The 57671-nt window shown below is 40.8% G+C and carries 60 protein-coding genes (1 of these 60 running past the window's edge); 40 read left to right on the forward strand and 20 right to left on the reverse strand.

Features of this window, described 5'->3' with window-relative positions; genetic code table 11:
• Positions 1-240: 240 nt before the first annotated feature.
• On the reverse strand, positions 241-405 hold the full coding sequence (locus AAFM34_RS05175; RefSeq protein WP_172971822.1) for a hypothetical protein: 165 nt from the start codon (positions 403-405) through the stop codon (positions 241-243).
• Between the two features lie 741 nt (positions 406-1146).
• On the opposite strand from AAFM34_RS05175, the gene AAFM34_RS05180 reads away from it, so the two are divergent.
• Both AAFM34_RS05180 and AAFM34_RS05185 read left to right on the forward strand, forming a co-directional pair.
• Positions 1147-1917 (forward strand): class II aldolase/adducin family protein, encoded by a 771-nt coding sequence (locus AAFM34_RS05180; protein ID WP_341660683.1) that lies wholly within the window; start codon positions 1147-1149, stop codon positions 1915-1917.
• A 32-nt stretch (positions 1918-1949) separates the two neighbouring features.
• Positions 1950-3125 carry a mandelate racemase/muconate lactonizing enzyme family protein gene (locus tag AAFM34_RS05185; protein ID WP_341660685.1) on the forward strand — a complete coding sequence of 392 codons (1176 nt, stop codon included), beginning with the start codon at positions 1950-1952 and terminating at the stop codon, positions 3123-3125.
• A 4-nt stretch (positions 3126-3129) separates the two neighbouring features.
• Here the strand turns inward: AAFM34_RS05185 and AAFM34_RS05190 are convergent, their stop codons facing one another.
• Positions 3130-3981 (reverse strand): amidohydrolase family protein, encoded by an 852-nt coding sequence (locus AAFM34_RS05190; protein ID WP_341660687.1) that lies wholly within the window; start codon positions 3979-3981, stop codon positions 3130-3132.
• A gap of 8 nt (positions 3982-3989) precedes the next feature.
• The gene (locus AAFM34_RS05195) at positions 3990-4715 is read right to left on the reverse strand and encodes an SDR family oxidoreductase (RefSeq protein WP_341660689.1); all 726 of its coding nucleotides are present in this window, start codon (positions 4713-4715) and stop codon (positions 3990-3992) included.
• Between the two features lie 647 nt (positions 4716-5362).
• Between AAFM34_RS05195 and AAFM34_RS05200 the strand changes: the two genes are divergently transcribed.
• From AAFM34_RS05200 to AAFM34_RS05215, 4 genes are all read left to right on the forward strand, one after another.
• Positions 5363-6844, forward strand: coding sequence for an FMN-binding glutamate synthase family protein (locus AAFM34_RS05200; RefSeq protein ID WP_341660690.1), 1482 nt, complete (start codon positions 5363-5365; stop codon positions 6842-6844).
• A gap of 228 nt (positions 6845-7072) precedes the next feature.
• Positions 7073-7816: an FAD-dependent oxidoreductase gene (locus AAFM34_RS05205; protein WP_341660692.1), complete on the forward strand. Its 744-nt coding sequence runs from the start codon at positions 7073-7075 to the stop codon at positions 7814-7816.
• A 3-nt stretch (positions 7817-7819) separates the two neighbouring features.
• Positions 7820-8632, forward strand: coding sequence for a hypothetical protein (locus AAFM34_RS05210; protein WP_341660695.1), 813 nt, complete (start codon positions 7820-7822; stop codon positions 8630-8632).
• Between the two features lies 1 nt (position 8633).
• On the forward strand, positions 8634-9227 hold the full coding sequence (locus AAFM34_RS05215; RefSeq protein ID WP_341660697.1) for a hypothetical protein: 594 nt from the start codon (positions 8634-8636) through the stop codon (positions 9225-9227).
• A 56-nt stretch (positions 9228-9283) separates the two neighbouring features.
• On the opposite strand, the gene AAFM34_RS05220 is transcribed toward AAFM34_RS05215, so the two are convergent.
• Both AAFM34_RS05220 and AAFM34_RS05225 read right to left on the reverse strand, forming a co-directional pair.
• Positions 9284-10360 carry a M23 family metallopeptidase gene (locus AAFM34_RS05220; RefSeq protein WP_341660699.1) on the reverse strand — a complete coding sequence of 359 codons (1077 nt, stop codon included), beginning with the start codon at positions 10358-10360 and terminating at the stop codon, positions 9284-9286.
• A 181-nt stretch (positions 10361-10541) separates the two neighbouring features.
• Positions 10542-12434: a methyl-accepting chemotaxis protein gene (locus AAFM34_RS05225; protein WP_341660701.1), complete on the reverse strand. Its 1893-nt coding sequence runs from the start codon at positions 12432-12434 to the stop codon at positions 10542-10544.
• 289 nt (positions 12435-12723) lie between these two features.
• On the opposite strand from AAFM34_RS05225, the gene cobB reads away from it, so the two are divergent.
• On the forward strand, positions 12724-13446 hold the full coding sequence (cobB, locus tag AAFM34_RS05230) for a Sir2 family NAD+-dependent deacetylase (protein WP_239173053.1): 723 nt from the start codon (positions 12724-12726) through the stop codon (positions 13444-13446).
• A 67-nt stretch (positions 13447-13513) separates the two neighbouring features.
• Here cobB and AAFM34_RS05235 read toward each other — a convergent pair whose 3' ends face one another.
• The 4 genes from AAFM34_RS05235 to potA all read right to left on the reverse strand — a co-directional run bounded on the left by AAFM34_RS05235 (position 13514) and on the right by potA (position 17583).
• Positions 13514-14551, reverse strand: coding sequence for an extracellular solute-binding protein (locus AAFM34_RS05235; protein ID WP_114785663.1), 1038 nt, complete (start codon positions 14549-14551; stop codon positions 13514-13516).
• A 290-nt stretch (positions 14552-14841) separates the two neighbouring features.
• The gene (potC, locus tag AAFM34_RS05240) at positions 14842-15606 is read right to left on the reverse strand and encodes a spermidine/putrescine ABC transporter permease PotC (RefSeq protein ID WP_341660705.1); all 765 of its coding nucleotides are present in this window, start codon (positions 15604-15606) and stop codon (positions 14842-14844) included.
• On the reverse strand, positions 15606-16466 hold the full coding sequence (gene potB, locus AAFM34_RS05245; protein ID WP_341660707.1) for a spermidine/putrescine ABC transporter permease PotB: 861 nt from the start codon (positions 16464-16466) through the stop codon (positions 15606-15608). The genes potC and potB overlap by 1 nt, the downstream gene beginning before the upstream one ends.
• The gene (gene potA, locus AAFM34_RS05250) at positions 16447-17583 is read right to left on the reverse strand and encodes a spermidine/putrescine ABC transporter ATP-binding protein PotA (RefSeq protein ID WP_341660799.1); all 1137 of its coding nucleotides are present in this window, start codon (positions 17581-17583) and stop codon (positions 16447-16449) included. The genes potB and potA overlap by 20 nt, the downstream gene beginning before the upstream one ends.
• Positions 17584-17944: 361 nt before the next feature.
• Between potA and AAFM34_RS05255 the strand changes: the two genes are divergently transcribed.
• The 4 genes from AAFM34_RS05255 to ttcA all read left to right on the forward strand — a co-directional run bounded on the left by AAFM34_RS05255 (position 17945) and on the right by ttcA (position 21294).
• Positions 17945-18748, forward strand: a complete 804-nt coding sequence (locus AAFM34_RS05255) for a hypothetical protein (RefSeq protein ID WP_341660709.1) — start codon at positions 17945-17947, stop codon at positions 18746-18748.
• A complete protein-coding gene (locus AAFM34_RS05260; protein ID WP_341660801.1) occupies positions 18741-19574 on the forward strand; it encodes a glucosaminidase domain-containing protein in 834 nt (277 codons plus the stop codon). Before AAFM34_RS05255 ends, AAFM34_RS05260 begins: the two co-directional genes overlap by 8 nt.
• A 16-nt stretch (positions 19575-19590) precedes the next feature.
• On the forward strand, positions 19591-20250 hold the full coding sequence (locus AAFM34_RS05265; protein WP_341660711.1) for a DUF2987 domain-containing protein: 660 nt from the start codon (positions 19591-19593) through the stop codon (positions 20248-20250).
• A 150-nt stretch (positions 20251-20400) separates the two neighbouring features.
• Entirely contained in the window at positions 20401-21294 is an 894-nt protein-coding gene (gene ttcA, locus AAFM34_RS05270; protein ID WP_341660713.1) for a tRNA 2-thiocytidine(32) synthetase TtcA, read from the forward strand.
• Positions 21295-21331: 37 nt separating this feature from the next.
• Here the strand turns inward: ttcA and uspE are convergent, their stop codons facing one another.
• From uspE to ccoN, 10 genes are all read right to left on the reverse strand, one after another.
• Positions 21332-22285, reverse strand: a complete 954-nt coding sequence (gene uspE / locus AAFM34_RS05275; protein WP_341660715.1) for a universal stress protein UspE — start codon at positions 22283-22285, stop codon at positions 21332-21334.
• Positions 22286-22415: 130 nt separating this feature from the next.
• On the reverse strand, positions 22416-23165 hold the full coding sequence (locus AAFM34_RS05280) for an FNR family transcription factor (protein WP_341660717.1): 750 nt from the start codon (positions 23163-23165) through the stop codon (positions 22416-22418).
• Between the two features lie 90 nt (positions 23166-23255).
• Positions 23256-23927, reverse strand: coding sequence for a sulfite exporter TauE/SafE family protein (locus AAFM34_RS05285; RefSeq protein ID WP_341660719.1), 672 nt, complete (start codon positions 23925-23927; stop codon positions 23256-23258).
• Positions 23924-24088, reverse strand: coding sequence for a cbb3-type cytochrome oxidase assembly protein CcoS (ccoS, locus tag AAFM34_RS05290; RefSeq protein ID WP_341660721.1), 165 nt, complete (start codon positions 24086-24088; stop codon positions 23924-23926). Before ccoS ends, AAFM34_RS05285 begins: the two co-directional genes overlap by 4 nt.
• Positions 24089-24093: 5 nt before the next feature.
• Positions 24094-26490, reverse strand: coding sequence for a heavy metal translocating P-type ATPase (locus tag AAFM34_RS05295; protein WP_341660723.1), 2397 nt, complete (start codon positions 26488-26490; stop codon positions 24094-24096).
• Entirely contained in the window at positions 26474-26953 is a 480-nt protein-coding gene (locus tag AAFM34_RS05300) for a FixH family protein (protein WP_341660725.1), read from the reverse strand. Before AAFM34_RS05300 ends, AAFM34_RS05295 begins: the two co-directional genes overlap by 17 nt.
• A gap of 78 nt (positions 26954-27031) precedes the next feature.
• Complete coding sequence (gene ccoP / locus AAFM34_RS05305; protein WP_341660727.1) at positions 27032-28018, reverse strand: cytochrome-c oxidase, cbb3-type subunit III; 987 nt, start codon at positions 28016-28018, stop codon at positions 27032-27034.
• Positions 28015-28191: a cbb3-type cytochrome oxidase subunit 3 gene (locus AAFM34_RS05310; RefSeq protein WP_160927535.1), complete on the reverse strand. Its 177-nt coding sequence runs from the start codon at positions 28189-28191 to the stop codon at positions 28015-28017. Before AAFM34_RS05310 ends, ccoP begins: the two co-directional genes overlap by 4 nt.
• A gap of 15 nt (positions 28192-28206) precedes the next feature.
• A complete protein-coding gene (gene ccoO / locus AAFM34_RS05315) occupies positions 28207-28827 on the reverse strand; it encodes a cytochrome-c oxidase, cbb3-type subunit II (protein WP_341660731.1) in 621 nt (206 codons plus the stop codon).
• A gap of 13 nt (positions 28828-28840) precedes the next feature.
• Positions 28841-30268, reverse strand: coding sequence for a cytochrome-c oxidase, cbb3-type subunit I (gene ccoN, locus AAFM34_RS05320; protein WP_341660733.1), 1428 nt, complete (start codon positions 30266-30268; stop codon positions 28841-28843).
• A 257-nt stretch (positions 30269-30525) separates the two neighbouring features.
• Here ccoN and AAFM34_RS05325 point away from each other — a divergent pair, with 257 nt between their 5' ends.
• The 6 genes from AAFM34_RS05325 (at position 30526) to AAFM34_RS05350 (ending at position 34703) form a co-directional block, all read left to right on the forward strand.
• Positions 30526-30894, forward strand: coding sequence for a hypothetical protein (locus AAFM34_RS05325; protein WP_341660735.1), 369 nt, complete (start codon positions 30526-30528; stop codon positions 30892-30894).
• A gap of 129 nt (positions 30895-31023) precedes the next feature.
• Complete coding sequence (sctR, locus tag AAFM34_RS05330) at positions 31024-31674, forward strand: type III secretion system export apparatus subunit SctR (RefSeq protein ID WP_341660737.1); 651 nt, start codon at positions 31024-31026, stop codon at positions 31672-31674.
• The gene (locus tag AAFM34_RS05335; RefSeq protein WP_341660739.1) at positions 31671-31940 is read left to right on the forward strand and encodes an EscS/YscS/HrcS family type III secretion system export apparatus protein; all 270 of its coding nucleotides are present in this window, start codon (positions 31671-31673) and stop codon (positions 31938-31940) included. The genes sctR and AAFM34_RS05335 overlap by 4 nt, the downstream gene beginning before the upstream one ends.
• On the forward strand, positions 31941-32723 hold the full coding sequence (gene sctT / locus AAFM34_RS05340; RefSeq protein ID WP_341660741.1) for a type III secretion system export apparatus subunit SctT: 783 nt from the start codon (positions 31941-31943) through the stop codon (positions 32721-32723).
• A gap of 2 nt (positions 32724-32725) precedes the next feature.
• Entirely contained in the window at positions 32726-33778 is a 1053-nt protein-coding gene (locus AAFM34_RS05345) for an EscU/YscU/HrcU family type III secretion system export apparatus switch protein (protein WP_341660743.1), read from the forward strand.
• Positions 33779-34052: 274 nt separating this feature from the next.
• Complete coding sequence (locus tag AAFM34_RS05350) at positions 34053-34703, forward strand: two component system response regulator (protein WP_341660745.1); 651 nt, start codon at positions 34053-34055, stop codon at positions 34701-34703.
• Positions 34704-34871: 168 nt separating this feature from the next.
• On the opposite strand, the gene AAFM34_RS05355 is transcribed toward AAFM34_RS05350, so the two are convergent.
• Positions 34872-37658, reverse strand: coding sequence for a two component system sensor kinase (locus AAFM34_RS05355; RefSeq protein ID WP_341660747.1), 2787 nt, complete (start codon positions 37656-37658; stop codon positions 34872-34874).
• Between the two features lie 190 nt (positions 37659-37848).
• Between AAFM34_RS05355 and AAFM34_RS05360 the strand changes: the two genes are divergently transcribed.
• From AAFM34_RS05360 to AAFM34_RS05470, 23 genes are all read left to right on the forward strand, one after another.
• On the forward strand, positions 37849-38238 hold the full coding sequence (locus AAFM34_RS05360) for a hypothetical protein (protein WP_341660749.1): 390 nt from the start codon (positions 37849-37851) through the stop codon (positions 38236-38238).
• Positions 38235-39686 (forward strand): EscC/YscC/HrcC family type III secretion system outer membrane ring protein, encoded by a 1452-nt coding sequence (locus AAFM34_RS05365; protein WP_341660751.1) that lies wholly within the window; start codon positions 38235-38237, stop codon positions 39684-39686. Before AAFM34_RS05360 ends, AAFM34_RS05365 begins: the two co-directional genes overlap by 4 nt.
• A 12-nt stretch (positions 39687-39698) precedes the next feature.
• On the forward strand, positions 39699-40904 hold the full coding sequence (sctD, locus tag AAFM34_RS05370) for a type III secretion system inner membrane ring subunit SctD (RefSeq protein WP_341660753.1): 1206 nt from the start codon (positions 39699-39701) through the stop codon (positions 40902-40904).
• 12 nt (positions 40905-40916) lie between these two features.
• Positions 40917-41105 (forward strand): hypothetical protein, encoded by a 189-nt coding sequence (locus AAFM34_RS05375; protein WP_341660755.1) that lies wholly within the window; start codon positions 40917-40919, stop codon positions 41103-41105.
• A 34-nt stretch (positions 41106-41139) separates the two neighbouring features.
• A complete protein-coding gene (locus AAFM34_RS05380; protein ID WP_341660757.1) occupies positions 41140-41484 on the forward strand; it encodes a hypothetical protein in 345 nt (114 codons plus the stop codon).
• A gap of 247 nt (positions 41485-41731) precedes the next feature.
• Positions 41732-42307: a secretion protein EspA gene (locus tag AAFM34_RS05385; protein ID WP_152430417.1), complete on the forward strand. Its 576-nt coding sequence runs from the start codon at positions 41732-41734 to the stop codon at positions 42305-42307.
• Positions 42308-42347: 40 nt separating this feature from the next.
• Positions 42348-43139 carry a secretion protein EspA gene (locus AAFM34_RS05390; protein WP_341660761.1) on the forward strand — a complete coding sequence of 264 codons (792 nt, stop codon included), beginning with the start codon at positions 42348-42350 and terminating at the stop codon, positions 43137-43139.
• An 8-nt stretch (positions 43140-43147) separates the two neighbouring features.
• Positions 43148-43621, forward strand: coding sequence for a SycD/LcrH family type III secretion system chaperone (locus tag AAFM34_RS05395; protein ID WP_341660763.1), 474 nt, complete (start codon positions 43148-43150; stop codon positions 43619-43621).
• On the forward strand, positions 43614-45059 hold the full coding sequence (locus tag AAFM34_RS05400) for a type III secretion system translocon protein (protein WP_341660765.1): 1446 nt from the start codon (positions 43614-43616) through the stop codon (positions 45057-45059). The genes AAFM34_RS05395 and AAFM34_RS05400 overlap by 8 nt, the downstream gene beginning before the upstream one ends.
• A 13-nt stretch (positions 45060-45072) precedes the next feature.
• Positions 45073-45672, forward strand: coding sequence for a pathogenicity island effector protein (locus AAFM34_RS05405; RefSeq protein ID WP_341660767.1), 600 nt, complete (start codon positions 45073-45075; stop codon positions 45670-45672).
• A gap of 61 nt (positions 45673-45733) precedes the next feature.
• A complete protein-coding gene (locus AAFM34_RS05410) occupies positions 45734-46201 on the forward strand; it encodes a tetratricopeptide repeat protein (protein WP_341660769.1) in 468 nt (155 codons plus the stop codon).
• Positions 46202-46233: 32 nt separating this feature from the next.
• Positions 46234-48201, forward strand: a complete 1968-nt coding sequence (locus AAFM34_RS05415) for a lipopolysaccharide kinase InaA family protein (protein ID WP_341660770.1) — start codon at positions 46234-46236, stop codon at positions 48199-48201.
• 232 nt (positions 48202-48433) lie between these two features.
• Positions 48434-49135, forward strand: coding sequence for an AraC family transcriptional regulator (locus AAFM34_RS05420; protein WP_341660772.1), 702 nt, complete (start codon positions 48434-48436; stop codon positions 49133-49135).
• 9 nt (positions 49136-49144) lie between these two features.
• Positions 49145-49360, forward strand: a complete 216-nt coding sequence (gene sctF / locus AAFM34_RS05425) for a type III secretion system needle filament subunit SctF (RefSeq protein WP_114785701.1) — start codon at positions 49145-49147, stop codon at positions 49358-49360.
• Positions 49357-49662 carry a DUF1039 domain-containing protein gene (locus AAFM34_RS05430; protein WP_341660774.1) on the forward strand — a complete coding sequence of 102 codons (306 nt, stop codon included), beginning with the start codon at positions 49357-49359 and terminating at the stop codon, positions 49660-49662. Before sctF ends, AAFM34_RS05430 begins: the two co-directional genes overlap by 4 nt.
• Positions 49649-49957 (forward strand): type III secretion system inner rod subunit SctI, encoded by a 309-nt coding sequence (sctI, locus tag AAFM34_RS05435; protein ID WP_341660776.1) that lies wholly within the window; start codon positions 49649-49651, stop codon positions 49955-49957. The genes AAFM34_RS05430 and sctI overlap by 14 nt, the downstream gene beginning before the upstream one ends.
• A complete protein-coding gene (gene sctJ, locus AAFM34_RS05440) occupies positions 49954-50688 on the forward strand; it encodes a type III secretion system inner membrane ring lipoprotein SctJ (RefSeq protein WP_341660778.1) in 735 nt (244 codons plus the stop codon). The genes sctI and sctJ overlap by 4 nt, the downstream gene beginning before the upstream one ends.
• A gap of 2 nt (positions 50689-50690) precedes the next feature.
• Positions 50691-51269: a type III secretion system domain-containing protein gene (locus AAFM34_RS05445; RefSeq protein ID WP_341660781.1), complete on the forward strand. Its 579-nt coding sequence runs from the start codon at positions 50691-50693 to the stop codon at positions 51267-51269.
• Positions 51266-51928 carry a type III secretion protein gene (locus AAFM34_RS05450; protein WP_341660783.1) on the forward strand — a complete coding sequence of 221 codons (663 nt, stop codon included), beginning with the start codon at positions 51266-51268 and terminating at the stop codon, positions 51926-51928. The genes AAFM34_RS05445 and AAFM34_RS05450 overlap by 4 nt, the downstream gene beginning before the upstream one ends.
• Before the next feature lie 2 nt (positions 51929-51930).
• A complete protein-coding gene (locus AAFM34_RS05455) occupies positions 51931-52944 on the forward strand; it encodes an HrpJ domain-containing protein (RefSeq protein ID WP_341660785.1) in 1014 nt (337 codons plus the stop codon).
• 24 nt (positions 52945-52968) lie between these two features.
• On the forward strand, positions 52969-55806 hold the full coding sequence (locus AAFM34_RS05460; protein ID WP_341660787.1) for a hypothetical protein: 2838 nt from the start codon (positions 52969-52971) through the stop codon (positions 55804-55806).
• A 104-nt stretch (positions 55807-55910) separates the two neighbouring features.
• Positions 55911-56273, forward strand: a complete 363-nt coding sequence (locus AAFM34_RS05465; protein ID WP_341660789.1) for a hypothetical protein — start codon at positions 55911-55913, stop codon at positions 56271-56273.
• Positions 56270-57671, forward strand: partial view of an EscV/YscV/HrcV family type III secretion system export apparatus protein gene (locus AAFM34_RS05470; RefSeq protein ID WP_341660791.1) — the 5' portion only. It continues 644 nt past the right edge of the window; only the first 1402 of its 2046 coding nucleotides appear in the window; it begins with the start codon at positions 56270-56272; its stop codon lies beyond the right edge, outside the window. Before AAFM34_RS05465 ends, AAFM34_RS05470 begins: the two co-directional genes overlap by 4 nt.

A 57671-nucleotide genomic window follows, 5' to 3' on the forward strand; every position in this document is an offset into this window, starting at 1 on the left:
CGGTTCACTCTTATCGCGGTGAACAGCGCTTCATGCGACTTCACGTCGCACAGACTTAATATGGTTAGAATGTATTTCATTCAAATGGTTAGATAAAAGCTATGAGGAGGAAGGTGGATTTTTCACACCACATTCAGCTAAATTAGTACATTAGATATAGTGTATCTCAGATGATTTATAATTGCCTAATGCTACTTGTGACTCATACTTTATAGAGTCACAAGTGCTATTGGAAAAAGGCTAGGCGGCGACCTTATCGGCGATAAGCTCTGCAGTTTGGGCTAACACCCTGCAGCACTGTGCAAGCGCTTGTTTCTCATTGGTTGTAAGCTGCTCACCGTTCGATGGCACAGCTGATCTTTGCACGATTTCTACCCAGCGTTTTAGTTCATTTAAGTCGTTCATTGTAAACTCCCTTAAGGTGAAAGTTGTAGGATATTTCAGCAATGTAAACTAATCTGTTTATGGTGAAATTAATTTCGTATTTTTGTTTTTCTACTTTTCACGGCTAAATGAAAACTAGCTACATCAATAATCCTACCTGACGTTTTTGTAAATAATTTTAATTTTTGTTTTGCTTAACCAACGGGTGAATACTTTGACAAATTGGAAGCATTTTTAAAATAGAAAAATTTACAAAATAACTTCATGTCTAATAAATGCGACAACGTATAGCGTATCAATAGTTGTTGGTATAATTGAATGTGCGTAGAAAGCCTTTTTCCTTATTGTTTTCCATATAAAACATTGCTTTATAGGCTTTCTGTGTTTTATTTTACAGTATGAGCAACTAGAAATGGCAGTCTATCTATCAATGTGTTGTTTAATCGGTTTACACTAAACTTGATGTTTAAATTATTAATAATTTCCTTGAACTATAAATGTTCCAATTTATCTTATAGCGGTATGATAAACGGGTTTATTCTTGTACACGAGTAGTTTGGGTGTTTGCTTTTTAAGCTATAACTATGCAACTTCATATTCTGACATTATGGTATTTTAAGTACTTAGTCAGTCTACTCGTCGCCAATGTAATGAGAACAATAAAACATCTCATTTAGACATCCAACTTTGACTCTATTGTTGGTACCATGGCTCATTATATAGTTTACTATGTCATAAGTTTGTATAAGTTGGAGTATGAGTATGTACGACATACCTATTTTGAGTATTAAGGATAAGGTGTCTGAGGTTGAATGGCAGACAAGAGTTGAACTAGCAGCAGCGTATCGCCTTTTCGTTATACATGGGTGGGATGACCTCATTCATACACATATATCGGCTCGTATACCCGGAACAGAAGATTTACTGATTAATGCATTCGGTCTTTCGTTTGATGAGATCACCGCATCAAACTTAGTCAAAATTGATATTGAGGGCAAAATTGTAGATCTGCATACGCCTTTTAACATTAATCCAGCCGGCTTTACTATTCATAGCGCAGTCCATGAAGCGAGGCCTGACGACCAATGTGCTCTTCATGTCCATACAGACGCGACGGTTGCGATTGCCAGTTTAAAAGAAGGACTCCTTCCATTAAGCCAATACTCAATGTTCGCATTGGCTTCCATGAGTTATCATGATTACGAAGGACTAGCGGTCAACCATGAAGAAAAGCTGCGTTTACAGGATGATCTTGGAGATGCCAATTTTATGCTATTGCGCAATCATGGTGCGCTGACTATGGGTAAGACCATTGGCGATGCATTTATGCATATGTACGATCTGACAAGAGCCTGTCAAATCCAGTTGCAGATTCAAGCAACAGGCCAGAAGTATCACCTTGTCGATCAATCTATTGTTGATGGAATTAAGGCCCAAGCCAACGTAGTGCATTCTGGTTTAACTGGCGGTCAAAAGGCATGGCCTGCGATGATGAGAAGAGTAAAACAGCGTTACCCTGATTTTGATATTTAGTTGTTTAATTATTTATAGTTGAGTTTGTTTCAATGAAAATCACCGAAATAGAAATTTTTGATATTCACTGCCCTAAAAGACCACCTTGGAATCCTGTATTTGTTCGTATTCATACTGATGAAGGGATTTCAGGTGTAGGTGAAGCTGGCCTCGCTTATGATTGGGGCCACAGTGCTGCTGCTGCAATGATCAAAGAAATCGCAGAAGCCGTGTTGATTGGCTTTGACCCTTTTAATACAGAGAAACTGTGGTCAAGGATGCTTAGAGAGAGCTTCTGGGGTTTAGGCGGTGGGCCTGTTTTGTATGCGGCTATGAGCGCGATTGACACGGCATTGTGGGACATCAAAGGCAAGGCACTTGGTTTACCTGTATATCAGCTTCTCGGCGGCAAAACTAATGACAAGCTACGCACTTATGCAAGCCAATTACAATTTGATTGGGATAAAGAATGCAAAAAGCTCATTCAACCTGCAGAGTACGCTGAAGCGGCGCTTAAAGCCGTAGCGGAAGGCTACGACGCGGTTAAAGTTGATCCTATTGTTTACGATCAAAATGGCGAATCATCTTTTGACCGGACTAAACTATTCACTCAGCCACAAATGCGCCTATTTGGTGACCGTTTGAGAGCGATAAGAGATGCAGTAGGCCCAGACGTCGACATCATTTTTGAATCTCATTCGTTGATGGGCGCGGCATCTGCAATTCAAATGGGAGAGGTTGTCGAAGAAGTCGGCTGTATGATGTACGAAGAGCCGGTCAATTACCTAAACTCTGCCATTCATAAGAAAGTATCTGAAAGAGTTAATGTTCCAATCGCTGGGGGAGAGCGCTTGTATCATCGTTGGGATGTGAGGCCATACTTTGAAGATCAAAGTATCGATGTATTGCAGCCTGATGTGGGTCTATGTGGTGGCTTTACTGAAGCTAAGAAAGTTTGCGATTATGCGGATGTCTATGACATTAGAATACAAGCTCATGTCTGTGGTGGCCCAGTTGCAACAGCGGCGTCACTTCATTTGGAAACAGCAATCCCTAACTTTTTAATACATGAGCATCATACTTACGCGATTAAGGATTGGAATAGAGAGCTTTGCATTCAAGATCCTCAGCCTAAAGATGGCTTTTTCCAAGCTCCAGACACACCTGGAATTGGTATTGAACTAAATGATGAGGTAATCAAACGATCACCTCATGTTTCGGTAAAGTAATGAACTAGAATTTGTACCATTGGCAGGCATTATCATAAAGTAATGCCTGCGTATTTTCCTCGGATATATCTAAGACACTTTTCCAATAAGAATCATAACTTTTTGAAAATAGGCACAAAGGAAAATTGCTTGCCAACAATACTCTGTCATGGCCAAACGCTTCTAAGCACTCCGCAATAACTTGAGCGACCCAGTCCATGCTGTAGTCTCTGCTTTTCATTTCCCAGCCTGAGCATTTCACCGCTACATTTGGATACTTCGCGACAGACTTAATGTTGTTCTGCCAGACTTTCCAGCTTGGTTCATGAGGTAATGGTGGAAAACCAGCATGGTTGATGATGATATTAAGGTGAGGCAAAGAGCTCATATGAGTTAACAAAGCATCGACAGATTCTGCATCACAGAATGGCATTTGCAAATCAAAGGATAAATCGCGCTGTGCTAATTGCTCAAGATTTTTGATGACGGCGGGGTTATTGAGCAAGTTAAGCGCTTCTTCATCAAAGATATGTCTTACACCAACAACTGAAGAGTACTGTTTTAGCTTGTTAATATCTTCTGTAAATAGCTCGGGTGAGCGAGTCAGATCAGCTGAAGCAACGGTTCTAAAAGGCAAGCTCTTATTTGATTCTAACCATTCAACTTCTCGCCAAAAATGTTGGTTATCATACCCAGCTTCAATATGTACGTAACCACTGAGCTCAAGCTCTTGGTTAACTTGTAGATCCTCTTGATTAAAGTTTTTAGCGATAAGATGTTTATCAGACCAAAATGGCGGATTTGTCGGCTTGAGCCAGTGATAATCGCCTTTAGTCAGATCAAAAAAGTGTAGGTGAGGGTCGATTAGTTTAAACATTGCTGAGTTTATCCTGTTGTGTAACCGCCATCGATTACTGGAGTAGTACCCGTGATAAATGATGCATTATCGTTTGCAAGAAAAAGTGCATAGTGTGCAACCTCTTCAGGTTGCCCTAAGCGTCCTAATGGTTGAAGCATTGCCTCACTCTTGTGGACTTCGTCTATGTCACAACCAGAAGCCTCGCAGTAATGCTCGATTGCTTTGTGGTATAAAGGTGTTTCAATGGTTCCGGGGCATAAAGCGTTTGCTCGGATATTGTATTTGGCGTAATCCAAAGCGGTGGTTTTGGCGAGGGAAGCCAGTGCAGCCTTACTCATGTTGTAAGCAAAAGAATTGGGTTTAGCCACAAGTGCTTGCTCTGATGCGATGATAATAATAGATCCGGACTGCTGCTGTTTCATAGTCGGCAAAACAGCTTGTATAGCGGAGTATGCTCCCTTAACGTTAATATCAAATACTCGTTGAAGGTCCTGCTCTGATGTGTTTTCTATATTAGCGGAAAAGTGCACGCCAGCACTTGTTATCAAAACATCAATCGAGCCACTTTGAGCAATGTCTTTGATGTGCTTCTGTACGGCGTCATGATTGGTGATATCGCAAGGGAGGTGAATGCCTGCATCACTATGGTTGATATCTAAATTATAAACTTTGTACCCGTTATCAACGAAAAGTGTTGCGATAGCTCGGCCAATTCCTGAACTACCACCTGTGATCACACACGTTCTTTTCATCTGCATTTCTCCGTTTGAAAACCACGACTTGAGTGAGTGGTTTTTAATTGTAATTTGTCAATATTGGTGAGTATGGGCCGATACAGGCACAGGACGACAACGGAAATAGCGTTGTTAGATAATCCATCTCTATTGACAATTCTATCATATCCATTTGATAGTCCAATGATTAGCTGAGTTAAAAACAGGTGTTCTTAAACTTGTTGAATCAGAGTTTATCGATTACACAAAAGTCTTATTTAACCTCTATGATTAAATGCTTATGTCAACGAGTAAAGTATCCTAAATTCAATAAATTGCAGTCAATTCTCAGTTAAGTTTATTAAATCTTTGTGAATCTTAGAAGTAATTAACAAATGATTTACATTATTTATAGTGTATGTCTCAGTATAAAATTACTCTGGCTGACAAATTGAAAGTTATGAAAGTCATTCGAATCCCTGAGGCTAGGATAAATAATGGACTATCATTTTTGCGTTTTAGTCCCAAGACGTGTCCGATGGCAAAGTGCTCTCTAGCTTGTGAAGATAGCTAGATAAAGTATGGCTATCATTACAACTTTCACGATGTGAGTTTAGTTATAGATAGTTGGCTATAGTGTTCAAGAGACTACGAAAATAAGTGTTTTACCAAACTGGAGTGGTGTAATGGGTGAGTTATTTATTATAGGTATTGATCTGTTTTCAGGACTGTTCACTCTCGTCATTGGTGTCGGGGTGATTGCTATTATCTACATGTATATTGTAGATAAGCGTCAACATACTCATGCGATAAGACATAACTACCCAGTTATTGGCCGATTTAGGTATTTGTTTGAGAAACAGGGGGAGTTTTTTCGCCAATACTTCTTTGCGATGGATAGGGAAGAAATGCCGTTTAACCGAGCAGAGCGAAGCTGGGTTTATAAAGCCGCTAAAAATGTTGATCGAACGATAGCTTTTGGCTCGACTCGTAATTTGGATGCGACAGGCACGATTATGTTCATGAACTGTGCTTTTCCTACTCTTGAAGAGGATGCGGTATCACCAGCTCCCATAACGATTGGTCCTAATTGTCGAAGCCCTTATGTCACGTCTTCAATTTTTAATATTTCAGCGATGAGTTTCGGGGCACTATCAAAACCTGCCGTTAGGGCTTTGTCAAAAGGAGCTCATATAGCTGGATGTTGGCTGAACACAGGTGAAGGTGGTTTAAGTTCTTACCATTTGGAAGGGGGGTGCGACCTAGTATTCCAAATAGGAACCGCGAAATACGGTGTTCGTGACGGCTTGGGAAATCTATCCGATGAAAAGCTAATTGAAATAGCGTCACATGACAGCGTTAAAATGTTTGAGATTAAGATGAGTCAAGGAGCAAAACCAGGTAAGGGAGGGATTTTACCTGGTCGAAAAGTGACGGCTGAAATTGCAAAAATCAGAGGGATACCTGAGGGGCAAGATTCAATAAGCCCAAATGGCCACCCTGATGTTCGAAGTGTTAGTGATTTGCTCGATATGATCAGTCGGGTTCGAAATGTGACGGGAAAGCCAGTTGGTTTTAAATCTGTATTGGGTTCACAAGCATGGATTTATGATTTGTTCAATGAGATCGATAAACGAGGTCATGATAGTGCCCCTGATTTTATCACCATCGATAGTGCTGATGGCGGTACAGGTGCTGCCCCACAACCTCTTATGGACTATGTTGGGTTACCTCTTAAAGAGAGTCTGCCGATCGTAGTAAGTCTTCTTCATGAATATGGACTTAGTTCTCGAATAAAAGTGATCGCATCTGGCAAGCTTATCACACCCTCTAAGGTCGCTTGGGCTCTGGCATTGGGTGCTGATTTTGTTGTGTCAGCACGAGGGCATATGCTTGCGCTTGGTTGCATCCAAGCTTTGCAATGTAACAAAGATACTTGTCCAACAGGCATTACTACACATGATAAACGTCTTCAGCAAGGGCTTAATGTTGAGGATAAAATGACTCGCGTTGCAAACTATAACAAATATGTTCATTACGGGATTGGATTAATAGCTCACTCGTGTGGATTAACTAATGCAAGAGGCTTGAAGCGTGAACATATAAGGATCGTAAAAGAAGATGGGCTATCCATCGCGCTAGACGAACTCTACCGACATCATAAATAAAATTTATTCTACCTTCACACAATTACTTTATTTCGAGGTTTAAAAATAACCATATTAATAGCGCGCTAAATACATAAGCTTTATTTTGCTGAATATGTTCAGGTTTTAAATATGTGCATTGTTTGTTATTGGCTTTGTGACATAATCCAATCCCAATTCTATTCTGCGTTACAAATTGCACAGTTTTAGGATGAATCAACGGTATTCAAACAAATAAAGGAGTATGTTTTGTTTTGTGTTGAAGAGAAGGATTTCTGTGCACGAAATATTGAAGTCCATAGTGGCCTTGGTAAGCATTCACGCATGATTTATGATGTGTTCAAGCCTGAAAACGACCTACAACTTAAACAGTTTATCAAGCAAGCATTTATTAATAAACAACCATTTTATCCCATAAGTAAAGGAAATAATTGGGGATATGGTTACAACGTACCGGCGCAAGATGGGTGTGTTTTACTCGATCTTAGTAGGATGAATCGTATCTTAAGTTTTGACGATGATCTCGGGGTTGTAGAAATTGAACCAGGAGTCACACAGGGTCAATTATCTGAGTACCTTAAACATACCAATTGGGTTTTAGACTGTACAGGTGCAGGACCTGATACCAGTATTGTTGGTAATGTATTAGAGCGAGGTTTTGGTCATGGACCTGTCGGTAATCGCAGCCGACATTTTACTATCAGCGAGCTTATCTTACCGAATGGTGAGGTCTTAGAACTCAGCCGTAGTGTACGTTACAACGGTAGAGCTGGTCTAGCAGCTAACTTACATGAGCTTTTTACGCAAAACAATCTAGCTGTAGTCAGTAAGATGAAGTTTGAATTAATGCTAAAACCTGAAGCAAGCTTACGCTGCTTAGTTCGTCTGACGTCTTCGAAAGACTTACCTAAATACATCGAGATAATGCGTCAGCTTAAAGCGGAAGGGAGTATAGATGGCTTACCTCATTTAGGGAATCATTATCGCATGTAGACAATGATGGAGCGTTTCAATTTTGATAAATGGAATCCATCTAGAGGCATTAGTGAAGACGACATTGTTCCTCTCTGTAAAAAGCATGGTATCACCCCTTGGTCCGGAGCCTTTCTCATTGCGGGCACCAAAAGTGTCGCGAAGGAAAAAGCCAAACGAGTAAAAAAATTATTAAAACCTATTGCACGGGTCAACATTATTAGTTTCGATACACTTCGACAAGTTAATTCTTTAGCGAATATAACGGGTAGACTATTGGGGAATATTTCTTTCTACCAACGTTTATCAAATAGCCTTAATGACTTTACACAAATGATGGATATGTTTGAGGGAAACCCTAAAGATCTTGCCCTGAAAGGTTGTTATTGGCGATATACCGGAAAGGTTCCAAAATCGATGGATCCAGTCCGTGATGGCGCTGGTTTTTTCTGGATTGCACCATCTATCCCTATGGTTGGCGAAGAAGTTGAAAAATGTATGCGCCTGTCAAAGCAAGCCTTTGATAAAGCAGGTTTTGAATTTGGTGTCACCATCACTGCTGTAAGCGCTCATATGTGCCAGGCAATAATCAGCATTTATTACGACGCGACTAATTCAAACGAAATAGAAAAGGCGACTGAGCTAAGACAAAAACTGAACGGTCTCTATCGACGTTATCAATGGCCTTGTTACCGTCGAGCGGTCGATGAGATGCCTTTTACTAGTGATCAGGAGCTGGAACTTGATGCTTTAATTCTTCGCAATAAAATTAAAGTCGCTCTAGACCCTAATAATATTGTTGCACCAGGACGTTACCAAATGGGCGAGGCCATATAAGATGAATAAAAAACTCAAATCCATTAAAACGGATTCAGAATATGGCGAGTTTGCACTGAACTACAAAGCAATATCTGGAAATACAATCACTATTGAAGAGCTTCGTCGGCGAACATATGTTGAGGCGCTTTATGACCAAGATGGTAAGATGTGGGCCGGATATACTGTCAATTGTGAACACCCATTAGTCTATATTTCAGACCTTCCGCAAGAAATGGAGCAACATACTCTGTGTCATTCTGCCAATGAAGTGGTGGAAGGAGGAAGTATCTGGGTGAAAAATGAGTTATCTGATTTTGATCGAGGTTACGTATTTCTAATTGCTAGCTGGAAAGCATTCACAACCAGAAAGCGTTACTACATGGCCGGAGCTCGAAACTCGAAGGTAGCCAAACGCCAGAAGTTTATTTTTCCTAACGTATTGTTTGAAGGAAAGACAGATAAATTTGACTATTTGTGCGTTCTGTATTGTAGAAGAGAATATATATTTGTTCAGATAGCCCTAATTTTGTTGAGGTACTGGGTAATTCAACCAATAAAGCGACGACTAAATGGGGTTAAGGATCTCGCTATGAGCCTCGCCTCTAAGTTTTAGTGTCATAAGCAGTATCAGAATCTCCCAATACTGATTGGGAGATTCTGCACATATACTTATAGAGGGTTATCAATTCGCGACCAGAAACAACGTTTATTATTACTTCGTTTATCAGTCATCCATGTATAACGACAATTGTTGTCATAGCTATATCTTCCTACGTCAACCTGGTAAGGTCCAAGAGATAGATTTTGTAGTGACTGAAAGCGGCCATTGAATAGGACCGAGAAATGCAGGTGTGGCCCTGTCGATGAGCCCCCCTGACAAAGGGCAATATTCTTTTGGCTTGCGTATGTACCTATTCTGTCATTCTTGCTAACCCAAGCTCCGTGTTGGATATCGATCCCATCCATATGATAGTAATTGGTCGCCCATCCATCAGGGTGTGTGACTCTTAGTTGGCACCGTGAGAATACTGACACATACCCTTCGTGTGCAGCTGTGACACTGTAAGTCTGTCCTCCCCAACGTGGCCAATCATAAGAAACATCAATAGATGACAGTGGAAACCCTGAACCTGTATGTGAATGAGGTCCGTTAGGGACCCAATTATAACCTGCTCTCCATGGCCATTGCATTTCAGGTTGAGCTGACTTTGTCCTACTCTGGTCAGAGCTAGGCTCACCAAACCATTCTTTATAAAAACTGACCCATTGTGGCCATAAAGCGCTAGATTTGAGCGAAGATGAAAGCGCAAAGCTTATTGCTTGATCATTAGATAAACTTTGATTGATGGACTGATAAAAAACCTGCGAAAGGTAATTTGTTATCTGTTTAATATCAAGCTTATATCGTGATAACTCAGGATCACTTGGATTAGACTTGGGGTTCCAACCTGAAGTCATTGCTAGGGTGGTTAAGACAACTCTTGGGTCTATACCCATAGCACCGCTCCAATGCAGCAGATCTTCCTCAAGAAGGTGCCACTCATTGTATTCTGAAAAGTACATTTGCATATTGAAAGGGTGTTCAATCGGTCTAAAAACGAAGTTATTTTCAGAGATAAAGGTTTGGTTATTGAGTGACTCTACCTTTGCTTTATCAATGTTTCCTATATCAATAGGGGGCATAAGCGAATGCGCAACGCTATTTACACTCCAAAATAGGGCGAGTGTGAGTAGTATCGTTTTCATTGTTCTCTCCAGTCAACTGTATTGGGCAAGTCCTTACGACCACCTTCCTATGCTGACAGCAGATTTACACCACAGAACCGCTTCTACTGTTGTCTACTTTGTCCGTATGACCTGCAACTGTACCGCAATAGGTGCGGCGCCTAATTATCTAATGAAAGTAATATATCTTTATCGATTAGCGCTAGTATTTAAACTGTGCAACAATCTTTTCGAGTTTATGGCTAACACTAGACACTTGTTCACTACAGTGTACTGACCCCGACACAATATGGTGGGTATCACTGGCAAGATGCGCTATCTCGGTAATATTGCGGTCAATTTCAGCTGATACCATAGATTGTTGTTCTGAAGCTGTCGCAATTTGGGTGTTCATATCTGACATAGTATTGATACGAATAACCATGTCTTCTATGGCCTTAACAACACTACTAGCCGTTTCTCTTGTATGGCATGCTAAATCTATACTTGATGACATTTTTGTCGCTGTATCTTGTATACCTGACGCTAATTCTTGGATGGTTGATTCTATTTGATGAGTTGAATTGTTTGTCATTAGAGAAAGCTGCCTAACCTCATCGGCCACCACAGAAAACCCTCGACCATATTCGCCTGCGCGCGCGGCCTCTATTGCCGCATTTAGTGCAAGAAGATTTGTTTGTTCGGCAATGTTTTGAATGGCGGTAATGACTTGATTAATTTCTTTACTTTGCTCTGCTAGGTTTACTATTAAAGCCTGCGATTCTGAAATACTTGACGATAATGATTGCATACTTTTGCTGGTAGCAAGCGTAATTTCTAATGCTCCTTGTGCATCTTGCTTGATAGTTTCTGCGCTATTTGCGGCACACTCTATGTTGGCAGTGATTTCATTGCTTGTCATGACTAATTCATTAACGGCAGTAGCAACAGACTCAGATTGAATTTTTTGTTGTTCAGCGTTGTTCATGCTCTTAACAGCGTTCGTTTTTGAATTCTCAGAACTTTCTCCCAAGATGCTCATAACTTTAGCCACATCTTGAATATTTCCGTGCAACTTAGAAATAAATATATCAAAAGAATTAGCCAATTGAGCGAGTTCATCATTCCCTTTGGCATTCATCCGTACGGTGAGATCGCCATTTCCACTGGCGATTTCTTTCATTAAGATATTAATGGCATTAATGCGACTGAGAATGCTACGCCCGATAAAAAAAAGTAGTATAGATAGTATCGCTACTATAGCGCTGCCAAACATTAAAAGCTGAGTCCGTATTTGCTCAGATTTTAATTTAATTGCGTGACTTATTTCAGTTTGAAGTGACTTAATACCATTTTCAGCATTATGTACATTTTTTCGCAGTTGTGCTTTCAAACCTTCATCTGCGGAGTGACCTAGTTCTGTAGAGGCTGAGACTAATGCCTCTACATCTTGTTTATATTGATCGAACTCTGGTTTCAATGACGATGGAACATGTTCGCTCATGGCAAATTTAGATACTGCTTTCAGCAGGTTATTACTACTCTCTGCAGTAGAGTCAGCGAGGTATCGATAATCTTTCTCTATCAGCTCCAGAAGCTCAACTTCTAAATAAAAGCTGTCATAACTAGATGCCGCACTTTTTAATTTTTTCCTCGAATTTTCTAAGCGAGACCTATGGTTGTCCGAAGTTTCTATACCCTCAATACTGTTCACTTTATCTACGAGTAAGTGAAACTGTTGTTGATACCTATCTAAGGTTTCAATGATATTTGTGGTTTGCTTCTCTAGATGAAGGTTATGTAATTTCAATAAGCTATTTAGGTCAACTAGCCTTTGGGAGAGTGTATTAAATACGTCATCGAATCGTTTAGGGTACTTGTTCTCTTTTCTCGCTAGGAAGTCTTTTTCATGACGTCGCAACGTTAACAAATCTACAGAAGCTTGTAAGTTTTCTGTTGCTGCATGTTCTAGAGATTCAAAGCTTGAAAAACTCGCGTGTTCATAAAATGCATATAAGCCAACACAGGTTAACAAGGTGAGATTAATTAGAAGTAACTTGCCGCGAATTGATATTGCAAAAGAAAATGGCTTCTTATTCGACCTAGACTTTTCCATTCGAGCTCTCCGTAGCCTCTGACATTTAATTTTATGCAACTACTTTTATATTTAGTGTGAACAATAAAGGAATAGCATCAAATGAGAAACATTGCAAGTTATGCTCGAAAGACGATTCGAGTTAAGTAAACGTGAATTGAGAACTGCATAAATGGCACCAGTCTCTTGGCGTAGGTTCACAGAAATGCAACCTAAATAAGGGATTTAGACTATGGTCTAAGTCCTTTGTATTATGAAGTGAAAGCTCAAGTGATAAGCTAAAGAATAGTTAAACACAGAGGATCTCCGGATGAATTTTCCCTATACAAATATCGTGATACTAACCGGGGCTGGAATCTCAGCAGAATCTGGGATTCAAACTTTCAGAGCTCAGGATGGCTTGTGGGAAGATCATCGAATTGAGGATGTTGCAACGCCTGAAGGGTTTGACCGTGATCCAGAATTGGTGCAGAAGTTTTATAACCAAAGGCGTGCAAAGCTACAAGAAGATTGGGTTAAACCTAACCCCGCCCATCTGGCTCTTGGGCGTTTAGAAAAAGAGTTAAAGGGCAGAGTAACAATCATCACGCAAAATATTGATAATCTTCACGAAAGAGCAGGAAATAAAAACATCATCCATATGCATGGTGAACTCTTAAAAGCAAGATGCAGTGGGTCGAATCAGACAGTTGAGGAAAAAGGGGACATTCATACTGGTGATTTATGTCATTGTTGTCAGTTTCCAGTTCAGCTCCGCCCACATATCGTTTGGTTTGGAGAAATGCCATTGAGAATGGCCGAGATATATGAGTCTCTAGAAAATGCAGATTTATTTATATCAATAGGTACTTCAGGGGTGGTTTATCCTGCGGCTGGTTTTGTTCATGAAGCAAGGGCAAACGGTGCCTATACGATGGAATTAAATCTAGAGCCAAGCGCTGTTGAAAGTGAGTTTGAAGAAAAACGTTATGGTAAGGCGAGTATAGAGGTGCCAAAGTTGGTTGATGAATTACTGAAAGCTGATGAGCTATAGATATAGTAACACTGAGTAAAAAAAGCGGCAGTAGCCGCTTTTTTAATTGAGTAATCAAACCGGACTACTAGTTGCTTACTTTTAGTTTTTGGAAGTACTCGTCATAAATTACACTTGCTTCGCCGACATCATCTGTCCAAGTACCACTTTCCATAGCGGCTTTTGGTGGATAAATATTCGGATCATTAGCAAATTTCTTCGGCAATAATTTATTCGCAGCAGCCACTGGTGTTGGGTAACCAATCTCTAGCGCAATTTTTGCTGCATTTTCTGGGCGAATAAGGAAGTTTATCATCTTATGCGCAGCTTCAATATTTTTAGCGCCTGATGGGATAGATAGGCTATCCATCCATAAAACAGGCCCATTTTCTGGCCAAATAATATCAATAGGTGCGCCTTCTTGGCGTGCCATATATGCAGAACCATTCCAAAGCATACCGAGAGACACTTCTCCTGCTAGGTATGGGTTTGCAGGAAAGTCAGAGTTAAACACCAGTACGTTTGGCATAAGCTTTTTCAACTCCTGATAAGCTGCTTTAATTTCATCAGGGTTGGTTGAGTTTGGTGAGTAGCCTAGTTTAGCTAATGCCATATGGAATACTTCTCTAGAGTCATCCATGAGCATCAGTTGGCCTTCCCATTTGCTGTCCCACAAATCATCCCATTTCGTAATAGAAGATTTGTCGAGCATGTCTGAATTGATAGCAATACCTGTCGCGCCCCAAATATAAGGGATAGAGTAACTGTTGTCTGGGTCGAAAGGTTTATTTAAAAAGTTGCTATCAAGACCAACATAGTTGGAAAGCTTCTTATGATCGATTTTCTGCAACATGCCTTCTTTACGCATTTTGGAAACAAAATAGGTAGAAGGAACGACTAGATCATAGCCAGAGCCTTGGGTCTTAAGTTTGGCATACATGCTTTCATTTGACTCATAAGTTGAGTAGATGACTTTGATGCCTGTTTCTTTGGTAAAGTCCGTTAATACTTCGCTAGGAATGTACTCAGACCAATTGTAAAAGTAGAGCTCTTGATCCGCAGCCATTGCTGGAGATGCGATTAAAGACGCGGCGCATAAAGCGCTAGAGAAAAATTTATTTTTCATTGTTATAAGTTTTGCCTTTGAGTAATTTGCCAATGAGGCGTTTATAAAAATTAAGCCTAATTATGAGTTGATTGTACAATCATCTCGACCAAGGATTATATCAATCAAATCACTGAATAGGCATAAAATGAATCTAAATTATGAGAAATGACAGTGATTTTTTATGCATCAGTATAAATATGAAAGTTTGCGTTTAGTTTTTATCCATATAATACAATCTATGCTATTTATTGGATTTGATTTATGTGTTCATATAACCACCAAGTAGCTATAACTACTTGGTGGTTTGACTATTTTTGTCTTGCCAAGCATTGAGAAATAGCAACTAAGGTTAGAGATATTATCAACATGATTGTTGCTAAAGCATTGACTTCTGGCGAGATTCCGACTTTTACCATGGAGTATATCTTCAATGGTAAAATCTCGTATGTTGGACCTGTTACGAATGAGCTAACGATAACGTCGTCTAACGAAAGGGTGAAACTGAGTAGCCATCCCCCAGCGACAGCTGGTTTGGCGAGGGGCAACAAGATTTGCTTGAGAATAATCCATTCATTTGCCCCGAGGTCTTTTGCAGCCTCGAGCATTTTAACGTCAAACCCATTTAATCGACTGTAAACAGTGATCACGACAAAGGGTAAACAGAACGTGATATGTGAAACTAATAAGGTTAGGAAGCCTAATTGAGCGCCTAAAAGTAAAAATAGCGCTAATAAAGATATCGCCATCACAATGTCGGGTGACATCATAACCACGAATAGCAATCCATTAACCAAAGGTTTTCCTTTGAACGAATAACGAAATAGTGCCACTGCAGTAAGGCTACCAATAATGGTGGCTGCGGTTGCAGAAAAAACCGCAATATTAAGTGAATGCCAAGCGGCTTGTACTAGGCTGTCGTTGTTTATCAGTGCATGATACCACTTGGTTGTAAAGCCTCCCCATTTGATACCGAATTTACTTGCATTAAATGAGTTGATTATCAACACAATAATCGGTAGATAGAGAAAGGCGTAGACTAGACTGAGGAAGCCAAATTTAATACTTTTCTCCATTAGTCTAACTCCACTCTTTTATTCAATAGTTTACCGGCCCGATAGTAGGCATAAAGCATTATCGCCATCACTAAAGTAAGTGAAATACTTGTTGCAGCACCAAACGGCCAGTCTCTTGCGTTGAGCACTTGGCTTTTGATGACATTACCTATTAAGAGGTTTTTAGCGCCTCCGAGTAAGTCAGAAATATAAAACATTCCTAATGCTGGAAGAAGAACTAGTAGACATCCACCAATAATACCCGGCATGGTAAGCGGTAGAATGACTTTGGTAAAAGTATGAAATTTATTGGCACCAAGATCTCTGGCTGCTTCTATGAATGTCCTGTCTAACTTTTCAATGGTGGAATAGAGAGGCAGAATCATAAAGGGAAGCAGGATATAGATAAGTCCAATCATGACGGCTGCTTCCGTATACATAATACGAAGCGGTTTATCGATAATGTCGAGAGCCAGTAAAGACTTGTTCACAATTCCTTGTGTACCAATGACGATCTTCAACCCATAAGTACGAATTAAGGAATTGGTCCAAAAAGGAACAATGACTAAGAATACCATTATGGGACGTATTTTGACTGGCATTGATGCCATTATGTACGCAAATGGATAGCCAATAACTAGACATAATAAGGTCGCAATAGACGCCATATAAAATGAATGCCAGATTACTTTGGCGTAAAGAGGGTCGAGTAGGCGCGTGTAGTTGCTGAATGTTATCGTCAGATCAATGAGATTTGATTCATCGCGAGTGAGGAAACTTGTGCCTATGATCATGATGTTGGGGACCATTACAAACAGCGTAAGCCATCCAACCACAAGAAAGATAATTGCACTTTGTAAGTTAAGTTTCTTGCTTATCATCTAGGACGACCTCCCAACTCTCAACCCATGTAACCGACACTTTTTGCCCGATAGAATGATCGACATCTGGATCGTCCTCATTGAAGAACTCACTGACCATTACACGCATCCCAGATGTTAGCTGAACGATTGAGTCTAAAGTCATACCTTTATAAGTGCGTTCCAAAATATGGCCGACAATACCTTTTTGTTCTGATTCACTTATTTCTTCAAGACGAAGATCTTCGGGACGTAAAAGAACCTTGAGCGCATCTCCCTTATGAGCGCTATCTTTATCGTAATAAACAATCGACTCGACACCTTCTATTGTGGTGAGTACACGTCTTTCGTCTAATCGCTCGATCATGGTTGCTTCGAAAACATTTATTTCACCAATAAACCGAGCGACGAAGAGATTTTTTGGTTCTTCATAAATCTCTTTTGGTGAACCGTCTTGCTCGATGACACCATCACGTAGCACTATGATGCGATCTGACATCGACAATGCTTCTTCTTGATCATGAGTGACAAAAATAAATGTGATACCTAGCTGGCGTTGAAGTTGCTTTAATTCCACCTGCATTTGCTTACGCAGTTTGTAATCTAGAGCAGATAATGATTCATCTAGGAGCAGAACTTTAGGCTTATTAACTACTGCGCGGGCGATTGCGATACGCTGCTGTTGCCCTCCCGAGAGTTGATGGGGTTTGCGTTGTGCAAGGTTATCCAAACGTACCATTTTTAACGCTTCTATCACTCTAGAGTGTATGTCCGAGCTAGGCACTTTTTGCATCTTTAGCCCAAATGCTACATTTTCGTATACCGTCATGTGAGGAAATAGGGCATAACTTTGGAAAACAGTATTGACGTGTCTTTTCTCGGCAGGAATTTGAGTGACATCTTGCTGGTCGATGATAACCTTTCCCTCATCTGCATCTTCAAAGCCTGCAATCATTCTGAGGACGGTTGTTTTCCCGCAGCCCGACGGCCCTAATATAGTAAGAAATTCACCATGGTTTACATCAAGGTCAAGGTTTTTGATAATTTGTTTACCATCGAAACTTTTATTGACCCCGCATAATTGGATAACGGGCTTTGTCTCAAGTTGTTTATTGTTCAACGTCTGTTTTTCTCCCAGTGGTCAACAGAAATTAGCCAGTAGTTACAAAAGTTAGAGGGGCGCATAATAATAAGCCAGAGTATGAAATCAAAGTATTTTCTCATATTTAACCCCTAAAATTATGTAGGTGTAACTAGGGCAAGTAAGCCATACTTTGGTAATGAAGATCTGCTGCTTCGTTGATGGTACATGTTTAAGGCATTGTTGGCAGTTATCATTTTTGGCTAATTATCAATCATTTGGTCTTTAAATCAAGCAGATAAAGAAAATTAGGCTGTGGATAAAGTGAGGTTTCGGTATAATGCTATAAACTTTTAATCCAACTGCACTTGTCAGTAAACTTACATCAGCAGGCGTGGACTCGGCACTGGAAACGTTAATGAACAATGGTATAGAAAAAGATTTTAACTTGGGTGGAAGTGTTGAAAGAGCACTTTCAGGAAAGTATGAGCTTAAAGCAGGTGCTGTTCTCAAAGAAGCATGGGAACATACAATAAAAAACTTTCTTTCATTTTCACCGAGCATACTTTTGTTGATAGTCGCTCAAGTAGTGATTTTTTATGTAGCGCTGAAACTACAACTTGGTGATTTATCGATCATTACTGATATATTGACCAAACCAGAAGAAGTTAATCCTGGAATTGTCCAAGCAATTTTCATTGCTAATTTTAGCTATGAAGTAGTTAGCGCCCCTGTTGTAGCAGGTGTAAGTTTAATGGCGATGAGCCATGCGGCTGGTCTGTCGACCAAACCGCGGCATATTGCAAAGGGACTGCAATTCACGATTCCTGTGATTATCGCTACAATATTTAGTTTGCTTGCGCAGCTCGTTGCCGGGATGATTCTACCGTTTTTATCCATGTACTTGTCACTCGCATTTAGCAATGCGGTTTTGCTAATTTGTGAGAAACAAATCCCCCCGATGCAATCTTTGTTGCTATCCTTACGAGCGGTTAATAAAAAGATTTTTGTCCTTGCCGGAATATATTTATTGGTCGTATTTATGTTCATCCTTGGGGCTGTGTTCTATGGCTTGGGCTTAATCTTGGTTATTCCTTTTTATTTTCATATCAAAGGTATTATCTACAGAGATATGTTTGGTATCAGACTAAAAATTGTGACAACAGATGGGCCAAGCGATGAGGACGATAATGACGGCAATTCACAAGTGTTCAATGCGTAAAAGTGAGCTCGTTGCTCTTGCTGCAGCTGGCGTAATAGCTGGTTGCAGCTTCTATGACTATGAAAAGCGTCAACCTCCCAAAATTCAGCAAACCACGCCAGCAATTCAACCGATTGCCTCGCCAAGTTTTGACGCTTACTCTATCGGTAAAGCGCCAGACTTTGCATCTATTGGGAATGTAACAGCAAAAAAAAGAGCGTTCTTTGATTACTTGCGCCCAGGAATTGCGTATGAAAATCAACGTGTTTTGAATGAGCGAAACAGACTCGATACTATTAGAGATGACTATCTTTCTGGTATGGTTTCTGAGCAAGATAAACAATATGCAGAGGTCTTATCTAAGCGGTACAGAGTGAAGCTTGATTCATCGGGAATTGATCAACAATGGCTTGATCAGATGCTTCATCGTGTTGACGTAATTCCTGAAGCTTTAGTTCTGGTACAAGGAGCCAATGAGTCTGCTTGGGGTACATCTCGTTTTGCCACTCAGGCTAATAATTACTTTGGGCAGTGGTGCTACACTAAGGGTTGTGGAGTGATTCCACTGAAAAGAGGTGAGGGGATGACTCATGAAGTCGCCAAGTTTACCTCTGTACAGGAATCGATAGAAGGCTACTTTATGAATGTTAATCGTAATAAAGCCTACGAGGAACTGAGAGAAATACGTTACCAGCGACATCTACGTGGAGAAAGTTTGACAGATACAACAGCGGCCCTCGCTCTTACGCAAGGACTGCTTAAATATTCCGAAAGAGGTGAGGCGTATGTCAAGGATTTACAAGCCATGATAAGGCACAATCAGTCCTTTTGGAAAAACAACGAATAATAAGTTAACCATCGAAATGAACAAATTACCTTTTACTCTGTTATTAGGAGGCGTGCTATCGTCGCTTACACTGCCGATACAGGCTCAAGAGTATATGTTTACCTACTCAAAATTATTTACTCATCTAAAGCAAAATGTTAAGCAAGGTCATGAAGATGTTAAAGTAGGCTTTTTCTTTCTCAATGCAGAAACAAAACAAAATTGTGTTATTCAAAAGGCTTGGATGGAAAAAGAACAGCATTATGAAGAGTTGAGCTCTACTCGTTACCATGAGCTAATTGTGCCTTTAGATGATAACCTTAAATCAGCTAACCCTTTAGTTTTTGTTCAAACTCCTCAAGATAAACGATGTGACTTTTCTATGGTTGTCATGACTAAGCAACCATTAAGCGGCAAAGTTTCTTATACAGAGGTGGAGAAGTTAATGCCTCAAATGCAAACTATGCTTGAAGATTTAGGTGGCATGTTTGCTAGTTGGTTCACGCCCGATGTTGAAGGTGTGACTATGGAATTTGATAATCAACTTAACGGACAAGTAGAGTTTTCAAATGGTGGTACAAAGCCGATTGTCAATGGTAAAGTGCAAGTTGCATTATCAGATATAGGTAAAGGAGGTACCATGATGCTTCCGCAAGAAACCAGTCGCGTCTTACCTTATTTGCCCAAGGCAAATTAGTTCTATTCACATTGTTATCTTGGAGCATGCTAACTACTCCTATGGTTAGGACAGATAAGCATTTCATACTGATGGAAAAGTACGTATAATCTTGCCCCCTAGTAACAGCGCAGACATTTTATAGTTACGATAGTTATTTGTGAGTAGGTAATGAATCAGGTAGATACAAGAAAAGAAACGCTAGAGTATAACAAGCTTCAAAAGCGTCTTAGACGTAATGTGGGTAATGCCATCACGGATTACAACATGGTGGAAGACGGAGATGTTGTCATGGCATGCATTAGCGGTGGAAAAGATTCTTTCGCTATGCTCGATATTCTATTGCAGTTACAAAAATCGGCACCTATCAAGTTTGAAGTAATTGCTGTTAATCTCGATCAAAAACAACCTGGTTTTCCAGAACACATTTTACCTGAGTATTTTGAAACCTTGGATATTCCCTATTATATCGTTGACAAAGATACATACTCAGTTGTTAAAGAGAAAATACCGGAAGGTAAAACCACTTGTGGTCTTTGCTCTCGTCTACGTCGTGGCACATTATATTCATTTGCTGAAAAAATAGGTGCAACTAAAATTGCACTTGGTCATCACCTGGATGACATCGTTGAAACGCTTTTTCTTAATATGTTTCATGGCGCGAGATTGAAAGCAATGCCTCCAAAATTGCGTTCCGATGATGGTCGTAATGTGGTTATTCGTCCATTAACATACTGCCGTGAGAAAGATTTAATTAAATATGCTGAGCATAAAGAGTTTCCTATTATCCCTTGTAATCTTTGTGGGTCTCAAGAAAAACTAGAACGTAAAGCGGTTAAAGCCATGCTAATAGAGTGGGATAATAAGACTCCAGGCAGAGTAGAGAAAGTATTCAAGTCTATCCAGAATGTTAGTCTTAGTCAGCTCGCTGACAGAGAGATATTTGATTTCGTTAACCTTCCTTTGTCTCGAGATGGAGAAAGAGAAGAATATGAGTTTACGGAAGCAACTGTATCTTCTACAAACATCGATGAATCTATGTTTATTGACGTAACCAATGTATAATGCAATAAGGCCACTCAATGAGTGGCCTTAAAATTAATCAAATACCTGTTTTTGGGTCAAGTGGACTTATATAACCATTAGGTTTTAGAGCTAAGACATCACAGTTAATTTTGTCTATGACATGTTCGGCCGTATTACCAATAAATACAGCGGATAAGCCAGTGCGGCCGGTTGTTCCTACAATAACCATCGCAGCGTTTAGCTTTGTTGCAGATTCCGGTATAACATCTTCTGGCAGCCCTTGTTCAACGACGGTTTGTTGCTCATCATAACCATGCTTTTGTCGTAATGCTTTCATTGCAGTTAGGTGGTGGCCACGAACCGCATCAGTATAAGTATTGGGATCAAACTCAGGGAGCTCTATGGTTATATTCGCAGGTGTGACAGGGTAGGCATTGACTAAATAAGGTTTGGCCCCTAAACGTTCACTTAAGCTATTTAATTGTTCCACCATACTGTCATTAAGGCCAAGATGGGTGTCGTTTTCCGAACCAACGTGGACAGAGGCGAGTATACTGGCATTCTCCGGCCAGTCTGAGTTCTTCACTAGCAATACAGGTGAAGGGCACTTACGCAATAAATGCCAGTCCGTAGGGGTGAATATGACTGATTCTAAAACGTCATGTTTTCGAGTTCCTTTGATTACAATGTCGTGATTGCCGGCAAAGGTTTCGGCGATGATCGCCTCATAGGGACGGTTGTGCCAAACTACTTTTACATCAAAGTCTACATTTTGATTTTGCTCTGTGTATGGCTTGGCAACCTTATGCATCCACTGTTCGCGTTGTCCTATCACACCACGGCGCATAGCATCACGCTCATCAACAGACAACATTGATGTCATATCGTAGGAGAAATCATAGATCGACAAAAAGAAACACACTTTACTACGAGAACGACTTTGAGCCGCAAGTTGCATGGCGCGAGCCAAGGCTGGCTGTTCATCTTTGTTGATGTCGGCAACGACAAGTATTTTATTATAGATACTCATAGTAACTCCTTAAGTGTAGGGAGAGTTATATGATTAATGTAGCGCAGCTAGTGAAAGATTTTTAGCAAAAGAGTGGTATAGAAAGCAAAAGTATGACGCAGCTCAGTTTTGAGCTACGTCATTGAACTTATTAGGATTCTGAAGAGACGCCTGCGAGTTCCATAAGAGTATCATGGTCTAGGATAGTGATATACTTACCTTTTACACTCAAAATTTCCGACTTTTGAAAGCGTCCTAGTAATCGCGATATGGTTTCAACAGTTAACCCAAGGTAATTACCGATATCTCCTCTTGTCATCGTAAGACGAAACTCTCTCGGGCTAAATCCTCTTTGGGAAAATCTTGTTGATAGGTTATATAAGAAAGCCGCTAGACGTTCTTCTGCATTCTTTTTAGAGAGTAGAAGAATCATATCTTGGTCACCCTTAATTTCGCTACTCATCAAACGCATGATCTGCTGTCTAAGCTTTGGCATTTTACCCGATAGATCATCAAGGGTTTCGTATGGGATTTCACATACCATAGATGTCTCGAGCGCTTGAGCAAAGCTTGGGTGAGAATCTTCTGTTATCGCATCAAATCCGACAAGATCGCCTGCTAAGTGGAAGGCAGTAATCTGCTCATCTCCTTGCTCGGTTATTGTGTAACTTTTGATAGTCCCTGAACGAATAGCGTAGAGAGATTTTAAACTATCTCCCGCTTTAAACAGTTCCTGCCCTTTTTGTATAGGCCTTTTTCGTTCAATAATTTGATCGAGTTGGTCTAGTTCGTTTTCATTGAGAGTGAAAGCTATGCACAACTGACTGATACTACAGTCTTGACAGTGAATTGCACAACCACCGGATTGGATACGTTTTGTCGCAGGCTTTTCAGGAATCATAACAAACTTCACAAATTGATATACATCAACATTTTAGCACTCATTGTTTGGAAAAGGTAGTAGAATAAACCTCCAAAAAACAAGAGTATATCAACCTATTGATATTAAGCTTATTGTTTGTTGGGCGGTATAGAGTCCATAAAGCAAAATGATGACAGCGCCAGATTGGCGAAGGAAATTGGATTTTTGGAGTTTGTTTACGTGACTGGCACTGATACCAACAAATAACATTGCAGGCATTGTCCCCAGACCAAATGCCACCATAATAAAGGCACCATTTAATGCACTGCCTGAAACCGCTGCCCAGGTCAATGTAGAGTAGACGAGTCCACATGGAAGCCATCCCCAGACTAAACCGAAAGGAAGAGCATAAAGAGGGGACTTTAATGGTAAGAGTGATTGACCAGCAGGGGCTATCCTTTTCCATAGCTTTTGACCCAAACGCTCAATATAGACCAAGCCGTGCCACCATTTACCTATGTAACAAGCGAGTAGAATCATGAACAGGGCGGCGATTAACCGTAACCAAGTCAGTGATTGGTTAACTTGGCTAAATTCTGCGACAGTAGAAATAGCGCCGCCAACAATAGCACCTATAACACCGTAACTCGTCAGTCTACCTAAATTATAAAAGATAGGGACTAGGACTGATTGTGAAGGAGCGTTGGAACTTAGCAAAGATGCAATACCACCGCACATCCCCATACAATGTCCAGCCCCAATTATGCCGATTAAAAATGCGCCGAGCCAGTCAGGTGTCATTTAGGAGTGTTCTCATCTTCTTTGTCGTCTTCGAACAAAATATTATGGCCCTGACGTTCCAAATCCTCAAACTGCTCGCTCTTTACTGCCCAGATAAAAATGGCGATTGCAACACAGACTAAAACAATGGCTATCGGGATTAAGATATAAAGGCTTTCCATGATTACTAACCTTGTTTTTCTTTCAGCAAACGAAGAGAGTTAGATACTACTATAATCGAGCTTGCAGACATACCAATAACAGCAAAATATGGGGCAACTAAACCAGCGACGGCTAGCGGAAGGATGAGTGCGTTGTAACCGAGTGACCAAGCTAAATTCTCGCGTATTATATTACGTGTCTGTAATGCCAAGTCTCTAGCTGCCAATACTCTGTCCAGTTGATCGCCAAGTAGGACCATATCTGCCGATGCCTTCGCTGCATCAGTGCCTCCGCCCATAGCGACTGACAAATGAGCGCCTGCTAAAGTTGGAGCGTCGTTAATGCCGTCGCCAAGCATCATGGTAATTTCTGTTTTATCTAAGCTGTTAAGATAGTTGAGTTTATCTTCTGGTTTTGCCTCAGATACTACTTTTTTAATACCAATTTCATTGGCTGTTAGCTCGGCATTTTGATGTGAGTCTCCTGTAAGAAGAGTGACAGAGATTCCTGCTTGCTGAAAGCGGTCAATAAAGGCTTTAGATTCCGCTCGAATTGGGTCTTGATATGTGAATGTCGCTATATGTTCGCCATTTAGAGACATATAAATTTGGTTAGGTTTTATAGAGTTATTAACCCCTAGTACGAAGGAAGCACTGCCAATTTTTACTTGATTATTCTGGTAGTTACCAACTAGTCCAGATCCTATGATATTTTCGACATTCGAAACTTGAATTCCGCTTTTTTTGTACACATCGAATGCTCTTGCGATAGGGTGGTTTGCATAAGATTCTAATGACGAAGCGATGGCGGAAACTTCAGTTTCTGACAGCTCTGAGAAAGTTTGTATGTCATTAATAACAATCTCACCACGGGTTAAGGTGCCTGTTTTATCTATGATGAGGTGGTTGACCTTACATAAAGTCTCAAATACATGGCCTTTGCGAAGAAGTATCCCAAGGTTCCCTAATCTTGATGTTGCACATGTTAGGGCAGTAGGTGTTGCCAGTGAAAGCGCGCATGGGCATGTAGCAACGAGTACAGATAACATGATCCAAAATGCATCATCTGGCTTAGTTTGGTGCCAATAAATCCAAGTGCTGGCAGCTGTGATGAGAATAACAGCAACAAAGTAACGCGCCACGACATCAGCAAGTTGAGCAATTCTAGGTTTAGACAGTTGAGCTTCATCTTGGAGTCGAATGATACTAGAAATCATAGAATCAGCTTTAGTTGATGTGACTTCAAGCTCAAATGATTCTTCGCCATTTATGGTGCCAGCGTAAACATAATCATCGATAGTTTTGACAACTGGAATAGACTCACCAGTTAACATAGACTCGTCGATGTGCACTCTACCTTTGATGATCTTTCCGTCTGATGGAATATGTTCACCAGGTAAAACACGGATACGATCACTAACCTTGAGCGTTTTTACTGGAACTTGCTCACCATCTAATCGTGTGGCCATGGCTGGGATGAGTTTAAGCAAGTTACCACTTGCAGCCGCTGCTTTTCTCCTTGCTCTCATTTCTAGGAATCGACCGAGGAGAAGGAAAAAGGCGAACATAGAGATCGATTCGAAAAAGACTTCTCCTGACTCTGTTACAGTGGCGATAAGGCTTGAGAAATATGCAAATATCATAGCCAAGGATACGGGGACATCCATCCCCAAAGTTTTACCTTGAATGCTTCGCCAAGCATTAACATAAAAGGGGAGTGCAGAGTACAGCATCACGGGTGTAGCAAAGATTAAACTCACCCACCGAAAGTAACTTTTAAACTCTGGCTCCAAGTCTCCAAACACCTCTAGGTACAGAGCAACAGCTAACATCATTACCTGCATGGTTGCTAGCCCTGCAATGCCAAGCCTATACAAGTACTCTTTCATCTGTTTGTGGTAGGCTGCTTCTTGCTTGTCTGCTTCAAAAGGTGCAGCTTTGTAGCCTAATTTATGTATTACAGAAAGTAACTCACTGAGCTGTGCTTGTGTTTTATCCCAGACCAAAATTGCTCTATGAGTAGTGGTATTTACCCGAATGGATACAACGCCATTTTGAATTGTGAGTTGTTTTTCAATCAGCCATGCACAGGCTGCACATGACACACCTTCGAGTGACAATGTCACTTCTGAGTATTGTTCTTTATTTCGTACAAACTCTGATTGTACCTCTTCATTGTCATAGTGAATGAGAGTTTGCAGTTGTTCTGGAATTAACTCTGCTTTTTGTGCAGGAGCAGTACGATATTGGTAATAAGATACGAGGCCACTGTCGAGAATAGTTTGTGCGACGCTTTCACATCCAGGGCAGCACATGATTCTCTGCTTGCCTAATATTTCAACACTGAAATTCGTGTTATCCGGCACTTCTTCCCCGCAATGGTAGCATGGAGAAGGTAAGGTGAGGTTATTTTGTGAGTTCAACGTTGGCCTCGGTAGGGAAGGTCACTCGGCCTTGGATAAGCCATTGCTCATCATGGGGTGTTAATTCAATAAACCAAGGTCCTTGGAGTGACTTATCAAGTGTAAGCCTGTATTGCCCACCTGCGTCTGATGTAAGTAGTTTAGTAAAATCTCTATCGGGTAGGGTTCTATGAGCGAACAAGGCTGTAATTGCTGGATAATGCTTGAGTTGACCTTTGTTAAAACTGATCACTACATCGTTATTTTCTGAGGATACAGCTGCGGATAGCTCAAGATCTCTTGCAACATTAATCTTTGAAATATCGATATTGATGGCTTTGCCCTTTTTATAGTAATCCTCTGTGACCAATGATACTGAATTGTTTGAAAACACAATCACAGTGATAATTGTCCAAACGACAACGGTCAGCGGCAGTATAATTAGGAACCAGGGCCAAAACTGCTTATACCAAGGCTTTACCATAAAAACTCTCACATATTTAAAAACAAGGTTTAATCGATAAGAAAGGCAGCCCCTTAGAAAGGGGCTGTTATTGAACGCTTACTCTTTTTCTGAATCAGAGTTGCTCAAACTCCAAACATAAGAGGCAACAAGCTGGATTTTATCTTCGCCGAGAATGTCTTTCCAAGCAGGCATCACACCTGATCGACCATTCATCAAAGTCTCGGTGACGTCTGCGCGAGACCCTCCATATAACCATACTTGATCGGTTAAATTTGGAGCGCCGACAGCTGGATTACCTTTGCCATCTGTGCCATGACAGGCTGCACAAACCACAAAGCGTGCTTTTCCTGCTTCGGCTTCTCGTGCGTTGACCGAACGTCCTGATAGGCTAAGAGTGTAGCTTACGACTTCTTTAACGCCTTGCTCACCCAATGCATCTTTCCAAGCCGGCATTTGTCCGACACGCCCATGCAAAAGAGTGGTCACAATCGCTTCAGGTTCACCACCGTACAGCCAGTCGTCATCAGTTAAGTTAGGGAAGCCTTTTTGTCCTCTAGCATCGGAACCGTGACACTGAGAACAATTTTGCAAGAACAAGCGCTGCCCAACTTTTAATGCTTCTGAGTCTGCTGCAATTTCTGGTACAGAACGTAATTGTTCTCCACCATCCACATAAGCAAGGCGCTTAAATGCTTCTCCGAAGTATGCATCAGCATCGTCAAGTTCTTTAGCATACTGAACAAGACGTTTATTCTTCTGCGCTTCGGCAATTGAGGCTTTAGATTCCTCTAACGTTGTCACCGTTTGGTCAGAACTCTGCCAACCGAGTAACCCTTTGAAACTTCCCATGCCTGGATAAAGTGCAAAGTATACAGCCGCAAATAAAAACGTACCGACAAATAGGTACGTCCACCACTTAGGTAGTGGATTATTTAACTCACGAATACCGTCGTATTCGTGTCCCATATCTGCGCCTTCTTCAATGCCTGTTTTGTCTTTTAGGCACCAAATCAATATCGCAGCACAGCCTACTAATGTACCGACTGTAATAATGATTATCCAAAGACTCCAAAATGTCGTCATTGCTTAGTCACTCCTTGTTCTTTTGAGGGTGTTTGCTCTTCATCAGCAAAAACAAGGTTTGCAGCTTCATCAAAACGGGCTTTGCGACTTTTTCCAAACGCCCACCAAACCACACCTATAAAGCACACGAACAGCACTATGGTCCAAATACCGTGAATAGTACCTATATCCATAATTTCACCCCTTAATTACTTCATCGCGTGACCAAGAGATTGAAGGTAAGCAATGATGGCATCCATCTCTGTTTTACCTTCTACATCTTTTGACGCATTTGCGATTTGTTCATCTGTGTACGGAACACCAAACTGATCACGGAAGATTTGCAGTTTCTTCTGAGTGTACTTACCGTCAAGTACATTATCAGCTAACCAAGGGAACCCGGGCATATTTGATTCTGGGACCAGCTCCCTAGGGTTGATAAGGTGCACTCGATGCCATTCGTCAGAGTAGCGTCCACCCACACGAGCTAGATCAGGTCCTGTACGTTTTGAACCCCAAAGGAATGGATGCTCCCACACACTTTCTCCTGCAATAGAGTAGTGACCATATCGCTCAGTTTCAGAGCGAAATGGACGAACCATCTGGCTGTGGCATACGTTACATCCTTCTCGGATGTATATGTCTCTACCTTCAAGTTGTAGAGCAGTATAGGGTCTCAGGTTCTCAACGGGTTCAGTGGTTTGCTTTTGGAAGATAAGTGGTGTTATTTCCACAAGCGCACCCAAGCTTATTGCAAATACAATAAGAATCGCTAGAAGTCCGACATTACGTTCAACAATTTCATGGCGATTGCTAGAATTAGAACTCATTCTTTTCATCTCCTTATGCTGGGTGCGGGACAGCTTTAAGGCTATCCTTTGGTGCAGATACTGTTTTGTACGTGTTGTAGGCCATTAACAACATTCCTGATAAGAATATAGCCCCGCCCAAGAAACGCACAAAGTAGAATGGGTATGACGCCTGTACAGACTCAACAAAGCTGTATGTCAGTGTTCCGTCTGAGTTTACAGCGCGCCACATCAATCCCTGCATAACACCTGAAATCCACATTGCAACGATATAAAGAACCGTGCCAATTGTCGCAAGCCAGAAATGTGCATTGACCATACTCACAGAATACATGCGCTCTTGACCAAATAGTCGTGGAACTAAGTGGTAGACAGAACCAATCGAGACCATAGCAACCCAGCCTAATGCACCGGAGTGAACATGTCCTATCGTCCAGTCAGTGTAGTGAGATAGAGCGTTGACTGTCTTAATTGACATCATTGGACCTTCAAAGGTCGACATACCGTAGAAAGACAGCGATACGATAAGGAATCTGAGAATTGGGTCATAGCGAAGTTTGTGCCAAGCTCCAGAAAGAGTCATGATCCCATTTATCATTCCCCCCCAAGAAGGAGCAAATAGGACTAAAGACATCACCATACCGATAGACTGTGTCCAATCAGGTAACGCGGTGTAGTGTAAATGGTGCGGACCTGCCCAGATATACAAGGAGATAAGTGCCCAGAAGTGAACGATTGAAAGGCGATAAGAATAAACAGGGCGTTCAGCTTGTTTGGGAACAAAGTAATACATCATACCGAGGAAACCAGCAGTCAACAGGAAGCCTACAGCATTATGCCCATACCACCACTGCACCATAGCGTCGACGGCGCCAGAATATATCGAGTAGGATTTACCCAAAGATACTGGGATAGCCATACTGTTCACTATATGAAGAACGGCGACTGTAATTATAAAGGCACCAAAGAACCAGTTGGCTACGTATATGTGAGATGTTTTCCGTTTGACTAGCGTTCCGAAGAATACTACCGCATAAGAAACCCATACCAACGCGATACCGATATCAATTGGCCACTCTAGCTCGGCATACTCTTTGCTCGTAGTCATTCCCATAGGCAGAGTTATTGCTGCAGATAGAATAACGGCTTGCCAGCCCCAGAAGGTGAAGGCGACGAGAGGGCCACCAAATAGACGAGTTTGGCAGGTACGCTGTACAACATAGTAAGATGTTGCGAACAGTGCACTAGTACCAAACGCAAAAATAACCGCATTAGTATGCAGAGGACGTAAGCGACTGTACGTCAACCACGGCGTATCAAAGTTCAGCTGTGGCCAAACTAATTGAGCGGCAATCAAAACACCAACGCCCATACCGACAATGCCCCATAAAATGGTTACTAGGGTAAATTGGCGGACGACCGTATAGTTGTAGTTTTGTTCAAGCTGCTTTTCTTGGCTCATTTGCATGCTTCCAATTTTCTAATTAACTACACTTTACTTCCAACACGACTCATGTCGTAATGCCACCCAAATCATCTAGAAAGTTACGACTAAACAACTGGTTAAACTTCCTTGTGGATTTTGAAAAAAGTGGCATTTTCAGCCGGCAACTATACTGCATTTAGTATATCAATGACAGTATAGTAACCTTACACTTGGTCCGGTATTGACCTTTTATTTTAAAACTTTGAAGTTTGTTACACGGAGAAGACTACCGCATGGCAGCCGAAAAACTTACCCCTGGTCGTTTTGCCCAAATTATCATCATGTTAACCCTTTTGGTTGCGGCGTTTACATGGCGTACTTTGGATTACGACACGCAGGATAAACTCGAGTGCAATTTAACCCCAAAGTGTACGGTTAACATTAATGATAGTTCTCTAATTGCTTATTTAGAAGGCTCTAGGTTAATCATCATGAAACCTACGGCTAGTTGGGTACTCACAAGTCTAGATAAATCTCTGGAGTTAGAAGAGAACGAAACAATGTGGGAAATTGAGTTGGGAACAAAGCAAGTAGTTGAATTTTATTTCAAAAAAAATAGTTCGGATCAAAAAATAGAGGTGTCTTTTAACGTCAAATCTTAACTAAATCATGGTGCGTTTTTAAACATTTAAGAGACAAGTTTCAGACTGAATTAATCTCAGGTCCATACCTGATACCACAAAAGTGCCGTATGTAGCAGACTCATACTCTAAGTGTAGGAGGAAGTGCATATGGCCTTATTGGACAATCCAATTCAATTTATCGTTGTATTATTCTGTCTATCCTTGCTGCCATTATTTGCAGTTATGGGTACATCGTTTTTAAAATTATCCATTGTTTTTTCAATGCTGCGGAACGCATTGGGGATTCAACAGATCCCACCAAATATGGCAATATATGGTTTAGCCTTGATTTTAACCATGTTTACTATGGCTCCTGTTGGGCTAGCCATAAGAGACAATATTATGGCGCACCCTATTGATTGGAATTCTCCAGACCTCTATGCACAAGTGTCTAGCCAGATTATTGCACCGTATCACCAATTTTTAAGCCATAACACCAGCGACACCCAGATCCAGTTTTTTTCCAAGGTTGGGCACGATATTTGGCCCGAGCAATACCAAAGTGAGCTTTCTAAAGATTCACTACTTGTGATGGTTCCTGCATTTACATTGAGCCAGTTAATTGAAGCATTTAAAATTGGCTTCCTGTTATACCTACCATTTGTTGCCATCGACTTAATTGTTTCCAACATATTACTCGCGATGGGAATGATGATGGTATCACCAATGACAATAGCTCTGCCTTTTAAACTGCTTATTTTTATACTTATGGGCGGTTGGGATAAGCTTATTGGTCAGCTCGTGGGGTCTTTCTCATGAATGAAGCAGTTATCGTCCATTTTACGTCAGAACTTTTGTGGCTTGTGCTTATTCTATCCATGCCCGTTGTTTTAGTTGCATCAGTTGTAGGTATCTTAGTGAGCCTATTTCAGGCTCTCACTCAAATTCAAGATCAATCTTTACAGTTCTTGATCAAACTCGTCGCTGTCTGCATTACCTTAGCTGTCACTTATCACTGGATGGGCAGTACGCTGCTTAATTATGCTGGACTTGCCTTTGACCAAATTGGTTACGTAGGAGGCTAAATGTCTGCTATTGTTGAATATGTTCCAATCCTCGCACTATGCATGATGCGCCCACTGGGCATGATGTTGATGCTCCCCCTTTTTAAAGGGGGAGCTATGGGCAGTGGCCTTATTCGCAATGCTTTAATTGTAATGTTTGCCCTTCCTGTAATACCTATGATGCAAGCACATCCAGCCGACTTTTCTTCTAAGCCATTAATTGAACTTATTTGGGTTTATGGTGAGGAACTACTAATAGGCCTTATTGTAGGCTTTTGTGCAGCAATTCCCTTTTGGGCCATAGATATGGCAGGCTTTGTTATTGACACCATGCGTGGGGCGTCGATGTCGACAGTCCTTAATCCCTTGATGGGACTACAGTCTTCGATATTTGGTATGTTGTTTACCCAAATTCTTGGGGTGCTGTTTTTGGTTACTGGTGGGTTTAATGCACTGCTAAGCGCTTTATATCAGTCATATTCTTCGCTTCCACCTGAAGCCGCCTTGTCTTTTAACAATGAGTTATTAACATTCATCAGTCAGCAATGGCAAATGATGTCTGATATGTGTTTAAGTTTTGCCTTACCAGCAATGGTGGTGATGATTTTGGTTGACGTTGCTCTTGGTCTTGTTAACCGTTCGGTAGAACAACTTAATGTATTTTTCTTATCAATGCCTATTAAAAGCATTCTGGTTGTCTTTCTTTTGTTGGTGAGTATGCATTTTGCTCTGTCCCATTACCTTACACAGATTAATCAATTTGAAGGAAATATTTCCACTTTATTTGAACTGATTAAGGGATAACTATGGCTGAAAAAACCGAGAAACCCACACAAAAGCGTTTAAGGGATGCACGTAAAAAAGGGCAAGTAGTAAAAAGCCCTGAAATCGTGACGGGTCTTCAAATGGCCGTTATTCTTGGTTATTTTATCCTTGAAGGACAGGGGATTATGGAAGCGGTCTGGAAAATGATCGAGATTTCCATCGACTCCATAAACCTTCCACTTAAAGTAGCAGCCGAGACAGTTTTAGCAGCGTTTGTTTTTATAATGCTTCGCTTTATGGCTGGGCTGGTTTTTATTCTTGTCATTACAGTAATTATAAGCTGCATGGCACAAACGGGCCCAGTGTGGGCATCGGAAAGCCTAACTCCCAGCTTTAATAAAATTAATATAATAAATAATGCCAAAAATATCTTTTCAATGAAGAGTGTATTTTCTTTGTTAAAAAATATACTGAAAATTTTGGTCTTAAGTTTGGTCTTTTATTATTTGCTTAATCAGCATGTCAATATGTTTCAATATTTGCCTACCTGCGGGGCAGAGTGTGGTGTTGAAGTTACGTTTACATTAGTGAAATGGCTTTGGGGCGCTTTTTTAATCTGCTATTTGGTTTTTTCAGTTGCAGACTATGCCTTTGTTCACTTTCAAACAATGAAAGAATTAAAAATGTCTAAGGAGGATACCAAACAAGAGTACAAGGAAACGGAGGGCAATCCAGAGGTGAAACAAAAACGTCGAGAACTCCAGAGAGAAACGGCAAATGGTTCACTAGCGCAAAATGTTAAGAAATCAACAGTCATTGTTCGAAACCCAACTCATATCGCCGTATGTTTATATTACCAGCCTGATGAAACGCCTCTGCCGATGGTTCTAGATAAAGCGCAAGATCATATGGCGCTTCATGTAGTGGATATGGCAGAGCAACACACCATACCTCTGGTGGAAAATATCCCTCTAGCAAGAGCACTATTTAGTCAAGTTGAGGCGGGGCAAGTTATCCCTGAATCCTTGTTTGAACCTGTCGCAGAGCTACTTCGAGTAGTAATGAATGTTAGTTATGATGATGGTGATGACTAGAAATTATCTCGCTTTCCTTATCGCGACTTGTCTATCAGCGTCGATGTAGATATTACTAAATATTGTAATGACATATGTTTTAATTACATCATTAGGACTAAAACTTGACCATTTAGGGGATAATTTTATCATTCGTACCAACTCATATCACTTAAATGAAAAACATTCTTGATAACTTCCTACTGAGTGTTAGATTAACTATCAGTGGTATCAATAAGTCCATTACCATTTGGTTATAATAAACCTAACCTGTATCGGTTTATGGATGTGGAGAATGACAATGACATTTGGTGAATACTCTCAGTTAAAGATTTTGGTTGTAGACGATCATGATCTTATATTCGACGGGTTAAAGAGTTGTCTTGCTCCTTACCCAAACTTGGAATTAGTAGGCTTTGTTACTGATGGTCTGAGCGTCTATGAGGAGTGCTTGAAGCAGAGACCTGACATGGTGTTTATGGACTTAAATTTGCCAGGCATGTCAGGAGTAGAAGCTATACGACAATTACGTAAACGCTGGCCTGAAATGATGATTATTGTGTTAACCGCTTCAGAAGAAGAAAGAAAAGCACGGGAAGCCTTAGATGCAGGCTCAAATGGTTACGTGCTTAAAAATGGGTCTAAGAGTACTTTACTTGCAGCAATTAAAAGCGTAACTAGAGGTAAAACTTTTTTAGATCCTGCGTTGGATGCCAAACACATCGAAGCATTAAGCCAAGTAGATGAAGGTGATATTCCTGTTTTAACACCACGTGAAAAGCAAGTACTAAAGCTTATCTTCGAAGGTAAACGTAACCGTGATATTGCAGAAGCTCTGTTGATTGGTTTAAAGACGGTAGAAACACATCGGATGAATATAATGCGCAAACTTGATGCCCATAACGTAGCTGACTTAATGAAGTGGGCGCACAGGATGGGTATTTAGGCCCGTTGCTGATTTTTAATCACTGACCGCTACCAAGTGGAAAGGGTAGCGGTTAGCTCTGAATTAGTATGTGCCACTAATTATACCTAAACGCCTTGTAAGTTTTATTGGCAAAGAAGTCGTATGTTTCCTGTTTTTGTCATATTCATAGTCAGGCGTACCAGGGCGTTATTTACTGCTGTACTTTTCTAGAGCATTGATTAACAGAGAAAACTCTTCATCAGTTATTTGTTGGCCGCTTTCAATTTGATGCTCTAGAGTGCTTACCGTATCGAAAACATTGGTAGCACCGGCAAGTCCTGCACTGCCTTTGACATTGTGTAAGATGTCTTTAAGCTCAGACCAATTCTTATCAGCAAAGCTTTCCCTTGCAGCATTGGCCATTTCTTTAAAGTGGTTGCTAAGGCGTTGGGTAAATTCGCCTTCATTGAAGTCCATAATGGGAGTGTCTGATTCCACGTTAATGTCCGGCTGCATGTCTCGATCTATTTGAATTTCTGCTGCATGCTCTAATACTTTAGCGAGTTCTTTCATAGACACTGGCTTGGTTAGGTAGCCGTTCATCAAATTTATCGACTTATCATGTTCTGACGGATTGGCGTTTGCAGTCAGTGCCATGATGGGGCAGTCGGTATCTAGGGTGCTCTCGCTTTCTCGCCAAAGCTTAGTCGTTTGATAGCCATCGAGTTCTGGCATTCTAATATCCATCAATACCAAATCGAAGACATGCTGCTGACTATACTTTAGGGCCATCTTTCCATTGCTGGCGCATGTAACTTCTTGACCCAGCTCGATCAGCATTTTACTTACGATGTCACGATTGGTTTCAACGTCATCGACTAGCAAAACCTTAAGCTTCCATGGAATCATCTCTTTGGGATTCATGTGGTTTTTTTGTGTCGAAATACCATGCTGCAGTTCGTACAGACGTTTCCATAAACGCCAAGGCAAGTAAGGAAATTCATCGTTTTTAAGTGCATCAGAATCTTTGTCAACACACTGCCCGCCCCATGCTTGGATTTGGGGGTGAAGTGATGTGGGTGCTTCAATTGTTCCTTCTGTAAGGCGTAGCAGCATCCCTGGATTGCTCAGAGGCATTTTGAATGTAAATATTGAACCCTTACCAAATTCGCTTGTTACGGTTAGGCTTCCACCCATTATATTTGCGAGCTTACGTGAAATAGGAAGGCCTAAACCAGTGCCAACTTGGTGCTGTGAAGATTGCCGGAAAGGTTCAAATACTTCATTGAGTTTATTTTCTTCAATACCTGGACCAGTATCTTTGACACTAAAGCATAGTTGTTCATCCATCAGATCAATAGATAAAATAATTTCTCCTTGCTGAGTAAACTTTGCTGCATTGCCTAACAAGTTAACTAAAATTTGTCTAACGCGAATAGGGTCAAACGCGCTGGTTTCTGGAATGTTGGAACCAACAATAGCTTTGAGTTGGATTGGTTTATCGACAACGTAAGACTGTATGGTCAACATAGCCTCATCAACGACTTTTAGGAGAGGGGAGTCGATAATATTTAATTCTATTTGTTCTGCTTCTATCCGTGAAAAATCAAGCAAGTTGTTAATAATACTTAATAATGATTTAGCGCATGTATAAGCTGTATTTCTAAGGTCAGCCTGTTGTTCTGTTAGCTGGGAGTTGCGCAGTAATTCCAGCGAACCGGTAATACCATTAAGCGGCGTTCTTATTTCATGGCTAATGTTGGTTAAATGCTCACTTTTTCGTGCCGTTGCTTTTTCGGCAACCTGTTTAGCATGGGCTAATTCAACCGTTCGTTGCTCGACTTTAGACTCGAGGTCATCGTAGCTCAACTTGATTGTATCGAGCAGCATATTATAGGCTCTTGCTATGTCTCCAAGCTCGTCTTTTCTGGATTCAGGCAGACGTCTCTCAAAGGTTGGCTGCCGTTCACTATTGATGATATCAACAAAAATACGAATGGGTTTAGCAAGAGACTTTCTTAATATGACAAGCATAATAATGGTCATTAATCCGAAGGACACTAGAGACCACTTAAGCTCATTATAGAATGGTGCATAAGCTAGCTTTTCAATCGTAGACTTGGGTATTAACGAGATTTGATACCAGTTTGGCCCCTTAATAGATTTGCTGACCACATAGTAATCATTGAGTTGTGGTAACTGGTGATTGTTCTCGACACCAACAACCTCTTTCTTAGTGTCAATAAACTGTTTCAATTCTTGCTTTATTGTGTCGTTTATATGGGTTTGACCAAATACTGGGATTATATTTTCACGGGTGATAAATAAGTTTATATCGTCTTTCGCGTAAACATTGGACACGTTAAGCACATCTTCAATATTAATTGCAAAACCAACCTGGCGGGCCAAACTGTTACTGGGATCTAAGGTGTAACTCAGCAGAATATAAACACTGTTGCGTTTACTATCATACTTGGGCTCACTCCAGCGAAATCCATCTTTGGCTGGTAAATTGGCAAGGTCGATAACCTCTTGAATTCTTTGTTCCTGATGTTCACGTTCTCGCTCGGACGCCGCGTAGATTGAGACGTGTTTGTTTGGCTCTATGATAAAGGTATCGACATAACGTTGTTGTCCGGCGATACCGAACGTTTGGAGCGCCCATAATTGCTTATGCTCTTTGTCCAAAGGCGTTTGACCAATGTTAAATTGGCGAGCAACCAGCTCGATGTCGGGGTCAATTTTCAAGGTTTTAAACTGTTCAAGTCTTTGTTCAAATTGCTGTGTATCTTCCATAGCTTGTTGAAACAAACTTTGATTCATTTGTGCTCGAATCTTGCCCATTTCATTATAGCTTTTGAGTGTTTGATTTAGAGTCCCCTTGTAGGTGTTATCAAACGCACTAATTTGGATTAGAACCCACAGACCAATAAAAACTGAGACAAACGCGACAGTGAGCTTGGTGACGAGGGAGGAATTCCAGCTAGTTTTCATGTCCAATCCTAAGTCCGTAGTTATACGTTTTTTCTAGTTCTACCATAGCGCGAATTGCCGCCTAAGGTCCATATCTGCTGTTGAACGATAGTAATATCTTTGCACCAATTTGCGACTAAGGTGTTCACCTGATAGTCAGTAATCAATGAACAATTGATAATGTTTTCATAATCAGAAAAAGAGGTTTTCAATGTTCGAACGTTTACTAGCGATGAGTTATATCGATATGACTGACTTGCCTTCAAATAGCCATTGGCAAGTTTTTTGTGCTGGTCGATTAGCTAGCTGTATCACATCAGAATACTATTTCACGTTCGGAATAATGATAACGCCTCCAAATGATCGCAGTTGGTTAAGACAAGCAACACTTGTGTTGGCTGCATGTGAACAGGGGTGGGACTGTGCACTTGAAAAACGGGGAGAAGAGTGGGTTCTTTGGTCTTGTTACCCTAATGACCTAGATGATGAAGAACTTACTTCATCCATACAGTTGCAGTTGGCATTAATCCATTATCTAGAACGAGATATGTTAAAAACAGTCCCGGCCAATAAACCTCGTATCTGGAGGAAAAAGCTATGAAAAAGTTACTATGTTGGTTATTGCTTTTGACTATCAATTTTGTTCATGCAGCACCGATTTCTTCAGTGCAATGGCAAGGAGAGCCCTTTGTTCTTTATAGCCGTGGCACGCCATTGAAATCGGTTATAGAAGATGTGGGCAAAAATTATGGCATTCCTATTGATGTTAGCAATCAAGTCACTGACACGTTTAGCGGCCAGATAAATGGAAAAACGCCTAAACAGATCCTTACCATGCTAGCTCAGCAATACGGCTTAGTTTGGTACTATGACGGTGACTTGTTGCATGTTTATAAGGCGAGACAAGTGACAAATGAAATAGTCTCGCTTTCATCTCTTTCAAATGACCAGGCAATTCGTTACATCGCTAAAGCCAATCTTTTGGATAAAGTAGCTTGTGAAGTGACCCCGATCTCAGGGCTTCATGCAGTACAAGTTAATGGCGTTCCTGCTTGTGTTAGCTCGGTTACCAAATTTGTAAAACAGCTTGATAGTGATTCCCAGCAACACGCTAAGTCACAAAAAGAGGTGCGTATTTTCCCTTTAAAATATGCATCTGCAACTGACACTGTATATAGCTATCGTAGTCAAGACGTCACTGTACCCGGTGTCGTGTCGGTATTGAAGCAAATTGATCAGGAAGATAATTCTCAATCTAAACAAGAAACAGCAAGCTTTTCGGCAGATTCAAGACAAAATGCTGTGATCGTTAGAACAAACAAGCAAGACATGACTATGTATGCGTCCTTAATTAAACAACTGGATATTACGCCAACCATGATTGAAGTTTCGGTCACCATTATTGATGTTGATACCTCTGACTTCAATCAATTGGGAATTGATTGGTCTGCGGCTGCCAAGATTGGTGGGGGTAGTGTGACCTTCAATCAAGGAAGCTTAAGTAGCGATAACTTTTCGACTGTGATTGGTAACACAGGGAATTTTATGGTTAGGCTAAATGCCCTACAACAAAATTCGAAAGCAAAAGTCTTGTCTAGACCTTCTGTCGTAACTCTTAACAATGTTCAGGCCGTATTAGATAAAAATGTTACTTTCTATACCAAAGTTGAAGGCGAGAAAGTCGCTAAACTCGAGTCCGTTACAACGGGGTCTTTACTCAGAGTGACTCCAAGGCTTGTCAATGAAAATCATCATAAAAAAGTGATGCTGTCACTTAACATTCAAGATGGACAACAGGCTAAACCTTTGAGTAGCAAAGACCCATTGCCTCAAGTTGAAAATTCAGAGATTGCAACTCAGGCGACGTTAAGGACAGGAGAAAGCCTGTTACTCGGTGGCTTTGTTCAAGATAAAGATCATACCGTGGAGAATAAAATTCCGCTTCTAGGAGACATACCGTTATTAGGGGGGCTGTTTAGAAGTACTGACCACAGTAAACAGAGCGTAATGCGTTTGTTTCTAATCAAAGCTGAACCCGTTAATCAATAACGAGGACTGATTATGGAAGCAAGTATCAAACTTTTATGGCTCACAGGCCCAATGCAAGGGAGAGAGCTAAAGCTCCCTTCAGGAGAACTTTCTATGGGGCCAAGCGGCGATATCATGGTCCCAATTGAACAACGTGAAGTCATATACATCAGTGTTGATGAAAAGGGTGTGATGGTGAAGTCAAACCTAGAGGTATGGATTAGTGGTGAAAAAGCGAATCACGAAGAGTATTTGCCTTTGGGTCAACCCATTGAACTATCAGGAGTGGGGTTTATTTTAGGTCGTGGCGACCAAGAGCTTACATGGCAAAAATTACCTCCACATTTAACCAGAAAGTCTAGCCGCTTGAGCAACATCTTTTTGTTAGCAACCAGTTTAATCGCTCTGGCAACCATGTTATGTGTACTCATGCTTCCAGCCAAGGTTGAACCAATATTTAACCCACGCTTATGGCTGCAAAGTCAGCTTAATGTGCCGGCGTTACATCAAGTAGACGCAAGTTGGGGGCCTGATGGAATTGTGACGCTCACAGGATATTGTGATAACTCTACCTCGATGGCCAAGCTAAAGGAAGGGCTTAAGCAACACTCTATCCGTTTTAATGCCAAAACAACCTGCACGGATAAGTTAGTAGGGAGTGTTGAATCCGTTCTAAGTGCGAATGGCTATCAGAATGTCCATGTGTCACCTACTCGCCGCATGGGTGAAGTTAGAATTTCAGGAGCGATTCAATCAGGTGAACAATGGGATAAGGTCACAACAGAATTGGAACAAATCCAGGGGTTAAAGCATTGGCAAGTGGCTAATGACATAGGAGGGTATGTTCAAAAATTCATTGATGCACTCCGTGAGCATAAATTATTGAACGGTGTAATGGTTGAAAGACGGCAAGAGAGCATACTCGTTACGGGTCAAATCAATGACAATGTTCGTGGCCAAATATATCAAGTCAACAAAGATCTTATGACGAGTACCGGCCAAGTGGTTGATGTTAGGTTTGAGAATATTCCTATCAGAGACAATTTAACTCGTTATTTATCTGGCCAGATAGTTAGTTTTGGTGGTAATGCAAGCCATCCTTTTGTTGAGCTAAGCAATGGCAGTCGACTTAATATGAATAGCAAGCTTGAGAATGGCTATGTTGTTAGCCATATCGATTTAAAAGGATTGGACTTAAGCCGCGATGGTGAAGTCATCCATATACCATTCATTCTATAAATAGGAGGATTTATGGCACGTATTACTAACTTAGAGACATGTTTAAAAAATGACCCTCAAATCAAAGATGCGTTAATTAGTCAGTTAGATAAAACCAAGGCAGAATTGATTAATGAGCCACATAAAAATATCCAAACACTAAATGGAGCCATTGACGCTGCAAAAGATGTCATTGGCATTCTAGCGAAGCGTTATAAATAAACACACTAATTTATTACTTACCTAGGAGGTAATCATGGACACATTAGATGATATTAAAGCCGTGATGGAGGATTTAAACCATCGCAGGGGTGTGCTCGCAGAACAAATGAGAGAATTTCAACAGCTTCAAGGTGAGATTCAAGTGTTGGTGGAACAATCAAGCCATGATCCTAAAGCCCGCGCCAAGCTCGAAAAGTTAAACCAAGCATTCCCAGAAGGGATTCAGAATTCTCAACAGGCTATCATGTCAAAAGTCACTATGCTCGAAGAAAACTTTAAACAACTACAAGAAGGTTTTAAAGCAATAGGTGAGGCAGATAATGCAAGCGGAGAGGCTTTGCCTAAGCCTAAGAAAAAGAGATATAAAAACTATATGTGATTATTCATTAATCGCCATTATACAGTTTCATTATTTACCGGTGATATTTGTTTATTCATCGGTTTTTTATAAATAAAACAAATTTAAACTATCTGGTCATACCACTATTTGTTGGTTGCTCTTCATATTGGAAATAAAAAAACGATCAGTCATTTTATTATTCAAATACAAACTGAGATGCTAAATGGTGAATTTCCAATTTAGAACCCAGCTTGTAGTAATAATCTAGAAATTAGAGGAATATATTATGGCTGTTAATCTTAACGATACATCAGGTACTCAAGGTACCAGCATCATCAACTCACAACAAAGTGAAGATATAAAAAACACTATAGCGTCTAGAGGAGACTGTGTACTCTCAGGTGGTATCGCTGTGCTTTATATGTTTATGAACCTGCTATCTGAAATGGCGAATGCAAAATATAGTCAAATGCAGCAAAAATCAGACGTTTCTCGTACTGCTCAAGATATGGCAAACCGAGTGGATGAAAAAGTTGCCGAAGCTGCAAAAGAAGGTGATAAGGCCACCCGTGAATTACCTCAAGATGTTGTCAATTATATGCGCGACAATGGTTTTAAAGTCGATGGGAAAACTATCGATCAATATTTGAAAGAAAATGGAAACCATCTTGATCAGGGTAAGTTAAAAGCCGTTAAAGCATCCTTGGAAACAGTGTCAAATCGAGCATCTGACTTTGTGTCTCAATCGCAATTGCAGTTGCAGAAATTAATGCAAACTTACAATGTAACAGTGAGCTTATTAAATAGCATGCAAACAATGCTAGCAGAGATGAATAAATCAATAGCACAAAATATTCGATAATTTTCGGCAAATACATATTAATTGATAATAAGGGGTTTTTATGCTTCAAATTGATCAAGGCATTAATACTCCTTTGTCAGTAAATAATGACAAAGTTGAGTTAAAAAATGCAATAAATGGTGACTGTGTATTATCTGGCGGTGTGGCTGTTTTATATTTGTTTATGAATCTACTGTCTGAACTGGCAGATGCTAAATATAGTCAAATGCAAGCCAAAGCGGATGTTTCTCGTAATGCACAAGATATGGCGAATCGCGTTGATGAAGTAATAGCTCAAGTGGCAAAAGAAGGCGATAAGGCGACAGGTAAAATTCCTCCAGAGGTCATTAAATATATGAAGGATAATGGCTTTACTGTTGATGGAAAGTCAATTACTGATTACCTAAAAGCCAATGATCCTTCTGCTAGTTATCTTGAGAAACTCAAAGCAAAAATTAATGAATGTGGCCCAGAAGGTATGCAGTCATACAGTTGGCAAGACGTCGTAACATATATGGACCAGCACGGCATTAAAGTCGATGGAAAAAGGGCTTGCGACTACATATGGGGCCTACCTGAGGTCGGCTATATGTCAGGCCAAAGAGTGAGTAAAGCTCACATGCAGCATATTGCCAATGCGCTAGAAGCCGCAGGAGGTTTAGATCAAGGTAAGCTGAAAGCGGTGAAGTCAGCCCTCGAAACTGTATCAAACCGAGCTTCTGACTTTGTATCTCAGTCACAGCTGCAGCTGCAGAAAATTATGCAAACCTACAATGTCACCGTTAGTTTGCTCAACAGCATGCAAACCATGTTGGCAGAAATGAATAAATCCATCGCACAAAACATTCGCTAGGAGGAATTATGGAACAAAAAGATTTTGAGACATTGCAGACATTCCTCCACCAAGGTGGTTCTTTAAAAATGTTAGCGGATGTCGATGAGAAAGATTTGGGCCTTCTATATCGTTACGGTACACAGCTAATGAACTACGGCGATTATGAAGGTGCCAAAAAAATATTTTATTTGTTGATGAAAATTGACCAGTGGAACTTCGATTACTTTTTTTCCTTAGGTACATGTTGTCATCAGCTTAAGGAGCATGAAGAAGCCATTTTTTGCTTCGGTCGTGCCGGGATAATAAAGATCGAAGACCCGCGTAGTCCTTATTTTGCGGCGATAAACTATCTTGCGGTCGGAAACAAAGATTATGCGGTTAAATCCTATAAGGCAGCTCTTAGAGTTAGTGAATGCCATAAAGATGGCAAATGGGATGAAATAGCCGTGAAGGCTAAACAAGGTTTAGCTCAACTTGTTCAGGAGGTGTCCCATGACTAGTGTTAACTTCAATACTCAAACCTCAGTTGGACCAACTTCGGATGTTGAGCGCCTTGAAAATATTAAACAGGCCAGATCACGTTTCCCTTCCTCTGGTTCAAAGGAAGGCTTAGTTGATGTTATTGAAAATGGAAATGATGTTAAGAGAAACGTAGTAAGTTCTGATGCAGCTAGCCAGGCGTTACAACGAGTACTCTCGGCATTTCATAAAGATGACAGTGCGACCATCAGTCAGCTTGAAAAGGCTTCGATGAACGATATGGTGCTGATGTCTGCAAACTTAGGATTAAAAACCTTTGGCGATACGGCGAATGCCGCAGCGAAAGCTGCCAGGTTGATGACAGATACCCAAGCAGTGCTTCGTGACCAGCAAGTCAAAGAATTCCAAGAGCAATTAAGTAAACGTATAGAGCAATCCGAAAAGGCGCAGAAAGGTGGAATATTTGGCGCAATCTTTGACTGGATTGTCGGTGCTGTGGAAGCCGTCATTGGTGTATTCAAACTCATAGAAGGCGCCGCTCGTGTCGCTGTTGGAGATGTAGTTGGTGGTGCTATGGATATGGCGAGTGGCGCAGCTTACCTAACTGCTGGTATTGCCGGTATGGTCAAAGCAGCTGCTGAAACCGCAATCTTGTGTGGTGCCGATAAGGAAAAATGTCAGCAAGTTATCGATGTTGCAGGAAAAGTTCAGCTTGGCGCTGAAGTTGTCGCAATGGCATTGGATATCTTCCAAGCTGGTAGAGCTATTTCAGCGACACGATCTATTGCGAAAGGAACCGAAACTGCAATGCAAGAAGCGGCCCCTAAACTGGTTGAAAGTATTGCAAAAGGATCGACACAAGAAGTCACTAACATTGCTCAACAAGTTGGTAAACAAGTATCTGAACAAGTCGCAGAACAAGTCAGTAAACAACTGATGAGTGGTGTGAGCAAAGGCGTAGAGCAGGTGGCAGAACGTGGTGGTCAAATCGCCAAATCACTTGCAAAAGCATTTAGTGAAGAAGCTATTCAGCAGCTAGTGACCAAATCTGTAGAACAAGCAGCTACAAAGGCTATTGAGAAGGGCGTACAAATAACAGTCCAAGAAATTACCAAACAAGTAACAACTGCAGTGCGTAATGAGGTGATAAAAACAATCATTAAAGCATGCACTTATACGTCACTTGATTTGATTAGAGCTTCTGCAGGCTCAGGTAAAGCAATTACTAGTGGGATTGTGACTGAAGAAAAAGCCAAACTCCAAAAGCAGATTGAGGAGCTGATTTTAAAACAAAATCTCATGGAGTTTTGTTATGACTGGTACGACAAAGCCAAAGAGCAGCAATCCAAAACAATTAAAGACTTAGTCGATAAGCAAGGTGATTCTTTAGATGGCGCAACAAAAGTTATCAATGAGTCCGGTATGTTACAAGCTCGCATTGCGACTTCAGCAGTGTAGCTAAGGGGGATTTATGCCTGTAGAAGTTCAAAATAATACTGCAACCCAAACAGTAGATTACGTTACCAATAATTCAGATTATGGTCATGATGTATCGGGAAGCGAAGCAATGGACGCGATCTCGCAACTAAATGAATTGATTGTGAAGTTAGCTGAAATATTTAAAAAACTCAGAAACATCTTACAAGAGTACAATCAAAAGCAACAATTGCTTGGATGGGACGTGCAAAAAGCCTCAATGGACTCAAAAAGAGATTCAATACAGAGTGCTTTTGAGTCTGCCGCATGGGCTGGAGGACTACAGATTCTTTCTGGTGTCATTGGGATGGCTGGTGTTGGGGCAACCGGAAAATTTGGTGAAGGTGCTACCCACCTAGGTCAGGCTCTGGGTAAAGGGGTTGATGGTGTCGGTTCAACGGTTTCCGCTTCAATGACAAAAGATGCAGAAATGGAAAAAATGGATGGGGAATTTAAAGCAATGAATTCTCAGAACTATAACAAGAATATGAATGAACTGAGTGATAAAGCACGTCAGATCTCTGATCAAATGCGCTCTCTCGTTAAAGAGCTCGTCGAGCTCCATGGACGTATCACTTCAGCTGTACGCAATTAATATCAGCCCCTAATGTAAGAGCGCCATGCAAATGGTGCTCTCAACAAAAAATGGAAACTCTATGATGAATACCGATGCTTTTTCAATCGATGCCAACCAAATTAAAAAATCAATAGAGAGTGTGATCAACGGTCACCAGACATTAGCTCAATTGAACAATATTGATGAAGGAACTTTAGTCCATACCTACCAAGGTGCTTTAGAAGAATACCACAGTGGCAATATGGCTGAAGCTATGACTCACTTTACATACCTTGTTATGAATAATCCTTGGCGTAGAGAGTATTTGTTTGGCTTAGCCTCAACCTTACATGCCCTGGAGCAATTTGAAAATGCATTGATATTTTATGGTTACGCCACCTTGATGGATGCATGTGATGCTGGTGTCACATTTAGAATTGGCCAGTGTTATTTATCACTCGATAAGCCGAACGAAGCATTAGATGCTTTACGAACAAGTGTAACGCAAAGTTTTCTATCCCCCAGAGCAGCCAGAAATAAGGCAGCTCGCTCAATCTTTATTGGATGAAATGAACCAACACAATTGATAGGAATAAAATAATGGTTATGCCTCTAGAAGCCTCAAGTCCCAGATTGTCTGGCATTAGCAATTATCTTGATGTTGAAGTATCAAAGTCGTCGCCGAATCAATCGGCAAGAAATTTCAATATTTCCGACGTGCCTTTACCAAGGTCATGTGATGTAATTTCTAACTTGGATCTCGCGATTTCCGCCAATCAAGAAAAGTACTTGTCCCATCGAGACTCTCACCAACCGGATTCTAAGTTATTTATTGATAAATCGAGTCAGTTATATCAACAGGCTAAGGATGCTGGAGTTGATGTAGCTAAGACTACGTTTTTCAAAGAACTGTTTAATGTTGCAATTGCTGGCCTAGGACTTGGACTAGCGATTGCTGCAACTGTTATTAGTGGTGGTTTAGGTATCCCCCTGACCGCAGCAGCCGGTGTGGCGTTTGCACTTGCAGTCTCTGATGCAGGATGTGCTGCTGCAAACTGGTACAAAGCGGCACATGGAGAGCAAGGTTTAAGGATGGGCACTGATACCCTGTCGAATGTGGTTTATGCGCTTCTTAATAAAATGGGGGTGCAAGACGATCGTGCTGAGTTTTGGGCGCGTGCAACATCAGCGACCTTGCGATTGGGTTTAACGCTAGGGACGCTCTATGCAAGCACTGTTTCGGTCCCTTCAGCATTAGGAGCAGCAACTAGCGCAATCTCAACTACTAAGCTTGCAAAAATAGGTGCTTCTGCAGCAGGTAATGAAATCCTAGGCTTCAACCTTGGAAGCAACAAAATTGCGCATGCTAAAGCTAGAGCTGAACTCGATGCTCATAAAAAAGATATGGCTTTTAACCTTGATAGTTCACTCATGGCGATGAAAGACGCGGCACATGAAAGTGATTTGGCTAAATTACAAAAGGCTAGTGAAGATGATCGTAAGCATTGGGAACAAAAAGTAAGCGATGTGCAAAGACACCTTGATAATAATTTTAAAAAGGTGACGGAACAAGTCGAAAAGCTTAGTAGCAACCTAAAATTCGTAGAAAACGAGAAACAGAATGCTAGTGACAAAGTTAATTCTCTAATGGCTGAAAATATACGCCTTAAGAGCGAGATAGAGGCTTTGAAGGCTTTTCAAGCAACAGAGCCTAGTGTGAAGAGCAAGATCTCCGGCGACTTATTACAAGACCACAAAATCGAAAATCCTAGAGTAGATAGCCTCAAAGATCTGGAATATGCTTTTGGCGGAAAAAATAAGGAAGTTAATAAAAAACATGGTTATCTACATGCGATAACTGATACAGGAAAAAAAGATTTTGCGTTAGAGGCTGGGTTAAGTAAATACTGTACGGGGAAGACAGATCTTGAGGCTATAGTCTCATTACAAAAGCCAGTTGCAGGTTTAGATGAAAATATCCAAGGTGAGTATGCTCAGTTTGATCTTTACGATGAAAAAGTGAAGACAAGTGAACTTGTCAAGTACATCGGTTCCCAAGATATCCACTTGAGTACGCAACAAAAACAACAGCTTGCAAATCAGTTAATTGATATGTTGAAAGTATTGTTTACTAACAATGTGTCTCATCGTGATCTTCATATGGAAAATATTTTGGTTCGAGAGCTTGACTCTCAAGTCTACATACAGTTGATAGATTTTGGTCGTACAGTTTATGGGAAGCAAGACTTTAGTACACATAAATACGATGACATCAAATACCTATTCAACAAGGAAGGAGCACACATTGGGGAAACCGTGGGAAGAAATGTATTTGCCCCCGTATTTTCGACTCTGAGCACCAAAAATGAGGAAATACGAGAAAAACATTATCCTTTGCATAAGCTTATCAAGCAAGGTAATGAAACGAAAAGTATTGCTGATGATCTACAGGAAGTTGGTAATAGAATTATCGAAAAACTTGAGGCTGGCCAGGATGTGAGTAAGGTTTTTGAGAACGCTAAACAAGCAGTGTATGGTTTGATCCTTAAGACTGATACAAATCGTTAATACGAATTCGCTTTCGATATAACTATTATATGCATGCCCTCGTATCCCACGAGGGCTTTTTCATTTGGAACCTATTCCTCATACAGTGAGGATAAAATGTTATTTGGCAAATTCGAATGTCATCCTCACTCTTACTTCTGTTTATAAGTCATAACTCAGGTGAAGACCTGATACCAGATATTGCTTGACCTTGGCAAACTAACTCTAGGCTCAGAAATAAAAGGTTGTTGATATGAAAGCACTACAAGTCGTATTGTTCAATAAACAAGGTCATATCGATTATCAAGGTCAACGTACGCGAATAGACGCCAATCAACTGGTTATGGTGACAGAAGAAGTTGAAATACACGCAGCAAGCCGCAGTGATTGGATGAGCATCTTTTTTTATCCTGGTGAGATATGCCAAATCTATCATTTGCTTACAGATCTTATCAATCAGAATTATGTCGATGATCACACCGTGAATAAATCAGTCAAAGCAGTACCTATTTTCGACGAACTTGTGAACGTGATTAAGCAGCTGCACAAAGTAAGTAAGACGGTCATGCTTCGTTTCGTTTTTACCTATTGTCTAGAAATGGACAAGCCGTACTTTTCAAACTTACTAAATCAATATGCCGACCCTAATGACAAGATATTCGAATTTGTAAATAAACACCTTTATGAGCAATGGTCAGTGACACGATATGCTGAACTGCTACAGATGGACGTGACTAAATTAAATACCGCGTTTTACAAGTATTATGGCCAGTCGACAAAAGCATGGATCACTGAACAACGTTTAACTTACGCAAAGCAAACGATCCTAGAAACAGATCGAAAAATAGCGGATGTAGCGTTCGATGCAGGCTTTAGCAGCCACTCTCATTTTATAGGAGCATTTAAAAAGCGCTATCACTGCAGTCCCTCAGATTTACGTGCAGGAAGAAGGTAGGAGTTTGTTATGGATCTGAATTCAATTATCAATGAGTTATCTCTTAAGTCTGCCCAATCTGCGCAAGATATAAAGGCCAAAATGACTCAGGCTGACCCCAATAACCCAGATGAAATGTTAAAGGCTCAGTTTGCGGTGCAGCAATATTCAAACTTTATGGGATATGAGAGTGCTCTGATTAAAGCGGTTAAAGATATGGTGCAAGGGATTATTTCAAAGATATGAAAAAGTCAGATAAACAACTTCTTGTAGAGGCAGCGCTCGCAGCAGCTAATCATCGGCTTGAGAAACAGGCACTTTGCATTGCAGACGCATTTTCCTATTTGATCGATGATGACGAAGACAGGTGTATTTGTATCAGTTTAATTTACTTCGCATTAGAAAAAAGGTCCAAAGCGATACGAACACTTAACGGATTGAGTTCACCTCGAGTTGAAGGGCTACGGTTTCTTTACGCGTCATCTGCAGATAGTGCCGATACAAAAACAATATGTTCACTGATTACTGGAGGTCATGATGGAGATTAGTGCAATCGCGAAAACAGCAGTTGAAGCAGTGGAAAAAAAGACTGAAACAGTTAATCCGGATGAAATGTTAGTAGATAAATTCAGTCAGTTGATGAAACAGGGAGTCAATGAAACGTCAAAAGTAAGCGAACTCGTTGACGTTCAACCAAACTCAGATTCCTCAGTTGGTATTTCACCTGAACAAGCTATTGAGAGCCAGAAATTAATTACACGATCGCTAGTAGAAGTCGACCTAGCGGCTAAAACAGCAGGCAGTCTCTCTCAATCGATCAACAAATTGGTGACAATGCAATGAAGAAATATAAATGGCTCACTCTAATGTTAGCGCTTTTATTGACGGGCTGTAAGGTGGAACTTTACCAAAACCTCCCTCAATCAGAAGCTAATCAAATGGTAGCATTATTGATGCTCAATCACATTGATGTGAACTCAGATATTGATACTAAAACCGGAAAAGTAACATTAAAGATAGAAAAAGATCAGTTTATCAATGCAGTAGAACTACTAAGACAAAATGGCTACCCCAAAGCAAACTACGTTGATATTGAGCAACTTTTTCCATCAGGCCAACTGGTCTCTTCTCCTGCTCAAGAAGAAGCGAAAATGAGCTACCTAAAAGAGCAGCAGCTAGAACGAACATTATCAAATATGGACGGTGTGATTAGTGCACGTGTTTCCATTGCTCAAAATGTTAAAAGTGCATCAAGTAGCCGTTCTAACACAACAGATAAGTCTGCTGCTGTGTATATAAAGTATTCACCTGAGGCAAACTTAAGCAGCTCTGAAACACAAATTCGCAATTTGATTAAAAATGCAGTTCCTGATCTCCAGTATGAAAACATCAGTTTGTTTCTGCAACCTGCTGATTTTCGTTACCAACCCGTGGCACAACCCAGCTCTACTTCTGGTTGGGGAGACATTCAAAATTGGATTGCTGCTAATAAAACGCCCGTTACAGTCGGTTTGGGAAGTGTATTTATTGCTGGCGTTGCATGCTTGGCCATAAGACGTAAAAGGGAAGATTAACTATGGAAATAGATGTTATTCAATTAAACAAGACTGTACGTAATATAAGCCCCAGACTTCATTCTGAGTGGTGGAAGAAGTTAGATCTAGAGAATTGGAAAGACCTAGCAACAACGAATGATTTAGTTGAACAACGAATTGATAACGCAATTCTAAGCCGCTTTGGGCTTGAACATTTTTGGCTGACAGAAGATCTAGACATTATCCAAAAATGGCTATCAGTGATAAATAAACTTCCAGTTTTATTGGTAGCCACCGGATTAATCACTCAAAACTGCCCAGATTATATATGGGATAGCCAATATAGAGAAGTTATGCAGAAGAGGTTTAGCCAGATTCAGCTTGAACAGCTTATTGCACTGTGGCCACACGCAACGCAGCCACCGCAATGGTTGCCAGATACCATGCTATTTAAAGCAGAATATTATTCGGCTAGTGCTTTGTTTGAGTATTGGAATGGACACCCTTTTGGGAAGATTTGGTCACTGAGTCTACCTGTAATGGAAACACCTAATAAAGTATCTCAGATTGAAGTAGAGAAGGTTATTAATTGGATGTTCAGACTGGAGAGATTCTTATGAGTCCATTCTTTATTTCAGCTACATGTTGTGAGCTTAAAAAAATGGGAGACACAGCCTCAAGACAAGCGATTGAGTCGGCTGTGCGTTCTTCGAATAGCGAGTCTAAAGCTCGTACTCGAATCGCTGCAATTGTACGCCGTGCGAGGATAAAGCGAGACAACGCGCATAAACAAGCGGAAAAAATAATACAGGATGCACATAACGAAGCTAAGCAGTTACAAGAAGAGTGGAAAAAAGAAGCGCGACAACAGGCCGCTAGTGACGCTGTCACTTGGCTGTTAGACAAAGAAAATATCGAACGGAATTTGATTGACAGCCTTAAAGAACGAATCCGCCAGCAAATGCGAACGGTAATCGAAAAATGGTCGAGTACGCAAGATATTAGTCAATTTATGATCAAAAGATTAACCGACCAGGTTGCCCAACAGAGTAGCCAACATGACCTAACACTGTTTGTTCCACAAGAGCTTTATCCAGTAATGGAAGATGCATTTGGAGAACGATTACAGGTTAAGGTCAAGTCTGAACTGCATGACGCTCAAGCTGAGCTTTCGTCTGAGTCTTTAGTCATTCGGCTAGATTTAGATTTGCAATTACAACTTCTGCTTGATTCTTTTTCAGAAAATAGAGCTTTGAAACAGATTGCCAGTGGAGATTAACAATGAGAGTCGATGCAAACATGCATGCGGAACTTCATGCCTTTTCACAGACCCAAACGAACTCAGCAATTACGACTGAATCGACAGCATCTCTTGCTAGTGCTGCGCTTGCAGAAGTAAGGCAAGAAGCCCTAGAAGAAACAATGGAAGGCTTGAGCCTTGGCCTGAGCAGCGTGATGAAAAAACTCAGCTTGGAGGATAAGTCCAAAGATCTGAAGCTGAATAGTATGGAGCAGGTTCTCCAGCAAATGGACAAGATGGCACTTGAATCAATAAACCGTATGACTGAACAATTGTCTCAGCTTAAAACAGCGAGCCAAATTCTTACAGCATTGGACCAGTCGGGCTTGGATAGAGGAAAAATTGCATTGATTTTGACCTCTTTACTTAGCTTTAAAGGTCTATCCTCTGCAATGAAAAAAGAACTCAAAAAGCGTTTGAGCGAAATACTGGATGAAGAAGGTATTGAGCTTGAAGTTATTGCGGCTTCTGAAGGTATGAATATTGACAAAGAAGGCCTTAGGGCGCTTCGGCTGCTGTATCAGAACGCGAAACGAGGGGAGCAAGGATTAGCCCATTGGTTTGACTTACTAAAGCAACACAAAGATAGGCGTCAATATATCCGTATTCTTATTCGTTCAATGTCTGAACCACTTGATGAAGGTCAAAAGCGTGATGATATGACGATGGTCGCTGCAGCAATAAAGGATCTGAAACGATTACTGTTTTTTTTGACTTTTGAAGATCATTGCGGCGTTTTGGCTCGCTCTATGGAGTTAGAGCATTCATCTGTTATGTCCATCACAATTGAACTACTCGAACAGTCGTGGGTTTATCCTGATGCGTTATCGCTCATCATAGAACGACTGGGACTAGCATATGAACGTAAAGTTGTTTTCTTGCGCCGATGGAAAGATCTGATGGCAGTGATGTCGCCAGCATGTTACCGCGACCCGGAACAAAAAGAGCATGTTCAGGAAGCGATGTTAGAACTTCTAGACCGCTGGAATGAATGATCAGTAGGTTGGGAGAAAACGCATATGAATTATAAATTAGAATCAAATCCACTGGTTGAACAACCAATCCTGTTAGGTGAATTTGAACGGTCGAATCAATCCAAATTGTTTTGGAACGGGGACTTTACTTGTTCATCATACTCATCGGTGTCTCAGTCAAAAATGACAACTGATCTAAAACAGTTGTGTTTTGAACTAATTGAAATGCAGCCTTTTCTAGAAGAAAATGAGCTAGTCGAATACCTATCAAGTAAACTTGCTCGTTATGCCTCAGATATGTCTGCCGTCAATTTGCGGATACTTTCTGAAATTGTTGCAGAGAAAATTCCTGCACTGGCTGGTGATGTTACTGTTCCGTTCCCAAAAGAGCATCAGAAATCGCTGCTTGGAGCGATTCAACTCATAACAAGAGCACTGCTTAAAAGCCAAAAACAGTTAAGCGAAGAAAGGGATGGTATTGATGAACGTCTTAATCTATCGAATAGAATGGGTAGACTCCACCATAGCGTAGCTGTTTTTGAGAATTATTTTCAGCGCTCAATGGTATCGGGTCCTAATCAAGAAGACCAACTTGTATCGGCTTTATCAGCCGTCAGCAGGGATGAAGGGCTATCTGAAAGCCGTGAAAATCTGCAACTCCATGGTCTTACTGACAATGAAGATCCTAATCTAAAGCTCTCGTTGAAAAAAGAATCTTCCAATAACCATTTGAATGCTGAGGTTCGTCGCCAAGTACAAGATGTTATTCGATCTAAACAGCGAGTGTCTTGGTTGGACCGCAGAAATCCTATTACTTTAGAACTCAATAATCATAGTGGAGTTGATCTTTACTCCGATATTGAAAGTGGCCGACTAGTCGATAATCTTACCCAAAACTTGCCTCGTTATTCTGATTATATAGGAGAAAAATCATCTGCACTGGTCGACTATGTTGAAGCTTTGGAGGCGTTTCTACCGAATGCTAAATCATTCGGTATGAATATCATGCATCAAGTGCAATCGATAGTTAATGAATCAAAGATACAACTAAATTATTTCAATGAGATCAAGGCGCATTGCCATTCAGTACAGAAAGTTTTTGATACCAAAGTACTACTAAGAAATAAATTAACTCGTATCGATACTATGTTGGATAACTCGATAGTATCGGTTAAGAAACGACTAAATTTGCATGGCTTTCTTGCGTTCTTACCTGAGTTAAGAACGAATAATGAAAAAGTTAGGAAGTTGGTCAATGAAAAAAATGAGTTGCATAGCAATCATGATAAACAAGAAGTTGTTTGTTTAAAGAGGAAAACAGAATCACTCAACGCTGATATCCAGCAATTGGATGATGAATATGAGAAACGAGTTCTGGAGTTGAAACGATTTGACTATCAAGCAAAGAAAGGCCACGGCTATCCATGTAATAACGGTGATGCCCTTGAAACATGGTCTACTTGGGTTAAACAAAATGTTGCTGGAGAATTATCAGGTGATTATCGACCAGACATAAATATGTTATTTCTCGAACGCCAGATGGCTCATGCTGGTATTAGAGGTTATGCAGTCTCATACCAGTCCCTTTTTGTACCATTACCATCAGGTGAAGTTGTGGTCAGTCAGGAAGTTGTAAAAAATGCCTTGATAAATTTGCATCATTGGGCGCTTTATCATCCAATCGAGTCGCATGCTTTTGCTGGTAATTTAAACTATGTTTTTGAGATTGTAAGTACTAATAATGACATCTTTGGATCAGACATAACATCACTGGCTTCGACTATCTGGTGTTCGGGTACGGTTCAGAATCAGGTTAAAGATATTGTTCAAAATCGCCGGGTGGAAATACTTAAATCGGATCACCAATCTTTATCACCTGAGATGATAGCACTAATGCACCTTGCGTATGCTGCACCTTTTATGGCCGCCGCAATGAGAGACCTTTGTGGTAGTAGCCGTACGGTAAATGGTGCTGGATTACTCGTATCGGCCTTAATACCAAACGCTTCTTTTGATAAATCAATGGCAAGTCTGCTCGAGGAGATAGTACAAACATGGTGTGATGATACAGGAGAAAATATGGGCATGCAGCATCGAATGACGTCAGTGATGGTTGATGCTTTGCTGAAAGTAATTAGCAGCCAAGGCACCTTTAAAGAGCGGGCTAAGACCATGGCAAGGTATGCCAATGAGCGTAAAGCGTTACAAGATGTAGAAGTGCACGTAGCAGATTGTTTCGCATCAAACCACGCCAGTATGATAAGACTATCTTGGAGGGATTTGAAAAATACCTGGTCTGAAATGAGTAACAAACAAAGAGCCTTAATACTTGCCATTGTACCAACATTATCTATTACTACTTCTGCCTTTGTTGCTTTTATGGTTACAACCATAATTGGTACAGAAAGCATTACTAGTGTAATCCTTGCTATTGCTGGGCTATGTGCAATGTCGATAGGCGGTTTTCTCGCTAAAACAACAGTGAACTTTATTGTAACTCGTAACTTTTGGCGTATGAATAATGTCTATTCAAGGGCTAGAACGAAACTAACCCAAAAGCGAATTGATAACCTTCTCCATCGCTTGGGAGAGAAAACAAATAACAGTCGGTTAGCGCAATTGCTTGGAGACTCTATAAAAGACAAAGGAAAACTTCTTAATTTGGTCAATATGCCCATTGACCAGCAATCGCAGGCATTGCAAGGAGAACTTGTTAGTGCAGCTAGAATTTTGTCTGAAAAGTTAGACAGATGGTATAAGCAAATACAAGAAGAAGACATTGCATTAGCCCAAAGTCTAACAGGTAACACCATCGAAAAGAGCCAATGGTATGAATGTTATGATGATGTTCAAAAATTCATAGTAAAGTACGCAGCAAGTTAAAAGCCTACCCCTAGTAGCGTCAGGACGAAGTTTCAGGTGTAGACCTGATATTATTGGTACTCAAATCGCGCCATCATGTCTGTATAGACTAGATAGGAGTGATTATGGACCTGCAAGTGTTAAGAAACGTAGAGCAGCTGGTTTCTTTGCTTCGGCTTCCTCAAACAGGGGTAGCCGACATCCTCGAGATACATCAACCCCCTTATGGTCTTAGACTGGAAGTCATTGATGATCGTTTAATGTTAACTTCATGGTTAATTGATATCGATAGCCTTGATTTGGAACAGGCCTTAAAGAGAAACCAACCTGAACGTTTTAAAGGTCTACCTCAACGCCTATTCACCATCAAACGTCAGCTTTATATAAGCACATTCTGCCCACATCAGTTTGATGCACGCCAATGGTTTGAGGTATGCAAAAAACAACGTGAGTTTCTCATGCAATTAGCAGGGGAGAATAAGTTATGACAATCGCAACTCGTTGGCTGGCTAAAGTCGCTGGCAGACAAGATATTATTTTAAGTGCGATGTTGGTTATTGCCGTCTTTATGATGATTTTGCCATTGCCAACCACATTAGTCGATGTATTGATCGCTCTGAATCTTGGTATGTCTATCATCTTGCTGATGATTGCAATTTATATTCGAGACCCCCTCGAGTTTTCGGCATTTCCATCGATGTTACTAATAACAACGCTATACCGATTAGCGTTAACTATTAGTACCAGTCGATTGATCTTACTTCAGCATGATGCTGGTGAGATAGTCTATACATTTGGCGATTTTGTTGTTGGAGGTAATCTTGCTGTCGGTATTATTATCTTTGCCATTATCACGATAGTTCAGTTTATCGTCATCACGAAAGGATCAGAACGCGTAGCTGAAGTAAGCGCAAGATTTTCTCTTGATGGTATGCCTGGCAAGCAAATGAGTATTGATGGTGACATGCGTGCGGGCATCATTGATGCAAAAGAAGCCAAACGCCAACGTTCCATTGTTCAGAAAGAGAGTCAGCTTTATGGTGCAATGGATGGCGCAATGAAATTCGTTAAAGGCGATGCCATTGCAAGTGTCATTGTGATTCTAACTAACATTTTTGGTGGGATTGCGGTCGGTGTTTTGCAACATAACATGTCTGCATCAGAGGCAGTTAATACCTATGCAATATTATCTGTTGGTGATGGCTTGATTGCTCAGATCCCTTCGCTCCTTATATCTATTACTGCAGGTTTGATCGTTACACGTGTCCCAGGGGAGACTAAAAGTAACTTAGCTAACGAGCTGGTCGAACAGGTTTCACGTCAACCATCTTCTCTGCAAATGGCTGCCGCAGTGATGTTTGTATTTGCGATTATTCCTGGATTTCCATGGTTTGTCTTTGCACCGCTAGGGCTTGCGGTTTTGGGCGCGTCTTTTTGGATTACGAGAAAGAACTCTGTAAAAGAACAAAACCAAGGCTTCGTTTCCCAAACAGGACAAGATGAATCCGGAGATCAAGAAATGACGCCAGGCGCTGTGCCGCTCATGTTAGCAGTGGGAAATGAAATTTCACAAGAAAATCTCGCTAAGTCATTACAGAGCTTACGGTGGAAGTTATTCGAAAAGCTTGGGTTGCCAATACCTGAAATTCAACTCCAGACGCTAAGAAATGACAGAGGCGAAGAATTTGAACTCTTCCTTTATCAAGAACTAATTGTAAAGTTACATGTTCCTAAGCAGATGATTTTAGTATTAGCAAAGATTGATGGAATAGAAGGCGAACAAAGTCAACTGGTTTTCAATCAGCAAAAGCTTTACTGGTATTCATCAGAATATGTCGATGAGATAGACATTACTGGTGCAACCTATTATCAAGGTAACGAAATCA

The sequence above is a fragment of the Vibrio sp. genome (assembly GCF_038138445.1).
Classification (GTDB): domain Bacteria; phylum Pseudomonadota; class Gammaproteobacteria; order Enterobacterales; family Vibrionaceae; genus Vibrio.

Coding starts and splice junctions, on each gene's coding strand:
- AAFM34_RS05175 (WP_172971822.1), bottom strand. CDS start 405: ATGAACGACTTAAATGAACTAAAACGCTGGGTAGAAATCGTGCAAAGA.
- AAFM34_RS05180 (WP_341660683.1), top strand. CDS start 1,147: ATGTACGACATACCTATTTTGAGTATTAAGGATAAGGTGTCTGAGGTT.
- AAFM34_RS05185 (WP_341660685.1), top strand. CDS start 1,950: ATGAAAATCACCGAAATAGAAATTTTTGATATTCACTGCCCTAAAAGA.
- AAFM34_RS05190 (WP_341660687.1), bottom strand. CDS start 3,981: ATGTTTAAACTAATCGACCCTCACCTACACTTTTTTGATCTGACTAAA.
- AAFM34_RS05195 (WP_341660689.1), bottom strand. CDS start 4,715: ATGAAAAGAACGTGTGTGATCACAGGTGGTAGTTCAGGAATTGGCCGA.
- AAFM34_RS05200 (WP_341660690.1), top strand. CDS start 5,363: ATGGGTGAGTTATTTATTATAGGTATTGATCTGTTTTCAGGACTGTTC.
- AAFM34_RS05210 (WP_341660695.1), top strand. CDS start 7,820: ATGATGGAGCGTTTCAATTTTGATAAATGGAATCCATCTAGAGGCATT.
- AAFM34_RS05215 (WP_341660697.1), top strand. CDS start 8,634: ATGAATAAAAAACTCAAATCCATTAAAACGGATTCAGAATATGGCGAG.
- AAFM34_RS05220 (WP_341660699.1), bottom strand. CDS start 10,360: ATGAAAACGATACTACTCACACTCGCCCTATTTTGGAGTGTAAATAGC.
- AAFM34_RS05225 (WP_341660701.1), bottom strand. CDS start 12,434: ATGGAAAAGTCTAGGTCGAATAAGAAGCCATTTTCTTTTGCAATATCA.
- cobB (WP_239173053.1), top strand. CDS start 12,724: ATGAATTTTCCCTATACAAATATCGTGATACTAACCGGGGCTGGAATC.
- AAFM34_RS05235 (WP_114785663.1), bottom strand. CDS start 14,551: ATGAAAAATAAATTTTTCTCTAGCGCTTTATGCGCCGCGTCTTTAATC.
- potC (WP_341660705.1), bottom strand. CDS start 15,606: ATGGAGAAAAGTATTAAATTTGGCTTCCTCAGTCTAGTCTACGCCTTT.
- potB (WP_341660707.1), bottom strand. CDS start 16,466: ATGATAAGCAAGAAACTTAACTTACAAAGTGCAATTATCTTTCTTGTG.
- AAFM34_RS05255 (WP_341660709.1), top strand. CDS start 17,945: ATGAACAATGGTATAGAAAAAGATTTTAACTTGGGTGGAAGTGTTGAA.
- AAFM34_RS05260 (WP_341660801.1), top strand. CDS start 18,741: ATGCGTAAAAGTGAGCTCGTTGCTCTTGCTGCAGCTGGCGTAATAGCT.
- AAFM34_RS05265 (WP_341660711.1), top strand. CDS start 19,591: ATGAACAAATTACCTTTTACTCTGTTATTAGGAGGCGTGCTATCGTCG.
- ttcA (WP_341660713.1), top strand. CDS start 20,401: ATGAATCAGGTAGATACAAGAAAAGAAACGCTAGAGTATAACAAGCTT.
- uspE (WP_341660715.1), bottom strand. CDS start 22,285: ATGAGTATCTATAATAAAATACTTGTCGTTGCCGACATCAACAAAGAT.
- AAFM34_RS05280 (WP_341660717.1), bottom strand. CDS start 23,165: ATGATTCCTGAAAAGCCTGCGACAAAACGTATCCAATCCGGTGGTTGT.
- AAFM34_RS05285 (WP_341660719.1), bottom strand. CDS start 23,927: ATGACACCTGACTGGCTCGGCGCATTTTTAATCGGCATAATTGGGGCT.
- ccoS (WP_341660721.1), bottom strand. CDS start 24,088: ATGGAAAGCCTTTATATCTTAATCCCGATAGCCATTGTTTTAGTCTGT.
- AAFM34_RS05300 (WP_341660725.1), bottom strand. CDS start 26,953: ATGGTAAAGCCTTGGTATAAGCAGTTTTGGCCCTGGTTCCTAATTATA.
- ccoP (WP_341660727.1), bottom strand. CDS start 28,018: ATGACGACATTTTGGAGTCTTTGGATAATCATTATTACAGTCGGTACA.
- AAFM34_RS05310 (WP_160927535.1), bottom strand. CDS start 28,191: ATGGATATAGGTACTATTCACGGTATTTGGACCATAGTGCTGTTCGTG.
- ccoO (WP_341660731.1), bottom strand. CDS start 28,827: ATGAGTTCTAATTCTAGCAATCGCCATGAAATTGTTGAACGTAATGTC.
- ccoN (WP_341660733.1), bottom strand. CDS start 30,268: ATGAGCCAAGAAAAGCAGCTTGAACAAAACTACAACTATACGGTCGTC.
- AAFM34_RS05325 (WP_341660735.1), top strand. CDS start 30,526: ATGGCAGCCGAAAAACTTACCCCTGGTCGTTTTGCCCAAATTATCATC.
- sctR (WP_341660737.1), top strand. CDS start 31,024: ATGGCCTTATTGGACAATCCAATTCAATTTATCGTTGTATTATTCTGT.
- AAFM34_RS05335 (WP_341660739.1), top strand. CDS start 31,671: ATGAATGAAGCAGTTATCGTCCATTTTACGTCAGAACTTTTGTGGCTT.
- sctT (WP_341660741.1), top strand. CDS start 31,941: ATGTCTGCTATTGTTGAATATGTTCCAATCCTCGCACTATGCATGATG.
- AAFM34_RS05345 (WP_341660743.1), top strand. CDS start 32,726: ATGGCTGAAAAAACCGAGAAACCCACACAAAAGCGTTTAAGGGATGCA.
- AAFM34_RS05350 (WP_341660745.1), top strand. CDS start 34,053: ATGACAATGACATTTGGTGAATACTCTCAGTTAAAGATTTTGGTTGTA.
- AAFM34_RS05355 (WP_341660747.1), bottom strand. CDS start 37,658: ATGAAAACTAGCTGGAATTCCTCCCTCGTCACCAAGCTCACTGTCGCG.
- AAFM34_RS05360 (WP_341660749.1), top strand. CDS start 37,849: ATGTTCGAACGTTTACTAGCGATGAGTTATATCGATATGACTGACTTG.
- AAFM34_RS05365 (WP_341660751.1), top strand. CDS start 38,235: ATGAAAAAGTTACTATGTTGGTTATTGCTTTTGACTATCAATTTTGTT.
- sctD (WP_341660753.1), top strand. CDS start 39,699: ATGGAAGCAAGTATCAAACTTTTATGGCTCACAGGCCCAATGCAAGGG.
- AAFM34_RS05375 (WP_341660755.1), top strand. CDS start 40,917: ATGGCACGTATTACTAACTTAGAGACATGTTTAAAAAATGACCCTCAA.
- AAFM34_RS05380 (WP_341660757.1), top strand. CDS start 41,140: ATGGACACATTAGATGATATTAAAGCCGTGATGGAGGATTTAAACCAT.
- AAFM34_RS05385 (WP_152430417.1), top strand. CDS start 41,732: ATGGCTGTTAATCTTAACGATACATCAGGTACTCAAGGTACCAGCATC.
- AAFM34_RS05390 (WP_341660761.1), top strand. CDS start 42,348: ATGCTTCAAATTGATCAAGGCATTAATACTCCTTTGTCAGTAAATAAT.
- AAFM34_RS05395 (WP_341660763.1), top strand. CDS start 43,148: ATGGAACAAAAAGATTTTGAGACATTGCAGACATTCCTCCACCAAGGT.
- AAFM34_RS05400 (WP_341660765.1), top strand. CDS start 43,614: ATGACTAGTGTTAACTTCAATACTCAAACCTCAGTTGGACCAACTTCG.
- AAFM34_RS05405 (WP_341660767.1), top strand. CDS start 45,073: ATGCCTGTAGAAGTTCAAAATAATACTGCAACCCAAACAGTAGATTAC.
- AAFM34_RS05410 (WP_341660769.1), top strand. CDS start 45,734: ATGATGAATACCGATGCTTTTTCAATCGATGCCAACCAAATTAAAAAA.
- AAFM34_RS05415 (WP_341660770.1), top strand. CDS start 46,234: ATGGTTATGCCTCTAGAAGCCTCAAGTCCCAGATTGTCTGGCATTAGC.
- AAFM34_RS05420 (WP_341660772.1), top strand. CDS start 48,434: ATGAAAGCACTACAAGTCGTATTGTTCAATAAACAAGGTCATATCGAT.
- sctF (WP_114785701.1), top strand. CDS start 49,145: ATGGATCTGAATTCAATTATCAATGAGTTATCTCTTAAGTCTGCCCAA.
- AAFM34_RS05430 (WP_341660774.1), top strand. CDS start 49,357: ATGAAAAAGTCAGATAAACAACTTCTTGTAGAGGCAGCGCTCGCAGCA.
- sctI (WP_341660776.1), top strand. CDS start 49,649: ATGATGGAGATTAGTGCAATCGCGAAAACAGCAGTTGAAGCAGTGGAA.
- sctJ (WP_341660778.1), top strand. CDS start 49,954: ATGAAGAAATATAAATGGCTCACTCTAATGTTAGCGCTTTTATTGACG.
- AAFM34_RS05445 (WP_341660781.1), top strand. CDS start 50,691: ATGGAAATAGATGTTATTCAATTAAACAAGACTGTACGTAATATAAGC.
- AAFM34_RS05450 (WP_341660783.1), top strand. CDS start 51,266: ATGAGTCCATTCTTTATTTCAGCTACATGTTGTGAGCTTAAAAAAATG.
- AAFM34_RS05455 (WP_341660785.1), top strand. CDS start 51,931: ATGAGAGTCGATGCAAACATGCATGCGGAACTTCATGCCTTTTCACAG.
- AAFM34_RS05460 (WP_341660787.1), top strand. CDS start 52,969: ATGAATTATAAATTAGAATCAAATCCACTGGTTGAACAACCAATCCTG.
- AAFM34_RS05465 (WP_341660789.1), top strand. CDS start 55,911: ATGGACCTGCAAGTGTTAAGAAACGTAGAGCAGCTGGTTTCTTTGCTT.